The sequence below is a fragment of the Nonomuraea longicatena genome, from assembly GCF_039525605.1.
Taxonomy (GTDB): Bacteria; Actinomycetota; Actinomycetes; order Streptosporangiales; family Streptosporangiaceae; genus Nonomuraea; species Nonomuraea longicatena.
The window spans coordinates 1-42,039 of sequence record NZ_BAAAHQ010000060.1 but is presented as its reverse complement, the minus strand read 5'-3'; the positions used below and the strand labels follow the sequence as shown (position 1 = coordinate 42,039).

Annotated in this window: 38 protein-coding genes; 25 read left to right on the top strand and 13 right to left on the bottom strand. The window is 71.7% G+C overall.

Translation table 11 applies throughout. The features are described 5' to 3' along the window. The 9 genes from ABD120_RS38250 to ABD120_RS38210 all read left to right on the top strand — a co-directional run. On the top strand, window positions 1-898 hold an 898-nt coding region (locus ABD120_RS38250), incomplete at its 5' end, for a 2-oxo acid dehydrogenase subunit E2 (protein WP_343955271.1). Window positions 899-1,379: 481 nt separating this feature from the next. Continuing rightward, entirely contained in the window at window positions 1,380-1,556 is a 177-nt protein-coding gene (locus ABD120_RS38245; RefSeq protein ID WP_343955270.1) for a hypothetical protein, read from the top strand. A gap of 101 nt (window positions 1,557-1,657) precedes the next feature. Then, a complete protein-coding gene (locus ABD120_RS38240; RefSeq protein ID WP_343955269.1) occupies window positions 1,658-2,566 on the top strand; it encodes a TIGR01777 family oxidoreductase in 909 nt (302 codons plus the stop codon). A 33-nt stretch (window positions 2,567-2,599) separates the two neighbouring features. Beyond that, window positions 2,600-3,337: a Type 1 glutamine amidotransferase-like domain-containing protein gene (locus tag ABD120_RS38235; protein WP_343955268.1), complete on the top strand. Its 738-nt coding sequence runs from the start codon at window positions 2,600-2,602 to the stop codon at window positions 3,335-3,337. Window positions 3,338-3,375: 38 nt separating this feature from the next. Beyond that, window positions 3,376-4,062, top strand: a complete 687-nt coding sequence (lipB, locus tag ABD120_RS38230) for a lipoyl(octanoyl) transferase LipB (RefSeq protein ID WP_343955267.1) — start codon at window positions 3,376-3,378, stop codon at window positions 4,060-4,062. A gap of 54 nt (window positions 4,063-4,116) precedes the next feature. After that, window positions 4,117-5,046 (top strand): lipoyl synthase, encoded by a 930-nt coding sequence (gene lipA / locus ABD120_RS38225; RefSeq protein ID WP_343955266.1) that lies wholly within the window; start codon window positions 4,117-4,119, stop codon window positions 5,044-5,046. Between the two features lie 175 nt (window positions 5,047-5,221). Further along, a complete protein-coding gene (locus ABD120_RS38220; RefSeq protein ID WP_343955265.1) occupies window positions 5,222-7,573 on the top strand; it encodes a beta-glucosidase H in 2,352 nt (783 codons plus the stop codon). Window positions 7,574-7,642: 69 nt separating this feature from the next. Beyond that, window positions 7,643-8,317, top strand: coding sequence for a DUF4191 domain-containing protein (locus ABD120_RS38215; RefSeq protein WP_343955264.1), 675 nt, complete (start codon window positions 7,643-7,645; stop codon window positions 8,315-8,317). Continuing rightward, the gene (locus ABD120_RS38210) at window positions 8,317-9,078 is read left to right on the top strand and encodes a class I SAM-dependent methyltransferase (protein WP_343955263.1); all 762 of its coding nucleotides are present in this window, start codon (window positions 8,317-8,319) and stop codon (window positions 9,076-9,078) included. Before ABD120_RS38215 ends, ABD120_RS38210 begins: the two co-directional genes overlap by 1 nt. On the opposite strand, the gene ABD120_RS38205 is transcribed toward ABD120_RS38210, so the two are convergent. Continuing rightward, the gene (locus ABD120_RS38205) at window positions 9,039-13,397 is read right to left on the bottom strand and encodes a GH92 family glycosyl hydrolase (protein ID WP_343955262.1); all 4,359 of its coding nucleotides are present in this window, start codon (window positions 13,395-13,397) and stop codon (window positions 9,039-9,041) included. The two genes, ABD120_RS38210 and ABD120_RS38205, sit on opposite strands and share 40 nt — an antisense overlap. 196 nt (window positions 13,398-13,593) lie before the next feature. Then, window positions 13,594-14,052, bottom strand: a complete 459-nt coding sequence (locus ABD120_RS38200) for an RDD family protein (protein WP_343955261.1) — start codon at window positions 14,050-14,052, stop codon at window positions 13,594-13,596. 142 nt (window positions 14,053-14,194) lie between these two features. On the opposite strand from ABD120_RS38200, the gene glnA (ABD120_RS38195) reads away from it, so the two are divergent. The 3 genes from glnA (ABD120_RS38195) to ABD120_RS38185 all read left to right on the top strand — a co-directional run bounded on the left by glnA (ABD120_RS38195) (window position 14,195) and on the right by ABD120_RS38185 (window position 17,417). Beyond that, window positions 14,195-15,619 (top strand): type I glutamate--ammonia ligase, encoded by a 1,425-nt coding sequence (gene glnA / locus ABD120_RS38195; RefSeq protein WP_343955260.1) that lies wholly within the window; start codon window positions 14,195-14,197, stop codon window positions 15,617-15,619. A 270-nt stretch (window positions 15,620-15,889) separates the two neighbouring features. Beyond that, window positions 15,890-16,204 (top strand): hypothetical protein, encoded by a 315-nt coding sequence (locus tag ABD120_RS38190; protein WP_343955259.1) that lies wholly within the window; start codon window positions 15,890-15,892, stop codon window positions 16,202-16,204. A 256-nt stretch (window positions 16,205-16,460) separates the two neighbouring features. After that, on the top strand, window positions 16,461-17,417 hold the full coding sequence (locus ABD120_RS38185) for a hypothetical protein (protein ID WP_343955258.1): 957 nt from the start codon (window positions 16,461-16,463) through the stop codon (window positions 17,415-17,417). Between the two features lie 46 nt (window positions 17,418-17,463). Here ABD120_RS38185 and ABD120_RS38180 read toward each other — a convergent pair whose 3' ends face one another. Both ABD120_RS38180 and ABD120_RS38175 read right to left on the bottom strand, forming a co-directional pair. After that, window positions 17,464-17,751: a winged helix-turn-helix domain-containing protein gene (locus ABD120_RS38180; protein WP_343955257.1), complete on the bottom strand. Its 288-nt coding sequence runs from the start codon at window positions 17,749-17,751 to the stop codon at window positions 17,464-17,466. Window positions 17,752-17,766: 15 nt separating this feature from the next. Continuing rightward, on the bottom strand, window positions 17,767-18,018 hold the full coding sequence (locus tag ABD120_RS38175) for a GntR family transcriptional regulator (RefSeq protein ID WP_343955256.1): 252 nt from the start codon (window positions 18,016-18,018) through the stop codon (window positions 17,767-17,769). Window positions 18,019-18,248: 230 nt separating this feature from the next. Here ABD120_RS38175 and ABD120_RS38170 point away from each other — a divergent pair, with 230 nt between their 5' ends. The 4 genes from ABD120_RS38170 to ABD120_RS38155 all read left to right on the top strand — a co-directional run bounded on the left by ABD120_RS38170 (window position 18,249) and on the right by ABD120_RS38155 (window position 21,052). Next, entirely contained in the window at window positions 18,249-18,503 is a 255-nt protein-coding gene (locus tag ABD120_RS38170; RefSeq protein ID WP_343955255.1) for a hypothetical protein, read from the top strand. Between the two features lie 132 nt (window positions 18,504-18,635). After that, window positions 18,636-18,941: a hypothetical protein gene (locus tag ABD120_RS38165; protein ID WP_343955254.1), complete on the top strand. Its 306-nt coding sequence runs from the start codon at window positions 18,636-18,638 to the stop codon at window positions 18,939-18,941. 120 nt (window positions 18,942-19,061) lie between these two features. Beyond that, window positions 19,062-20,105, top strand: coding sequence for a hypothetical protein (locus tag ABD120_RS38160; RefSeq protein ID WP_343955253.1), 1,044 nt, complete (start codon window positions 19,062-19,064; stop codon window positions 20,103-20,105). Window positions 20,106-20,281: 176 nt separating this feature from the next. After that, entirely contained in the window at window positions 20,282-21,052 is a 771-nt protein-coding gene (locus ABD120_RS38155; protein WP_343955252.1) for an aminoglycoside phosphotransferase family protein, read from the top strand. Between the two features lie 90 nt (window positions 21,053-21,142). Here the strand turns inward: ABD120_RS38155 and ABD120_RS38150 are convergent, their stop codons facing one another. Continuing rightward, window positions 21,143-24,082, bottom strand: coding sequence for a bifunctional [glutamine synthetase] adenylyltransferase/[glutamine synthetase]-adenylyl-L-tyrosine phosphorylase (locus tag ABD120_RS38150; RefSeq protein ID WP_343955251.1), 2,940 nt, complete (start codon window positions 24,080-24,082; stop codon window positions 21,143-21,145). Between the two features lie 68 nt (window positions 24,083-24,150). On the opposite strand from ABD120_RS38150, the gene ABD120_RS38145 reads away from it, so the two are divergent. After that, on the top strand, window positions 24,151-24,693 hold the full coding sequence (locus ABD120_RS38145; protein ID WP_343955250.1) for an HXXEE domain-containing protein: 543 nt from the start codon (window positions 24,151-24,153) through the stop codon (window positions 24,691-24,693). Between the two features lie 60 nt (window positions 24,694-24,753). Here the strand turns inward: ABD120_RS38145 and ABD120_RS38140 are convergent, their stop codons facing one another. Beyond that, entirely contained in the window at window positions 24,754-25,434 is a 681-nt protein-coding gene (locus tag ABD120_RS38140) for a type 1 glutamine amidotransferase (RefSeq protein ID WP_343955249.1), read from the bottom strand. Between the two features lie 52 nt (window positions 25,435-25,486). Between ABD120_RS38140 and ABD120_RS38135 the strand changes: the two genes are divergently transcribed. Beyond that, a complete protein-coding gene (locus tag ABD120_RS38135) occupies window positions 25,487-28,825 on the top strand; it encodes a protein kinase domain-containing protein (protein ID WP_343955248.1) in 3,339 nt (1,112 codons plus the stop codon). Window positions 28,826-28,828: 3 nt separating this feature from the next. On the opposite strand, the gene ABD120_RS38130 is transcribed toward ABD120_RS38135, so the two are convergent. Then, a complete protein-coding gene (locus ABD120_RS38130) occupies window positions 28,829-29,545 on the bottom strand; it encodes a PaaI family thioesterase (RefSeq protein ID WP_343955247.1) in 717 nt (238 codons plus the stop codon). Window positions 29,546-29,732: 187 nt separating this feature from the next. Here ABD120_RS38130 and ABD120_RS38125 point away from each other — a divergent pair, with 187 nt between their 5' ends. Continuing rightward, entirely contained in the window at window positions 29,733-30,953 is a 1,221-nt protein-coding gene (locus ABD120_RS38125; RefSeq protein ID WP_343955272.1) for a serine hydrolase domain-containing protein, read from the top strand. Window positions 30,954-30,956: 3 nt separating this feature from the next. Here ABD120_RS38125 and glnA (ABD120_RS38120) read toward each other — a convergent pair whose 3' ends face one another. Next, window positions 30,957-32,318, bottom strand: coding sequence for a type I glutamate--ammonia ligase (glnA, locus tag ABD120_RS38120; protein WP_343955246.1), 1,362 nt, complete (start codon window positions 32,316-32,318; stop codon window positions 30,957-30,959). A 152-nt stretch (window positions 32,319-32,470) separates the two neighbouring features. On the opposite strand from glnA (ABD120_RS38120), the gene ABD120_RS38115 reads away from it, so the two are divergent. From ABD120_RS38115 to ABD120_RS38105, 3 genes are all read left to right on the top strand, one after another. Next, a complete protein-coding gene (locus tag ABD120_RS38115) occupies window positions 32,471-33,016 on the top strand; it encodes an EF-hand domain-containing protein (RefSeq protein ID WP_343955245.1) in 546 nt (181 codons plus the stop codon). Window positions 33,017-33,041: 25 nt separating this feature from the next. Continuing rightward, the gene (locus ABD120_RS38110) at window positions 33,042-33,998 is read left to right on the top strand and encodes a terpene synthase family protein (RefSeq protein ID WP_343955244.1); all 957 of its coding nucleotides are present in this window, start codon (window positions 33,042-33,044) and stop codon (window positions 33,996-33,998) included. Between the two features lie 234 nt (window positions 33,999-34,232). Then, window positions 34,233-35,429: an MFS transporter gene (locus ABD120_RS38105; protein WP_343955243.1), complete on the top strand. Its 1,197-nt coding sequence runs from the start codon at window positions 34,233-34,235 to the stop codon at window positions 35,427-35,429. A gap of 200 nt (window positions 35,430-35,629) precedes the next feature. Here ABD120_RS38105 and ABD120_RS38100 read toward each other — a convergent pair whose 3' ends face one another. Together ABD120_RS38100 and ABD120_RS38095 are read right to left on the bottom strand one after the other, a co-directional pair. Next, a complete protein-coding gene (locus tag ABD120_RS38100; RefSeq protein WP_343955242.1) occupies window positions 35,630-36,043 on the bottom strand; it encodes a nuclear transport factor 2 family protein in 414 nt (137 codons plus the stop codon). Continuing rightward, complete coding sequence (locus tag ABD120_RS38095; protein WP_343955241.1) at window positions 36,033-36,614, bottom strand: TetR/AcrR family transcriptional regulator; 582 nt, start codon at window positions 36,612-36,614, stop codon at window positions 36,033-36,035. Before ABD120_RS38095 ends, ABD120_RS38100 begins: the two co-directional genes overlap by 11 nt. 157 nt (window positions 36,615-36,771) lie before the next feature. Between ABD120_RS38095 and ABD120_RS38090 the strand changes: the two genes are divergently transcribed. The 3 genes from ABD120_RS38090 (at window position 36,772) to ABD120_RS38080 (ending at window position 39,900) form a co-directional block, all read left to right on the top strand. Continuing rightward, window positions 36,772-38,310 (top strand): MFS transporter, encoded by a 1,539-nt coding sequence (locus ABD120_RS38090; protein ID WP_343955240.1) that lies wholly within the window; start codon window positions 36,772-36,774, stop codon window positions 38,308-38,310. A gap of 7 nt (window positions 38,311-38,317) precedes the next feature. Continuing rightward, window positions 38,318-38,917 carry a TetR/AcrR family transcriptional regulator gene (locus tag ABD120_RS38085; RefSeq protein WP_343955239.1) on the top strand — a complete coding sequence of 200 codons (600 nt, stop codon included), beginning with the start codon at window positions 38,318-38,320 and terminating at the stop codon, window positions 38,915-38,917. Window positions 38,918-39,525: 608 nt separating this feature from the next. After that, window positions 39,526-39,900, top strand: a complete 375-nt coding sequence (locus tag ABD120_RS38080; RefSeq protein ID WP_343955238.1) for a hypothetical protein — start codon at window positions 39,526-39,528, stop codon at window positions 39,898-39,900. On the opposite strand, the gene ABD120_RS38075 is transcribed toward ABD120_RS38080, so the two are convergent. The 3 genes from ABD120_RS38075 to ABD120_RS38065 all read right to left on the bottom strand — a co-directional run. After that, window positions 39,897-40,454, bottom strand: a complete 558-nt coding sequence (locus ABD120_RS38075; protein ID WP_343955237.1) for a vitamin K epoxide reductase family protein — start codon at window positions 40,452-40,454, stop codon at window positions 39,897-39,899. The genes ABD120_RS38080 and ABD120_RS38075 overlap by 4 nt on opposite strands. Further along, on the bottom strand, window positions 40,435-41,163 hold the full coding sequence (locus ABD120_RS38070; RefSeq protein WP_343955236.1) for a DsbA family protein: 729 nt from the start codon (window positions 41,161-41,163) through the stop codon (window positions 40,435-40,437). Before ABD120_RS38070 ends, ABD120_RS38075 begins: the two co-directional genes overlap by 20 nt. A gap of 76 nt (window positions 41,164-41,239) precedes the next feature. Beyond that, window positions 41,240-42,039 (bottom strand): M56 family metallopeptidase (locus ABD120_RS38065; RefSeq protein ID WP_343955235.1); only part of this gene is annotated, 800 nt, incomplete at its 5' end.

Here is a 42,039-nt window from a genome sequence, read left to right as displayed (position 1 = left end):
TGAGGCCGCGAAGGCGCAGCGCGAGCAGGCCGCCGCGCCCGCCCCCGCTCCGGCTCCGGCCGCTCCCGCCGCACCCGCCAGTGCGCCCGCCGCGTCCCCGGCCGCCGCCGCAGCCCCGGCGGCCGCTCAGACGCCGGTCACGGCCGCACCCGAGGCGGTCGAGGTCGACACCACCCTGCGTGGCCGTACGGAGAAGATGACGCGCCTGCGCCAGACGATCTCCAAGCGCATGGTGGAGTCGCTGCAGACCGCCGCCCAGCTCACCTCCGTGGTCGAGGTGGACGTCACGAAGATCGCCCGCCTGCGGGCCAAGGCCAAGGACGACTTCCTGCGCCGCGAGGGCGTGAAGCTCACCTTCACGCCGTTCTTCGCGATGGCCACGGTCGAGGCGCTCAAGCAGCACCCCAAGCTCAACGCCACGATCAACAACGAGACCAACGAGGTGACGTACTTCGACGTCGAGAACCTCGGCCTCGCGGTCGACACCGAGCGCGGCCTGCTGGCGGCGGTCGTCAAGAACGCCGGCGACCTCAACCTCGCCGGTATCGCCCGCAAGATCACCGACCTCGCCGAGCGCACCCGCAACAACCAGGTGACGCCCGACGAGATCACCGGCGGCACGTTCACGCTCACCAACACCGGTAGCCGGGGCGCGCTGTTCGACACGCCGATCCTCAACCAGCCGCAGGTCGGCATGCTCGGGACCGGCGCGGTCGTCAAGCGTCCGGTCGTGGTCGACACGGCCGAGGGCGAGGTCATCGCGGTCCGCTCGATGGTGTACCTGGCGCTGACGTACGACCACAGGCTGGTCGACGGTGCGGACGCGGCGCGCTTCCTCACCACGATCAAGCGCCGCCTGGAGGAGGGCCGCTTCGAGGCGCAGCTGGGCCTCGCGTAAGGATCTCTCCTCTGTGGTGCTCGGGGGCCGGTGTTCCGACACCGGCCCCTTTGCCATGGAAATCCACGCTCCCGGCCCAGTTCCTCACTTCGCCTGACTCAAAAGCCCTCCCCTTCACGGCCCAGCCCCCCTCACCCCGCCCGCCGCACCCTCTTGACGGCCTCCAGGGTCACGCTCCTCCCCGCAGCCGCCTCCCGCCGTCACGCCGTCCGGTCACCCCCGGCCCGGCCCGCGTCGGCCGCCGTGAGAGGCGCCGACATTCACCGCACCCCACCCCACCGTCGCGGCGCCGGAAACCCCTCAGGGCCGAACACAACTCAGGGCCGGACACAACGTGCCCCCGGCCGGCCCCAGCCACTCATGGATCCCTCAGCCCTACGAGGCGCCACGTTCACCGCACCCTGCCATCGCGAACCCCTCAGGCGCGGACACACCGCGCCCACGACTCCCTCCGGAACCCACGCGCCCACGACTCCCCCGGATGGACACGGCGTGCCACGGCTCCGGCGGACGGGGGATGGCGGCGAAGGCGTGGGTGGTGGAGGGGCTGGAGAGCTACGGCAACGCGCCGGTGCTGCGCGATCATCCGCTGTTCGCGCGCACGGCCGTGTGGACGTTCCCCACGCGGCGACTCTCACTGTACGAGCGTGCGAGATGACAGTGGGTAACAGTGGTTTGCCGCAATACTGGGGCTGAGCTGACACCGGGCAGAACACAATCCTTGGTGCAGGCAGGCGGCACCCCAGGGAGGGTACGGGCGTGGACATCGTGGTGAGCGGGGCATCGGGGATGCTCGGGTCGGCGCTCGTATGGAGGCTGCGGGAGCGCGGCGACCGGGTGCTGACCCTGGTACGGCGCAGCGCCAGAGGCGGCGACGAGTCCCGGTGGGATCCGGACAGGGGCACGATCGACGCCGCCGCGATCGAGGGCGCCGACGCCGTCGTCCACCTGTCCGGGGCCGGGATCGCCGCGCGGCGCTGGAACGACGCCTACAAACGGCTGCTCGTGAGCAGCCGCCTGTCCAGCACCCGGACGCTGGTCACCGCCCTCGGCGGCCTGACGAGCCGGCCGAAGGTACTGGTGTCGGCCTCCGGCATCGACTTCTACGGCGACACCGGCGACCGTCTGGTGGACGAGAGCGCGGGCAGGGGTCCCGGGTTCATGCCCGACCTGTGCAAGCGGTGGGAGGGGGAGGCCCGGGAGGCCGAGTCCGCCGGGATCAGGACGGCGCAGTTGCGCACCGGAATGGTGCTCGGCCCGGACGGCGGCGCGCTGGCCCGGATGCTGCCGATCTTCCGGCTCGGGCTGGGGGCGCCGCTGGGCGACCCCCAGGGCTACTGGTCGTGGATCGCGCAGGACGACTGGGTCGGCGCCGTCCTCCACATCCTCGACGGCCACGCGGGCGGGGCACCGGGTCTCACGGGGCCGGTGAACCTGGTCAGCCCTGGTCCGGTGACCAAGGCCGAGTTCACCCGCGCGCTGGGCCGGGCGCTGGGCCGGCCGACGCTGCCGGTCTCGGTGCCGGGGTTCGCGCTCGGGGTGGGGCTGGGTGAGATGGCGGGGGCGGTGCTGTTGCCGAGCCATCGGGCGGTGCCGAAGAAGCTGGCGGACAACGGGTACAGGTTCGCCCATACGGGTCTCGATCAAGCTTTGGCCACCGTACTCTAGGCTGTTCCGACTCGACGTGGGGGGACCACCAACATGACCATGTCAGGCCAGTCTCACATCCTCGCCATCGGCGGCGGCTCGTTCCGCATGACCGAGCGCCACGGCTTCCTGGAGGCCAGCCCGCTGCTGCGCTACGGCCTCGACCTGACCGGCCAGGACCGCCCCAAGCTCGGACTGCTCGCGACGGCGATGGGCGACGACGCCGACTGGCTGCTGAAGATGTACGGCGCGTTCGCCGGGTGGGACGTCGAGGTGAGCCATCTGACGGTCTTCCCGATGCCGAACGTCGAAGACCCCCGGGCGTGGCTGCTCGAACAGGACATGGTCTACGTCTGCGGCGGCAGCGTGGCCAACCTGGCGGCGCTGTGGCGGCTGCACGGCCTGGACGAGGCGTTCGAGGAGGCGTGGCGGGCCGGGGTGGTGCTGTCGGGCCAGAGCGCGGGCGCGCTGTGCTGGCACGTGGGCGGCAACACCGACTCCTTCGGCCCCAAGTTGCGGGTCTGGGCCGACGGGCTGGCGCTGCTGCCGTACTCCTGCGGGGTGCACTACAACTCCGACCCGCAGCGGCGGCGGCTGCTGCACGCCTCGGTCGCCAGCGGCGAGCTGCCGGACGGGTACGCTGCCGACGAGGGTGTGGCGCTGCACTACGTGGGCACCGAGTTCATCCAGGCCGTCACGGTCGATCCGGCTGGTTACGCCTACCGGGTGGAGCACGACGGCGCGGACGGGGCGAAGGAGTTCCGGATCGAGCCTCGGCTGCTGACGTCCTGAATTACCCTTGATGGGTGAGGGAACGACACAATGCACATATGCGCCACTCCTTGGCCATTGTGCGGCTCGGGGTAGACGTCCCCTACGAACAGGCCTGGACCCTCCAACGATGGTTGCACGGCAGACGTCTGGCCGGAGAGGCCGATGACACGTTCCTGATCCTGGAGCACGCCCCCGTCTACACGGCGGGGCGGCGGACGGCCCAGCAGGAACGTCCCTCCGACGGCACTCCGGTGGTCGACGTCGACCGAGGCGGCCGGATCACCTGGCACGGACCGGGGCAGCTCGTCGGCTACCCGATCGTGGCGGTGTCCGACACCGTCGAGTACGTGCGGCGCCTGGAGGACGCGATGATCCAGGTCTGCGCGGACTTCGGGGTGAGCGCCCGGCGGATCCCCGAACTGGGCGGGGTGTGGGCGGTCGGCGACCGGGTGCTCGGCCTGCCGGACCGCATGCTCGGCGCGGTCGGCATCCGGGTCTCGCGCGGGGTGGCCATGCACGGGTTCGCGCTCAACTGCGCCAACGACCCGCGCTGGTTCGAGCGCATCGTGCCGTGCGGCATCCCCGGGGTGGGTGTCTCGTCGCTGTCGGCGGAGACCGGGCGCCGGATCGTGGTCGAGGACGTCATGCCGGTCATGGAGAAGCGGCTGGCCGAGGCGCTGGGGCTGGAGTCGTACGAGCTGCACGAGGAAGATCTGATGCGGCGCCGACCGGGTTCTTCCTAGCCGAATACGACAGGTCCGGTCATGGGATGTATCCAGGGGACGTAAGCTGGGGCGGTGACCGTTGCTCCTGATGGCCGGAAGCTCCTCCGCTTGGAGGTGCGAAACGCCGAAACCCCGATCGAGCGCAAGCCCCCGTGGATCAAGACCAAGCTGAAGACGGGCCCTGAGTACACCGAGCTGAAGTCGCTGGTGCGCCGGGAGGGTCTGCACACGGTCTGCGAAGAGGCGGGCTGTCCCAATATCTACGAGTGCTGGGAGGATCGCGAGGCGACCTTCCTCATCGGCGGCGACCAGTGCACCCGCCGCTGCGACTTCTGCCTGATCGACACCGGCAAGCCCCAGGAGTACGACAGGGACGAGCCGCGCCGGGTGGCCGAGTCCGTGCAGCAGATGGGCCTGCGCTACGCCACCGTGACCGGCGTGGCGCGCGACGACCTGCCCGACGGCGGCGCCTGGCTCTACGCCGAGACCGCGCGCCAGATCCACGCGCTGCTGCCCGGCTGCGGCGTCGAGTTGCTGGTGCCCGACTTCAACGCCGAACGCGCGGCCGTGGACGAGGTCATCTCCAGCCGGCCCGAGGTGTTCGCGCACAACATCGAGACCGTGCCGCGCATCTTCAAGCGCATCCGGCCGGGCTTCCGCTATGAGCGGTCGCTGTCGGTGATCACGATGGCCCGCGAGGCGGGGCTGGTGACCAAGTCCAACCTGATCCTCGGCATGGGCGAGGAGCGCCACGAGATCATCGAGGCGATGCGCGACCTCCACTCGGCGGGCACCGACCTGCTGACCATCACCCAGTACCTCCGCCCGACGCCGCGCCACCACCCGGTCGACCGGTGGGTCAAGCCGCAGGAGTTCGTGGAGTTGCAGGCCGAGGCCGAGGCGATCGGCTTCGCCGGGGTCATGTCCGGCCCGCTGGTCCGCTCGTCCTACCGGGCGGGCAAGCTCTACAAGCAGGCCGTCGAGGCCCGTCAGACCACCTGATCCGGCTGCTCGCCCAGGGCCGCTTCCCGTCACGGCGGGTTCACGCGGGCGCCGCGACACCTCGATCCGAGGAGTTGCGACGACCCCCTTGGAACCGCCCGCCGGGGGCGGCCCTTTGCCGTACGCGTGGGCCACGGGCCTGTCGATCGCCCGGTTTTCTGGTCAGACTGGGCGGGTGGACTTCGACGACCTGCTCGCCAGGCTCGACCTAGGCACCAAGATCCGCCTCCTGACCGGCGCCGACCTGTGGTCGCTGCCCGCCCTGCCGGAGATCGGCCTCGCCAGGCTCGTGATGAGCGACGGGCCGATCGGGGTGCGCGGCGAGCAGTGGAATCCGCAGGACCCGTCCGTCGCGCTGCCGAGCCCCACCGCGCTGGCCGCCACCTGGGACCTCGACCTGGTACGGCGGGCCGGGCGGCTGCTGGCCCAGGAGGCGCGGCGCAAGGGAGTGCACGTGCTGCTCGCCCCGACGCTCAACCTGCACAGGACTCCGCTCGGCGGGCGGCACTTCGAGTGCTTCTCCGAGGACCCGCTGCTGACCGGCGAGGTGGCGGCGGCCTACGTCGAGGGCGTGCAGGCGGGCGGGGTGGCGGCCACGCCCAAGCACTTCGTCGCGAACGACTCGGAGACCGACCGGTTCACCGTGGACGTCCGGGTGGCCGAGCGGGTGCTGCGGGAGATGTACCTGGCGCCGTTCGAGCGGGTCGTGCGGGCGGGGGCGTGGGGGGTGATGAGCGCCTACAACTCCGTCAACGGGACGACCATGACCGAGCACGCGGAGCTGGTCGGCGGGGTGCTGAAGCGGGAGTGGGGGTTCGACGGGTTCGTGGTGTCCGACTGGACGGCCGTGCGCTCGACCGAGGCGGCGGCGCTGGGCGGCACCGACGTGGCCATGCCGGGTCCCGGCGGGCCGTGGGGCGCGAAACTGGAGGCGGCGGTGCGGGAGGGGCGGGTGCCGGAGGCGGTCGTGGACGACCGGGTCCGGCGTGTCCTCCGCCTCGCCCACCGGACCGGCGCCCTCACCACCGCCCGAGGGGACGCCGGGTTCGGCGGTGGGCACCGTACGGATGAGGATGTGGACGGGGTGGCGCTGGCGCGGGAGCTGGCCGCGCGGTCGTTCACGCTGCTGGAGAACGACGGCGTGCTGCCGCTCACGGGCGTGCGGACGGTGGCCCTCATCGGGGCCGCCGCCGCGCAGGCGCGCGTCATGGGCGGCGGCAGCGCCCAGGTCTTCCCCGAGCGCGTCGTATCCCCGCTGGACGGACTGCGCGCACGTGACGGCGTCGAGGTCCGGTACGCCCTGGGCGCCGACCCGCGCGTCCGCCTGGACCCGCTGACCGGGCCCGCCACGCTCGTGTTCCTGGACGCCGACGACCGCCCTCTGAAGCGGGAGACGCTGCCCGGCACGCAGGCCCGATGGCTCGGCGGCCTGCCTGAGCGCCTGGCTGCGGCGGAACTCCGCACCGTGTACACACCGGACGTCTCGGGCGAGCACGTCTTCTCCGTGGCGGGCGCGGGCGCCTACACGATGACGGTCGCGGGCCGGGTCGTCCTCGACGAGGTCATCACCGTCGCGGACCCGGCCATCGCCTTCCTGTCGCCGCCGGAGCGGCGGGTGAGCGTACCGCTTGAGGCGGGGGTGCCGGTGGAGGTCGCGGTGCGGCACCCGGCGGCGTCCGGCATGGTGTCGTTCACGCTCGGGCACACCGCTCCGAGCCTCCCGGCGGAGGAGCTGATCGCCGAGGCCGCCCGTACGGCGGCGGCCTGCGACGTGGCCGTGGTGGTCGTGGCCACCACGCCCGAGGTGGAGTGCGAGGGCTTCGACCGCGACTCGCTCAGACTGCCGGGCCGCCAGGACGACCTCGTCGAGGCCGTGGCGGCGGCCAACCCGCGCACGGTCGTCGTCGTCAACACCGGCTCCCCTGTGGAGATGCCGTGGGCGGAGCGGGTGGCGGCGGTGCTGCTCACCTGGTTCCCCGGGCAGGAGGCGGGCGACGCGCTGGCCGATGTGCTGTTCGGCGCCGCCGAACCGGGCGGGCGGCTGCCCACGACCTGGCCGGTACGGCTGGCGGACTGCCCGGTCGTGGACACCGCGCCGGTGGAGGGGGCGCTGCCGTACGAGGAGGGGGTGTTCATCGGGTACCGGGGCTGGGAGCGGTCGGCGCTCGCGCCCGCGTACTGGTTCGGGCACGGTCTCGGCTACACCTCGTGGCGCTACGACGCGATCGAGGCGGGCCCGTCCGCTGTGACGGTGATGGTGACGAACACCGGCACGCGGCACGGCCGGGAGGTCGTGCAGGTCTATCTGGCGCCGCAGGTGCCGGACGGGCGTCCGGCGCGGTGGCTGGCGGGTTTCGACGTGGTCGAGGCGGGGCCCGGCGAGAGCGCGGTGACCACGGTGTTCCTGCCCGAGCGGGCCTTCCAGACGTGGACGGAGGCCGGCTGGCGGACCGTCACGGGCACGTACGCCGTCGAGGTCGGCCGCAGTTGCGCCGACCGGCGACTGTCGGCCTCCGTGGTCCGCTGAGCCTCATCCGTCACAGAACGGATGGTCACGTTTTCCTTTCGGACCCCAGAGGTTTGTATCCTTCAGAACATGGCAACCGCAGAAGAGAAGCCGGGGCGTCTGAAGCAGCTCCGCATGATCGCGCAGATCATCAAGCAGGTCAATCCCAAGGGCCTGCCGATCGTGTTCCTCTCGGCGGTCGCCACGCTGGTCGTTGCCGTCGTCATCGGCCTGGTGATCGACCAGCTGATCTACTCGATCATCCTGGGCATCATGCTGGCGCTGACGGTCGGCCTGGTCGTGTTCGGCCAGCTCGCGCAGCGCGCCCAGTACTCCATCCTGCACGGCCAGACCGGCGCCGCCGCCGCCGTCCTGCAGGGCATGCGGGGCAACTGGCAGGTCACCCCGGCCATCGCGGTCAACCGCGACCAGGACCTGATCCACATGGTGGTCGGCTTCCCCGGCGTGGTGCTGGTCTCCGAGGGGCCGGGCAACCGGGTGGCCAAGATGCTGGCCGCCGAGAAGAAGCGCGTCTCCCGCGTGGCGCTGGGCGTGGAGATCTACGACATCCAGTGCGGCGACGGCGAGGGCCAGGTGCCGCTCGGCAAGCTGCAGCGGCACATCATGAAGCTGCCGCGCAACCTGAAGAAGCCGTCCGTCAACGAGATCAAGGACCGCGTGCGCTCGCTGCCCAAGAACATGCCGCTGCCCAAGGGCCCGATGCCCAAGGGTGCCCGCATGCCGCGCGGCCCCAAGATGCGCTAGTGCCGTCCGACTCCTCCCGGGCCAACCGGTACTGGTGGGACGGCAACGCGGACGAGTACCAAAGTGAGCACGGCGGCCATCTGGGCGACGTGCGGTTCGTCTGGTGCCCGGAGGGTCTCGACGAGGCCGACGCGCGCCTGCTCGGCGAGGTGCGCGGGCGTGCGGTGCTGGAGGTCGGCTGCGGTGCCGCCCAGTGCGGGCGCTGGCTGGTCGCGCAGGGGGCGCGGGTGGCGGCCTTCGACATCTCCCATCGCCAGTTGCGCCACGCCCGGCGCATCGACCTCGACACGGGCCTGACGGTGCCGGTGGCGCAGGCGGACGCCGAGGCGCTGCCGTACCGCGACGACGTCTTCGACCTGGCCTGCTCGGCGTTCGGCGCGCTGCCGTTCGTGGCCGATCCGCTCGCGGTCCTGCGGGAGGTGCGCCGGGTGGTGCGGCCGGGCGGGCGGTTCGTCTTCTCGGTGAGCCATCCGATCCGGTGGGCCTTTCCCGACGATCCCGGGCCTCGCGGGCTCACCGCCGACCGGTCGTACTTCGACCGCACGCCGTACACGGAGGAGGGTCCGGACGGCACGCTCGCCTACGTCGAGCACCACCGCACGCTGGGTGACTGGGTGGGGCTCGTGAGCGGGGCCGGTCTCCGGCTCCAGACGCTGCTGGAGCCGGAGTGGCCTGCGGGCCACGACCGCGTGTGGGGCGGGTGGAGTCCGCTGCGCGGCCGTCACCTGCCGGGGACGGCGATCTTCTCCTGCCTCGTCTGACACTGGCCGGTCGAGGGCCCCTCGACCGTGTTGGGCAGACCGTTGGTGGTGGGCGGCGGGGTGTTGGACGTGCACGTGAGCGGCCCCTTCACCGCCGAGGCGGCGATGAGCGGGCCGTCGTTGCGGGTGAGCGCGACCGGGCCGCCGACCTCGATGTCCTCCAGGGTCAGCTCGCCGACCTCCGTGGCGGTCAGCGGGCCTCGTACCTCCGCGCCGAGGAGGGCGACCGTACGGGCGCCGGTGGCGGTGAGCGGGCCGCCGAGGCGTGCGCCGCCGAGCGCCACCAGCGACGCCCCGGCTCGGACGGTGACCGGGCCGCTCACCTCGGCGCCCGGGGCCAGGCAGGTGACGCCGTCCGCGACGGTGAGCGGGCCCCGGTGCGTTCCGGTGATCGTGCGGGCGCAGGCGGGGTCGGGTGCGGCGAGGAGTTCGAGTTCGGCGAGCGTGCCGGGGGCGGTGAGCCGGTAGTGGGCGTACCTGCCCGGCTGGGCGATCTTGAAGGGGCGCGTCTGCCGCGCCCAGGCGAACCGCTCGCCTCGGCGTTCGTCGACGACGGTCCAGGTGGTGCCGTCGAGTGAGCCCTCCAGTTTCCACGCGGCCGGCGCGCCGGAGGCGGCCGAGGTGAGCGTGTAGTAGGCGGCCCGCTCCGGGGCCGCCGCCCGCAGGGTGACGGGGGCGGTGAGGGTGTGCTGGGTGGCCGAGGTGTCGTCGGACAACGCGGCCGGGCCGCCGCCGACGGCGAGGTCGCGCATCGGGCGCGGCTGCTCGCCGTCGGGGGTGATCGAGGTGAGCGGCTCGCCCCACGCCGACGGCTCGGGCCCCATCTCGAAGTCCAGTACGGCGCCGCCCGCGATCACCTCGTGCGGCAGCGAGGTGGCCGCCCACGGCCGGCCGTTCACCTTCAGCCCCTGGACGTAGACGTTGTCCGCGCTGTTGCGCGGGGCGTTGACGACCAGGTCGCGTCCGGACGGCAGGTGCACGACGGCCTTGGTGAACAGCGGCGAGCCGACCGTGTAGTGGGGGCTGCCGACCTGGAGGGGGTAGAGGCCGAGGGCGCTGAACAGGTACCAGGCCGACATCTCGCCGTTGTCCTCGTCGCCCGGGTAGCCCTGGCCGAGTTCGCTGCCGAGGTAGAGGCGGGAGAGGATCTCGCGCACCTTGGCCTGGGTCTTCCACGGTTGTCCCGCGTAGTTGTACATGTACGGGATGTGGTGGGAGGGCTGGTTGCTGTGGCCGTACTGGCCCATGCGCACGTCCCTGGCCTCGCGCATCTCGTGGATGACGCCGCCGTACGAGCCGGTGCGCGTGGCGGTCTCCGGGGTGGCGAAGAAGGCGTCGAGCTTGGCGGCCAGGGCCGCGCGGCCGCCGTGGAGGGCGGCGAGGCCGACGCCGTCCTGAGGGGCGTGGAAGGCCATGTTCCAGCCGTTGGTCTCGGTGTAGTCGTGGCCCCACACGGCCGGGTCGTAGGCGGCCGGGCCGTGGCGGAAGGTCCCGGTGGAGGTACGCCCCTGGAAGAAGCCGACGGCGGGGTCGAACATGGTGACGTAGTTGAGGGCGCGACTCCTGAAATATTCGGCCTCTTCCAGATATTTCGTCTTTTCGGGGCCGGTGGTGGTCTCGGCCAGCGCCTTGGCCATCTCGGCGATGCCGAAGTCGTTGATATAGCCGTCCACCGCCCAGGACATGCCCTCGCCGACCTCGTTCAGCGCCGTGTACCCCCGGAAGACCGAGGTGGCCATGCCCTTGCGGCCGACGGAGGCGTTCGGCGGCACCGTGGTCGCGTTGCGCAGCGCCGCCTCGTAGGCGGCCTTGGCGTCGAAGCCGCGCACGCCCTTGGTGTAGGCGTCGGCGAAGGCCACGTCCGAACTGGTGCCCACCATCAGGTCGGCGTACCCGGGCGAGGACCAGCGAGCGATCCAGCCGCCGTCGCGGTACTGCTGCACGAACCCGTCCACCAACTCCCCCGCCTGCGGCGACAGCAGCGCGTAGGCGGGCCAGGTGGTGCGGTAGGTGTCCCAGAAGCCGTTGTTGACGTAGATCTTGCCGTCCACGACCTTCGCCCCGGTCCGGGTGGGTGTGTTCGGCCCGGCCGGCGGCGAGACCGGGCTCGCGTACCTGGGCCCCGACGGGGTGTTCTCGAAGCCCGAGTTCGGATACAGGAACAGCCGGTAGAGGTTGGAGTACAGCGTGACCAGCCGGTCCTCTGAGGCGCCCTCGACCTCGATCACGCCCAGCCGCTGCTCCCAGGCCCGCTTGGCGCGCGCCCTGACCTGCTCGAAGCCGTCGGCCTCCGTCAGCAGGTTGAGCCGGGCCTGCTCGACACCGATGAGAGAGGTCGCGATGCGCATCTCCACCCGTTTGGCGGCGAAGGCCGCGTAGCCGGTGACGTTGTCGCGCCCGGCCCCGGTCAGCTTGCCGCCCGCCGTGACCGGCTGGTCGAACACCGCGTACACGAACATGCGGGTCGAGCCCGCCGACAGGCCGCTGCGGGCGTCGGTGTAGCCGGTGACGACGCCGTCCGGCGAGATCGTCAGGCCGCCCTCGTTCGACTGATTGTCGAAGATCAGGCTGCCCCCGTCGCCGGGGAAGGTGAAGCGGAAGACCGCCGCATGGTCGGCGGGGGCGATCTCGGTGCGGATGCCGTTGCGCAGGTCCACGCCGTAGTAGTAGGGCCTGGCGGTCTCCGCGTCATGACTGAATCCCGTGGCCCGCGCCACCCGGTCGGGGTCGGGCCTGGCCAGCAGAGACGGCATGACCTGGAAGGACTGCCGGTCGCCCATCCACGGGCTGGGCTGGTGCGAGGCGGCGAACGCCTGGATCGTGGGCACGTTGTCGGCGTTGCCGTTGCGGTGGTACTCATACAGCCACGAGTTCGAGCCAGAGCCGGTCACCGGCGTCCAGAAGTTGAACCCGTGCGGCACCGCCGTGGCGGGGAAGGTGTTGCCGCGCGAGAAGCCGCCGCTCGAATGGGTGCCCCGGGTGGTGACGGCGTAGTCGGCGAGGCTGTCCCTGCGGCCGTCCGGCGCGGGCGCGAGCGTGATGTCGTCCACCCAGCCCTTGAACGGCAGCGGCCCGGCCGGGCCGTCGTAGGCGAGCAGGACGCGCCGGACCCGCTTGCCCGCCGCCACGGCGCCGAGCGGGATCCGCTTCAGGTTCCACTGGTCGGCGTACAGGGTCTTGGAGGCGCCCTGCTCGCGAGCGCGCGCGGCGATCCCGTGATGGTCGCGCGCCGTCAGCTCGCTGAGGCGGGTGCCGTCGTCGAAGGTCAGGTCGAGGGCGGCGTACGTGCTCGGGTAGCTCATCGAGGCGCCCGTGAACTCGGGGAAGACCTTGTAGACGAGTTCGGTGTCGGAGGCGACGGGGACGTCGGTCTCGAACACCTTGTTGGTCGCGTGGCCGCCCTGCTCGCGGGTGGTGCCGCCGGAGTAGCGCAGCGCGTGCAGGCCCGTGTATCCGGCGCGCGGCTTGGCCGTGAACCCGGCGCTGGGCCCCGGGCCGGTCAGCGTGCGCATCGGGGCGGGCGGGCGCGGCGCGGTGTCGCCGTCCGACAACTGCAGTTCGGCCAGTTGCAGGATGTTCCCGGCGTGGTTGCGGGTGATGTTCAGGCGGTAGTGGAGGTACGGCGCGGGCGCGGTGACCTGGAACTCACGCTGCCGCAGGCGGCCCGGGAAGCTCTCGCCCGACCGGGTGTCGACGGCGGTCCAGGTGCGGCCGTCGGCCGAGCCTTCGAGCGCCCAGTCGGCAGGATCCCGTTCGGGGGCGTCGTTGGCGCTGGCCAGGGCGTATCTGACGACCTTGACGGGCTGCGCCAGCCGGACCGTCACCCAGCCGGTGGAGGTGAAGACGAGCCACTTGGTGTTGACGTCGCCGTCGAGGAGGTTCTCCTTGATCTCTCCGGCCGAGGCGTACTCGCCGCTGGCGCCGACCTCGACGATCTCGTCGGTGATGTTTCCCGGGATGCCGCCGGTGGCGTTGCCGGTGATCCCCTCGGGGGTGAGGCCGTCCTCGCCGGTGTTGGCCCAGGTGGGCTGGGGGTCTCCGGGTTCCAGCGAGGAGAAGAACAGGGCTCCGGGAGGGGCGGTGGCGCCGCGGGCCGGTGCGGGGCTTCCGGCGCGTCCGGGGTGTTCTGTGCGTCCAGGCTCTTCGGGACTTCCGGGGTCTTCCGGACGTCCCTGGTCGAGGGGGGCGGGGTGCGTGGGGGCCGAGGACGGGGCGTCCGACGGCAGTGGTGACGGCGGTGGGTCGGCCGCCGCCACCCCGGGTAAGGCCATGACCGCGAGTACGGCGGTCGTCACGACCACGAGTCGTGTGCGTCGCATGCGAGCCTCCTGACAACGTTGTCACCAGGAGAATCCGCCCCGACAACGTTGTCAACGCACATCTTTGTGTCGTCACGGCGAGAACGCCGTGAGCCCGAGGAGCGGCGCTCGACGGGCGGGCATCGAGGACGGCGGGGCGCGGTGGATGGGCTTCGCCGTGAAAGGGGGAGATTGTCCGCCTGCGTGAGCAGGCGGGTCACACGCGGACGACCACCGTGTTCGACGTGCGGTCGTGGATACCGCGCTGGTCGCGGTCGAAGACCAGCGCCGGGACGACCAGGAGCAGCAGGATCGTCCGCACGGCCACCGGCAGCAGGCGCGGGTTGCCGCCGTCCATCGCCGCCACCCTGATGTTCATCAGGCGGTGGCCGAACGTCTGCCCCAGGAAGCCGACCAGCACGAGGTACTGCGCCGCGAACACCAGCGCGGGCACCCACGGCGACTGGGCCGGTGCGATCCCCAGGATCGCCTGGGTGATGCCCCACGTGCAGATGAGCCAGTCGATGACCAGCGCGCCGATGCGGCGGCCCCAGCCCGCAGTCGACCCGCTGCCCTCCTCCGGCAGGCCCAGGCGCTCACCCGGGTGGCCGAGGTCGATCCCGGCGGAGCGCACGCCGCCGAGCCAGGTCTGGGTCCAACGGGGCTCCTTGCTCATGGACACCACGGTATCCGGCGCACCGACCGGTCGCGCTCACGGCCCGCGCCCGTGCTTAACACCGGTGAAACAAGCGAGACACGGTGTGGAAATCGCCTGCTCCTACGGTCGGGCTGATACCCGTCCCCAGGGAGGTTCGAGAGTGTTCAGCTCCGCCGACGACGTCCTGAAGTTCATCAGCGACGAAGGGGTGCAGTTCGTCGATGTCAGGTTCACCGACCTGCCGGGGACGACGCACCATTTCACCTTCCCGGTCGAGAACTTCGGCGCGAACGTCTTCACCGACGGCCTGATGTTCGACGGTTCGTCCATCCGAGGGTTCCAGGCCATCCACGAGTCGGACATGCTGCTGCTGCCCGACCCGACGAGCGCGGTCCTCGACCCGTTCCGCCAGCACAAGACGCTCAACATCAACTTCTTCGTGCACGACCCGCTCACCGGCGAGGCCTACAGCCGCGACCCGCGCAACGTGGCCCGCAAGGCGGAGGAATACCTCAAGGGCACCGGCATCGCCGACACGGTCTTCTTCGGCCCCGAGGCGGAGTTCTACATCTTCGACGACGTCCGCTTCGAGACCAGGGAGAACGCGGGCTACTACTACATCGACTCGATCGAGGGCGCCTGGAACACCGGCAAGGCCACCGAGGGCGGCAACCTGGGTTACAAGCCGCGCTACAAGGGCGGCTACTTCCCGGTCCCGCCGATGGACCACTTCACCGACCTGCGCTCGGAGATGGTCCGCAACCTCATCGAGTGCGGCATCGACGTCGAGATGCAGCACCACGAGGTGGGCACCGCCGGCCAGGCCGAGATCGACTTCAAGTTCGGCACGCTGCTGAAGACCGCCGACAACCTGATGCTCTACAAGTACATCATCAAGAGCACGGCACTGGAGTACGGCCACACCGTCACGTTCATGCCCAAGCCGATCTTCGGTGACAACGGCTCCGGCATGCACTGCCACCAGTCGCTGTGGAAGGACGGCGCGCCGCTGTTCTACGACGAGGTCGGCTACGCGGGGCTGTCCGACACCGCCCGCCACTACATCGGCGGCCTGCTCAAGCACGCGCCGTCGCTGCTGGCCTTCACCAACCCGACGGTCAACTCCTACCACCGGCTGGTGCCCGGCTACGAGGCACCGGTCAACCTGGTCTACTCGCAGCGCAACCGCTCGGCCTGCGTGCGCATCCCGATCACCGGGTCCAACCCGAAGGCCAAGCGCATCGAGTTCCGGGTGCCCGACCCGTCGTGCAACCCGTACTTCGCCTTCGCGGCGATGCTGATGGCGGGCATCGACGGCATCCGCAACAAGATCGAGCCGCCGGAGCCGGTCGACAAGGACCTGTACGAGCTGCCTCCGGAGGAGGCCCGCAACATCCCGCAGGTGCCCGGCTCGCTCACCGACGTCCTCGCCGCCCTTGAGGCCGACCACGACTACCTGCTCGAAGGCGGCGTCTTCACGCCCGACCTGATCGAGACGTGGATCTCCTACAAGCGCGAGTTCGAGGTCGACCCGATCCGGCTGCGCCCGCACCCGCACGAGTTCGAGTTGTACTACGACGTGTGACGGCAAGGTTTTCCGTCCTCGGCGACCTTCCCGGGCATGGGCGTTGAGCTGGGAAACCCATCTCTTCTCGTCCTCTGACCGAGCGAAACGGCCCGGCATCGAATATCGATGCCGGGCCGTTTCCGCACTTTTGAGAGGACTCAGTCGGACCCCTCGTGCACGTACCGCGTGTCCTCCCACGCAGACCTGAGCCGCCCCAATAATGACTACGCTTCGCAGTCATTCCATGGCAGCATGTAGCCAAGCGATTCACGGGCACAGGGAGGCAACGTGCGAACGCTCAGGCATCGGCTGCAGGCTACGGCAGCCGTCATCGGCACGGTGGCGACCATCACGTTCGGCACGCCTGTCCAAGCGCAGGCTGCCACAGGATGGCTTCACATCAGTCGCCACGATTCCATACTCAATCCACCGAAAGGCTGCCACCGATATTGGGTAGATGATGTGACCGTGGTCAACAACACCAACGCCACCATTAGCTTCTATGGGGACGTCGAGTGTTTCACCAACGCGATCAAGATAATTCATGCAGGACAACAGGGCCCTATTAGAGGAGTAAGTCAGTCATACCTCGTCTGGGGTTAGCCGCACCCGTCTGGCGCCATCACCCTGCGACGAGTTCCGAGCAGATCCCCGCCTCCGACGATCCGGATGACCGAACGGAGCCCCCCCAAGGATCAAGGAACCGTCTCCTCCATATCTCAGTTCCACGACGTGTGACAGTGCCGCTCTGGGGGTGCTGCCGATCATCTCGGTGGCGCCCCCAGCATGCCGGTGCCGCCCGGACGAGAGCGGCCTCGCCCGGCTTGAACCGATCACCGCCCGCGATCATCGAACAGTCATGGTCAAGCTCACCTGGTTCCCCCTGCCGTTCGGGCTCGCCGTGGTCGCGGTCAACTTCTTCGCCGTGCGTGATGTGAACGGACGGCTGCCCGGCGCCCCGGTCGAGGCGAACGAGCACGTGGTGCCCCAGGCGATCGAGGCGTACATCCCCTTCGCCCAGGGGCGCATCGCCTGGCTCGGGGCCGTCTTCGTCGCCGCCAGTCTGCTGTTCGGCCTCGTCGAGCTCGGATTACGCCAAAGGCCCGCGGCCCGCGTGCTCGGAACGGGCCTGCTGAGCGCCGCGTACGTGGCCGCGATGCCCGCCGTCTACATCCTGAACCCGGTCACCGGCTACGACCGGGACTTCCCCGACCCGCCGGGATACGCCACGATGCCCTTCGACATGAGCTCGATGTCACCGCCGTGGTATCTCCCACTGCTCGGCCTGATCCTCGCCACCGCCGCGACCGCCCAGCTCTTCGCGATGCGCGGCATCGTGCGCCGGGCCACCGCCCTGCCACCCTCTCCCCGGAGCGCGTGGCTCCTCCTGCTCCCGGCGGCGTCCCTCGCGGCCTTCGCCTCGGCCAACCTCGTGTCCGACCGGATCGCCCGCGCCACCGCCCATCCGGCGTCCTTCTGGGAGGCCGACCTCGCGCTGAAGACCATGGTGTGGGTGTGCATGTTCGCCGCCGTGCCCGCCGCCGCGCTGGCCCTGTACGGGATCCTCCAGCTCAGGCACGGCCTCGGGCCGCACTTCCTGTTGTTCGTCGGCGGCTTCACGATCGTCTACGTGCTGACGCTGCCGCTCGTGGCCATGGGCAGCCTGGCGATGTACTCGAACGAGCAGCACGGCTTCACCGAACAACTCCCCGACTGGCGGGAACCGGTGACCATGGGCATCCTCGGCCTCTCCGGCCTCGTGCAGCTGGCCACCCTCCCCCTGCTGGTCCGGCGCGGGAGAACCCAGCAGCCCTGAGGCTATGGCCGGACGGAACCGATCACGGTTCCGGGCCCTTCCGCGTTCACGCCTTCTCGGCGGGGCGATCCTCCGGGCGCGTGATGTAGGTGCCCTTCGCTGGGAGGGTGACCACAAGACCACGGTCACGAAGTTCTTTGACGGCACGCCTGATGGTGCCGATCGCCACGCCGTACTCTTCGGCGAGGTCACGCTCTCCGAGCAGTCGGGCATCGGGCGACAACTCGCCCGCGTCGATGCGTGCGGCGACGTGATCCGCGACCTGAACGTAGACGTAGCCGGGCCCCGCCGCGTCCGGGTCGAAGGCGGGCACCGCGCCCCTCCGCTTGAGCATGTTCCTTCGCCCCCGCTACTCGGTCACGTCCGTTGCGATGCGCGCCTTCACATACACGCCCATGCCCTGGACGGTCTCCACGAGCCCTTCGTCCTTGAGGACTTGCACGGCCTTACGGAGGGTGTCGCGTGCGACGCCGAACTCGGCCTCCATCTCGACCAGACTCGGGATGCGCCGCCCCGGCGGAATCTCTCCTGCGGCGATCCGGTCGCGAATCACCGTGGCGATCTGCTGGTAGGGCGGGATCGGGCCTTCTCTGTCGATCACGACATCAGGCTATGCGGCCAGCACAAACGAGCCATAGCTACCCACGAGGCTAGACGGGGGTAGTACACCTCTCGTATCCTGGGCGCGGACAAGGCGAGCCCGTCCGGTGCGGGAACACCGGACGGGCTCTCGGCACCCGACCCAGCAGGAGGCCCGGCACCATGACGCTCAAGCTACAGCCACCCACGCCCCCGCCGGTGACGGTCTCCAACGAGTTCCATGGGCTTCACGTGAGCGCTCGGCGAGCCGACGCGGTGCGGCTCGATTGGAGCACGCCGGTGCCACGGTTCGGCCGCGTCCGGGTCGTGGGGCACACGTGCGAGTGCAAGGCACGCGTCTACGAGCTGTGCACCTCGGGGGGCCTCGCGTGGGTTCGGCGGATCGACCGGCACTCACCCGGCGAGACCGTGCGCGTGACGCACCCGTGTCGCGTCGGCGAGGCCGGAGAGCTGTGGGCCCTGATTCTGGCGGGCGAGGCCCGATAGACCTGCCCTGCCACCCTTCGGCGCCGGTCCTTTCGCGTGCGGTATCGACTGATGAGATCGCTCTTGACGGCGCCCCACCGGCGGTTATCTTTCGCTTAGGAAAGCTTCCTAAAAGAAAGAGAGGATCCACTGGTGCGTTCCAGGAAGAGGGCGCTCGCCCTGGCGAGCTCCGCGTTGATCGCCACCGCCGCGTTCGTGGCCACGTCCCCGGCCGCGCACGCCGTGCCGACCGAGTGCTACGCCACCCAGAACGGCAACATCGCCGAGAGCTACTGCGCGAACGGCACCGGCGAGCACCAGGTCGCCGTGACCGTCCTGCACGTCAACCCGATGGTCGGCTACGTCGCGAACTGGGGGCCGTGGGTGCCCGCGGGCTCCGTCTCGCGCGCCACCATCCCGCCCGGCACCGTCGTCTCCCTGCGCTTCCACGTCCGCTGATGTACTAGCGCACCCGACCGCGACACCACGGCCCGAGAAGACCGGCTCGGTCCGTGTGGGATGCCGGATCACGCATCTGACGTTGCAGGCTCGGCCGGACGGGTGTATCAAGGCGCCGGGGTGATCGATTTGCTGTCCGTTTACGTGGACCTGGCGCTGGGTCTGATCCTGTCGTTCCTGCTGCTGTCGCTGCTGGTCAGCGGCATCAACGAAGGCGTCGTACGGCTCCTGGCGATCAGGAGCAAGTTCCTGTGGGCCTACCTGCGCGACACCATGGACGGCACCGGCGGCGAGAGGGCGTGGCTGCCCGCCAAGGTGCGCGACGTGTTCGCCACGCTGCCCTTCGCCCGCGACCCGCGCCCCGCCCACAGCGACCAGCCCGCGCCCGTCGAGTCGGCCCCTCCCCCGCAGGAGGCGGTGAGCGGCGGCGACGCCATGACGACGCTGCTGTACGAGCGGGTGCGCGAGATCGACCATCCGAGGACCGGCCGCACGAGCATCTCCAACATCCCGCCCGGCAGGTTCGCGGTGGCCGTCATGGAACTGGCCTCCTCCGGCGAGGGCGGCGTCGAGACCTGGCTGGCCCGGCTCAAGGAGATGCGCAGCCCCCTCTACGGCCACCTGAACGCCATCTGGGAGACCGCTCAGCGCGACACCGAGCGCTTCCGCCACGGCGTAGAGACGTGGTTCGACAGCGAGATGCAGCGGCTTTCGCTGCTGTACAGGCGCTACGTCAAGTGGGTGGTGGCGGCGCTGGGCCTGGCGGTGACGCTGCTGTTCAGCATGGACGGGCTGGAGTACGCCAAGTCGCTGCTGCGCGACAACGCACTGCGCACCGGCGTCGCGGCGGCTGCGGCGGGCGACGCCGCGACGGTGGGCGAACTGAAGGCCAAGTGCACGCAGGACGTCAAGCTGGCCGACTGCCTGACCGAGACACTGAGCTCGCCTGCGCTGGTGCGGGTGTTCGACCATGCGATCGTGGGCGTGAGCATCCCTGCCGAGGGCGACCCGAGTGTCGAGTGGAACGGCGGCGTGTGGTGGGACCGGATCACCACGCTCAGCCACTGGCCGGGTTTCCTGCTGACGTACGTCGCCCTACTGTTCGGGGCGCCGTTCTGGTGGGATCTGTTCCGCCGCCTCACCGGGCTCAGATCGCGCCACTGAGGCGCCGTCCCGGTCGGCCGTGTCACCGACAGTCCCGCCGACAGCTTCCTCGTGATCGTTTTCTTCATCCGGGCAGAGTACCCCCATTTCGGTCCTCACCGAAACCTCGGAGCGGTGCGGGTGGATCGCCGGAAATCGGGATGACAGCGCGAGCCGCCGTCGTCGAGCATGGGGGCGTGAAGCTCAATGACTACGCCCGGGTGATGGGCCGCGAGGCGACGGGGCTGCGGCTGGTGCGCGGTGAGGGCGCCGACGTGGTGCTCGACGCGACCGACGGGCTGGCATGGCGGTTCTCCCGGCACGGCGAGGAGGTCTCCGGGCTGGCCGCGCTCACCCGGCTGGCCCGCGCGCACGGCCTGCCCGCGCCCGAGGTCGTCGAGGAGCGTGCCGGATGCCTGGTCACCCGGCTGGTCGAAGGCGCGCCGTTGGAGCCCGGTGTCGAGGTGACTGCCGACGCGCTGGCCGGGCTGCTCGACCGGCTGGCCACCGTACCCGTCGATCGCGACGACGACGCGTGGCGGTCGGAGTGGGCGGCACTCGCCGTCGACGTCGAGGAGAAGGTCGCCCCGCTGCTCGCGCCCGCGCAGCGGGAGCGGGCGATGCTGGAGGTCCGCCGGGCCGCCGAGGCCGCGAGCAAGCCGCCCACCGGGTTCACGCACGGCGATCTCGGCGGCGCCAACGTGCTGGTCGCGGACGGCGCCGTCAGCGGGGTGCTCGACTGGGGCACGGCGGGCCCCGGCGACCCGGCCGTGGACTTCGCCGCGCTCTCGGTGTCGGTGAGCGCACCGGTCCGAGCGGAGCTGTCCGCGCGTTTCCCGCACCTGGCCGCCAGAGCCGACGCGTACGCGGCCACGTTCGCCCTCCAAGAGGCCCTGTACGGCCTGCGGCACGACGACCGCGACGCCGTCGAGGCGGGCCTGGCCCCCTACCGCCAGAACGCCGGGTAGCCCGAACCCGCCTCCCAACCCGGCCCGAGCCCTGCCCCACCCCGGAGGCACGGCACGGGAGGTGTGCCCGGCCCACCGCAGCCCGGACTCTCAGGACTCGTAGAAGACGCGCTCCACGACCTGCCTGGCACGCCGGGTCACCCGCCGGTAGTCGTCCAGGAAGTCCTCTGAGCCGTCGGGCGCGTACCCGAGCGTCTGCGCGATCAGGCGCCGTTCCCGCGCGTCCGACGGCACGCTGTCGCCGGGCCGCCCCTTGACGAGCATGATCGCGTCACGGATCCGCGAGGCGCACCGCCACGCCTCGGCCAGCACCTCGGCGTCGCCCGCGTCGAGCAGCCCGGCCTCCACGGCGGCGCGCAGCGTGCGCAGCGTCTGGGTGGTGCGCAGCGCGGGCACCGCGTACGCGTGGCGCAGTTGCAGCAACTGGGCCACCCACTCGACGTCGGACAACCCGCCGGGCCCGAGCTTGGTGTGCAGGCCGGGGTCGGCGCCGCGCGGCAGCCGCTCGGCCTCCATGCGCGCCTTGAGCCTGCGGATCTCGCGGACGGCGGACTCGTCGAGCCCGCCGTCCGGGTAGCGGATCTCGTCGGCGATCGCGGTGAAGGCCGCGCCCAGTTCCGCGTCGCCGGCGGAGAAGCGGGCGCGCAGCAGTGCCTGCGACTCCCACGGCGAGGACCAGCGCGCGTAGTAGGCGGCGTAGGAGGCGAGGGTGCGCACCAGCGGTCCCTGCCTGCCCTCGGGCCGCAGGTCGGGGTCGATGAGCAGCGGCGGGTCCGGTGCGGGCAGCGACAGCAGGCGGCGGAGCTGGCCCGCGACCGCGAAGGCGGCGTCGGCGGCCTGGCGCTCGGTCGCGGCCTCCAGCGGGGCGTGCACGAACATCACGTCGGCGTCGCTGGCGTAGGAGCACTCCATGCCGCCGAGCCGTCCCATGGCGATGACCGCGAACCGGGTCGGCAGCGGCGCGCGCCGTTCGAGCTCGACGCGGGAGACGGCGGCGTCCAGGGCGGCGCGCAGGGTGACGTCGTTGAGGTCGGACAGCGCCTCGCCGACGCGCTCGATGTCGGCCAGGCCGACGAGGTCGGCGACGGCGGTGCGGAACAGTTCGCGGCGCCGCAGCGCGCGGACGGCGGCGACGGCGTTCTCGGCCTCGTCGCCATGGCGGGAGACGGCGGCGACGGCCTCGCCGAGCAGCGTGTCGGCCCGGCGCGGCACGAGGTCCGCGTCGGAGCCGAGCAGCGCCACGGCGTCGGGGGCGTGGGTGAGCAGCCCGGTGGCGTACCTGCTGGTGCCGAGCACGCGGGCCATCCGCGAGGCGACGGCGGTCTCGTCGCGCAGCAGCCGGAGGTACCAGGGGGTGGCACCGAGCTTGTCGCTGACCTGGCGGAAGCCGAGCAGCCCGGCGTCGGGGTCGGGGGCGTCGGCGAACCAGCCGAGCATGACCGGCAGCAGCGTGCGCTGGATGGCGGCCCGGCGGGTGACCCCGGTGCTGAGCGCGGCGATGTGGCGCAGCGCCCCGGCCGGATCGACGTACCCGAGCGCCTCCAGGCGGGCCAGCGCCGCCGCCGTGGACAGCCGCGACTCGGACTCGGGCAGCCGGGCGACCGCCTGCAGCAGCGGCCGGTAGAACAGCTTCTCGTGCAGGCGCCTGGCCTCGCGCGCGTGGCCGCGCCAGCGGGCGGTGAACTCGCCGACGGGGTCGGCGGTGGCGCCGAGCGCCCTGCCGAGCCTGCGCAGGTCGTCCGCCCCGGTGGGCAGCAGGTGGGTACGGCGCAGCCTGTGCAGCTGCAGCAGGTGCTCGACCCGGCGCAGGAACGTGTACGCCTCCGCGAGCCCTTTGGCGTCCTCGCGCCCCACGTAACCGCCCCGCGACAGGGCGGCGAGGGCGGGCAGCGTGGCGCGGCGGCGCAGCAATGGGTCGAGGCGGCCGTGGACGAGCTGCAGCAGCTGGACGGCGAACTCGATGTCGCGCAGCCCGCCGGGGCCCAGTTTGAGCTCCCGTTCGCCCTCGGCGAGGACGTGCCGTTCGACGCGGCGGCGCATCGCCTGGACGTCCTCGACGAAGCCGGGCCGGGTGGCGGCCGACCACACCAGCTCCGAGACCGCCGCGACGTAGGCGGCGCCGAGTTCGGCGTCTCCGGCGACGGGCCTGGCCTTGAGCAGGGCCTGGAACTCCCACGTCTTGGCCCAGCGGCGGTAGTAGGCCAGGTGGCTGGCCAGCGTACGCACCAGCGGCCCGGCCCGGCCCTCCGGGCGCAGGCCCGCGTCCACCTCCCAGAGCGCGCCTTCGGGGGTGGCGGCGGAGCAGGCCCGCATGGTGGCCTGGGCGAGGCGGGTGGCGAGCGCCAGGGCCTCGGTCTCGTCGGCTCCGTCGCGGGGTTCGGCGACGAAGATCACGTCCACGTCGCTGATGTAGTTGAGTTCGCGGGCGCCGCACTTGCCCATGCCGATGACGGCCAGCCGAACGGTGTCGCCGGGGGTCTCGTCGCGCGCGACGGCGAGAGCCGCCTCCAGCGCCGCGCCCGCGAGGTCGGACAGTTCGGTCATCACCTCGGCCGGGGCGCTCTCGCCGGTGAGGTCGCGGGCGGCGATGTGCAGCAGCCTGCCCCGGTAGGCCACGCGCAGCGCGACGAGCGGGTCCTTCGCGGCGGCTCGCGGTTCGGGCGCGTCCGGGTCGGCGCCGACCGAGGCGAGCAGGGCCGCGCGAGCCTCCCCCAGGTCGGCTGCGGCCAGCCAGGCGAGCTGGCCGGGATGGCGGACCAGGTGCTCGCCGAGGGCGGCGCTGACGCCGAGGACCGCATACAGCCGTTCGCGGACGACGGGGTCGGCACGCAGGGTGGCGGCGAGGCCGGGCAGGCGTTCGGCGAGGCGGGTGAGCGAGGTGAGTGCCAGGTCGGGATCGGCCACGCCGACCAGCGCCTCCACGAGGTCGTCCGGGAGGTTCTCGGACAGGCGGGCGGCGCGGGCGCCGTCGGCGAAGCCGAGCTTGGCCAGGCGGGCGGCGGTGGACTCGATCCTGGGCACGTACCCCATCTTGACAGGTGTCCTCCGAGCGCCCCTAAGGTGCAACGCACTGCACAGTGAACACGGGGGGCGGAGATATGGGCGCGGAGACGGGCGGGGTTCCGGCGACGGTGACGTGGGGCTTGCTGGCGGCGTGGATGGTGCACGACGCCGAGGAGGTGGCCACCATGGCGCCGTGGCTGCGCAAGGCCAGACAAGAACGGTTCCCCTGGCTGCCGGAGGTGTCGCAGAAGCAGGTGAACGTGGCGATCGGGCTGATGGGCGGGCTGATCGCGGCAGCCTGCGCGGACGGCGCACGCACCGGCGGGCGCAGCCCGCTCTTCCAGTCGGTGCTGGCCGGGTTCGGGGTCCACGGGCTGGTGCACCTGGGGCAGGCGGCGGCGGTGCGCGGTTACACGCCGGGGGCGGTCACCGCGCCGCTCGTGGTGCTGCCCTTCTCGGTGTGGGCCTGGCGGCGGCTCAAGGCCGAGGGCGTGCCGGTGCGCGGCGGGTCCGCGTCGTGGTGGGGACTGGCGGCCTTCCCGCTGGCGGCGGCCGGCGTCCACGCCGCCGCCCACGTCCTCACCCGAGGCCCCCGGCGTGCCACCGGCTCCGGAACGCCAGGACGGAACCGGGCTTAGGCGGAACCGGGCTCAGGCGTAGGCGGGCTCAGCGCATCACGGGCCTTGGCGGAGGCGGGCTCAGTGCGGCGCGGCCGAGGCCCGGACCACTGCGGCGAACGCCCGCGCCACCGGGCGCCAGGTGGCGACCAGGTCGGCTTCGGCGCCGGTGACCTCGGCGGCGATCTCGGGGGCGAGGTCGGTCATGGCGGCCCACCGGCCGAAGATCTCCGGGGTGGCCTCCGGGTGGAACTGCACGCCCCAGGCCCGCTCCCCCAGCCGATACGCCTGGTTCGGGTACCGCTCTCCGGTCAGCAGCGGGACGGCGCCCTCGGGCAGGGCGGTCATCGCGTCGCGGTGGTACTGCACGGCCGTCGCCGTACCCACCGTGGCGAACAGGCGGTCCTCGGCGGCGGCGGGCAGGGCCATGACGGCGCAGGCGCCGACTTCGAGCCCGCGCCCGCCCCGCTCCACGCGCCCGCCGCAGGCGAGCGTCATGAGCTGGGCGCCGAGGCAGATGCCGAGCGTGGGCACGCCGGCCGCGACCGAGCGGGCGATGAGCGCCCGCGTGGGCGGCAGCCACGGATGCCGGTCGTCCTCCCAGGCCGCCATCTCGCCGCCGAGCACGATCAGGCCGTCGGCGGCGTGCTCGGGGACGGGCTCGCCAAGGTACGGCCGGACGGTCTCGCACGCCAGGCCCAGCCACTCCGCCAGGAAGCCGAGCGGCGCGTCGCCGTCGTGCTCGATGACCGTAATACGCATATCAGCAAATTTATCGACAAACTTTCCTGGCTTGGCACGCATCGAACAACCCGTGAACAGGCTGATCGACGGCGATCCCCAGCGGATCGGCCGATACTGGCTGGCCGGACGGCTCGGTTCCGGCGGGCAGGGCGTCGTCTACGAGGGTTACTCGGAGGAGGGCCGCCGCGTGGCGGTCAAGGTCCTGCACGGCGACAAGGCCGCCCAGCTCGCCCGGGAGGTGGAGGCCGCCCGCCGGGTGGCCGCGTTCTGCACCGCCGCGCTGCTGGAGGCCGACCTCGACGGCCCCCGGCCCTACCTCGTCAGTGAGTACGTCGAGGGCCCCAGCCTGCGCCAGGCCGTCGCGAGCGGGCGGCGCTTCCGCGACGGCGACCTCCACCGGCTGGCCGCCGCGATCGCCACGGCGTTGACCGCGATCCACGACGCCGGTGTGGTGCACCGCGACCTGAAGCCGGACAACGTGCTCCTCGGCCCGGACGGCCCGCGCGTGATCGACTTCGGCATCGCGCGCACCGCCGAGATGTCGCTGACCACGACCGGCCTGGTGACCGGCACACCGACGTACATGGCGCCCGAGGTGTTCACCGGGCAGCGCGCGGGCGCCCCCGCCGACGTGTTCGCGTGGGGCGGCGTGCTGCTGTACGCGGCCACCGGCGCCGACCCGTTCGAGGCCGAGAGCCTCGGCGGCGTCATGCACCGGGTGCTGTCGATGGCGCCCGACCTGGCCGTGCTGCCCGCCTCGGTGCGCCCGCTGGTCGCCGCCGCCCTCGGCAAGGAGCCCGGCGACCGGCCCACCGCGCGGGAACTGCTGATGGCCCTGGTCAGCGGCGACCGGCTGGACACCGTACGGCTGCTGGCCGAGGGGGGCAGGGAGGCGGCGGGGATCGCGGGCGATCTCGCGGACCCGGCGCTCGGCACGCTCGCCGAGGACGCCTACCGGCTGCTCGGCCCGGCCGAACGCGACCTGGTGCCCGAGGTGTTCCTGCGGCTGGTCACCACCGACGCCAGGGGCGAGCTGACCGTACGGCCCACCGCGCTGTCCGAGCTGAACGGCGACCCGCAGGCGGTGGAGCGCGTCCTGGAGGTCTTCTCCTACCTGCTGGCCCGCTCCGGGCAGACGGTCGAGCTGGCCCGGCCCGCGCTGCCGCACGCCTGGCCGAGGTACCGGCGGTGGATCGCGGCCAACCGGGAGGGCCTGGCCGTACACGGTGAGATCAGGACGGCGGCGCAGCACTGGCAGGCGGCGGGACGCAGGGACGGCGACCTGCTCCACGGCAGCAGGCTGGAGAACGCGCTGCGCTGGGCGGCGACGGCCCGGCGCGACATCACACTCTCACCCGCCGAGCGGGACTTCCTGGACGGCGGCGCCGCCCTGGCGCGTAAGCGGGCAGGACGCTCGCGGCTGGCCGCGCTCAGCCTGGGCGGGCTGCTGGTGATCGCGCTGGCGGCGGGCGGACTGGCCCTCCACCAGGGCGGGCTCGCCGACGAGCGGGCCGCGCGGATCGGGCGGCAGCTCCGGGCCGCGGAGGGCGACCGGCTGGCGAACGCGGTGGCGACGGTCCGGCGCACCGATCCGCGCCTGTCGATGCTGCTGAGCGCCGCCGCCTGGCGGCTGAGCCCGACGCCGTACTCCAGGGCGGCGCTGACGGCGTCGCTGGCCCAGCGGGAGACGAGGATGTTCCGCGACCCGGCCGAAGGGGCGGACACGCTGCGCACGATGGCCGAGAACGGCAGGACGCTGGCGAGCGTCGGCGAGGACGAGGTGCGGCTCTGGGACCTGCGCACCGAGCGGCGCTCCGGCGGCTTCCGCGGGCTCGGCCTGGGCGGCGAGCAGCCGCTGTCGATCGCGCTGTCGGCGTCCGGGCGCACGCTCGTCGCCACGACCACCACCCGGGCCGTCGCCTTCGACACCGGGTCGGGCAAGCGGCTGCGCGAGGTGCGCTTCACCAGGCCGGTCGATCCGGAGGACGAGCGGGTGGAAGGGAAGTTCGCGGGAGAGCGAACGGTCGTGTTCTCGACTCCGGCCGGCCCGACGCGCTGGAACCTGGCCACGGGCGCGTACGGGCTCGACCGGACCGCCGGCGGGGCGACGTTCAGCGCCGACGGCCGCTGGCGCGCGGTCGAGGGCAAGGGCGAGGTCCTGTGGGTGACGGACCGGCGTACCGGCGCCCGCGCGCACCTGGGGCGGCTCGACGGGGCGGGCACGCAGGGGAACTGGAGTGGCGGCAGCCCGGTCTTCGGGACGCCGGTCATGGCCACCGTCGACTACGAGGGCATCCAGCTGTGGCGGACGTCCGACTCCCAGCTGATGTCCGTCCTACCCGTCCAGGGCGATCTGGAAGGCCCTCCGGAGGGCGCCTTCGACGGCTCGGTCCTCCGCTACCGGCTGACCGACCAGGTGTTCTCAGCGGACGTCTCCGGCCTGGGCGCGCAGGCGGGACCCGACGTCAACTGGGCCGAGCTGAGCCAGGACGGCCGCAGCCTGGCCACCGACACACCGGCCGGCGGCGCCTCGGTCGGACCGGCACGCGGAGAGGGCGCGACGACGAAGGTGCCCGAGGCGCAGGGGGCGGCGTTCGGAGGCGGCGGCCTGTCCGCCTTCTTCTCCCAGGAGACGGTCACCGTCGTCGACTCGGGGACCAAGCACGTGTTCGACATCGACCGGGGTGACATCGGCGACGGCGTCTTCAGTCCGGACGGCAGCCTGCTCGCGATCACGGCGGTACGCGGTGCGACCGGTTTCGTCCAGGTGTGGGACTGGCGGGCGAAGCGGCCCCTGTGGGACGCCGACCACCAGGGCGACGACCACCGGCTGGCCTTCTCCCCCGACGGCGGACGGCTGGCCGTGGGAGCCCGCCAGGTCACGCTCGTGGACGCGCGCACCGGCAAGCCGGTGGCCGAGCCGTTCGGCGGCGGCGGGCTCGACCACCGGATCACCGGCCTGCACTTCTCGCCTTCCGGCGACACGCTGACCGTGATGGACTCCCGGCTGCGGCTGGGCCTGTGGGACACGGCCACCCTCCGCAGCAGGAGAACCGCCGTCACGGGGATCGACGAGCCCCACGCCCATTCCCCCTCGGAGAACGTGGCCGCCGGTACCACCCAGGACGGCAGGGCAGCGCTGTTCGACGTCTCGGCGGGAGTGATGCTGGGCCCGCTCCCCGACCCGCACGGCGGCGAGGACCCCTACACCCGCGCCCGGTCGATGGCCTTCACCGCCGACGGCTCCGAGGTGCTGGTCGTGAACGAGCGAGGCGTCGTGACCGCCCACCCCGTGGCGCCCGCCAAGGTGCTGGCCGCCGTGTGCGCTCGGGCCGGGCGCACACTCAGCGAGGCCGAATGGCGGGCGCACGTCTCGGCGGCGCTGCCGTACGAGAGGGTCTGCCCGTGACCGTCAGGCCCGGGGGGTGATCCAGGTGGCGCGGGCGGCGGCGACCAGGGTGCCGTCGCCGTCGTAGATCGCGCTCTCGCCGAACAGCTTGCGGCCCTCGCGGCCGGTGGCCCGGCCCACGACGGAGTAGGCGCCGCCGGGGTAGACGGAGCGGTGGATCTGCACGGTCAGGCGGCCCAGCAGCGCGGACTCGCCGGGCGCGAAGTGCGCCCAGCCGGTCACGCAGTCGAGTGCCGCCGTGACGATCGAGGCGGGCACGCCGTCCTCCTCGGCGACCGTGAACGGCACCCGCCATCCGGCGGCCACCAGGTCGGTGCCCTCGACCGGGCCGGGGAAGACGCGCAGGCCGTCGCCGGGCTCGCGCAGGCCGCAGACGAAGCAGTCGGGGAAGGCATGGCCCCGCCAGCCGGCGAAGCCGGCTTCGGCACGGGCGGCGTCCGCGAAACGAACGAACGCGGGCGCGGGCAGCTCCTCGGCGACCGGGATGGCCTCGGCGAGCAGCGTGTCGCCGTGGCGGAGCGAGGCGGTGTTGGCCACGTGCTCCAGGCACAGCTCGGTCTCGACGGGGGTCGGGGCGTGGAGGGTGACCTCGACGGCGCTGCCGTTACCGCCCAGTGTCTCGGCGACCGTACCGGCCAGCCATCCCCCGTTGGCGATCCCCTTGGGCCCCTGGAAACGCTCGGGAACGGTCAGCACAGTCTGCAGGGCAGCCGTCGTCATACGTCGGTCCTCCTTGTCCTCGTTTGAAACATCCGCACCTGAAATTTCATTTCAAACGGCCCAATTTTAGAGGACGAAGCGTTTGCCACGGCCCACGACTGGGAAACCCGGGATGCGGTCTTCCGGCGTGGTCCGTAATATACGGAACCCTGTTGAGACCGATGTGACCCGGGAGTCACCTGTGACCATGCTCACTCGCCGCGCCCTCCTCGTCGGCGGAGCGGCGACCGTACCAACGGTACTGCTGTCCCCGCGTGCTCTGGCCGCGCCGCCTGTGACCGGGCAGGTGCCCGCGCAGCTCGCCGGGCTGGACACGAGGCTGAAGAACTTCATCGCGGCGCGCAGCGTCTCCAGCGCCCAGTTCGCCGTCGGCAGGCACGGCAAGCTGCTGCTGGCCAGGGGCTACGGCACCTACAACGCCGGAGCGGCCAAGGTGCAGCCGACCACGCTGTTCCGGCTGGCGAGCCTCAGCAAGCACATCACCGGCGCCGCGATCATGCGGCTGGTGCAGGACCGCAAGCTGAGCCTGGGCGCCAAGGTCGCCCCGCTGCTGGGCCTTTCCACCTCGGCCGAGCCCCGGCTGGCCGACATCACCGTGCTGCGCCTGATGCACCAGCTCAGCGGCTGGGACAAGGCGGCCTCCGGCAAGGACTACCTGTTCTCCGACCACGCGATCTCGGCCGCGCTGGACGTGCCGCTGCCGATCACGCACGCCCACATCCTGAAGTACGCGACCTCGCGGCCCCTGGACTTCGCGCCGGGCAGCAGGATGTCCTACAACAACCTGAACTTCACGCTGCTGGGCCGGGTGATCGAGAAGGTGTCCGGGCTCCCGTACGCGACGTACGTGCAGCGCCACATCCTCGGCCCCGCCGGGGTGACGCGGCCGCGCATCAGCCCGAGCGTGCCGCCCTCGACGGGCGTGCGCTACGAGTCGAAGTTCACGACGAAGACCGTGCTCGACGACTCCGGCACGGTCGTCCCCCACCCGTACGGCGGCGCCAACTACCCCAACCTCGACTCCACGGGCGGGTGGATGGCCTCGGCCGTCGATCTGGTGCGCCTGTCCCGCGTCTTCGACGGCTCCACGAGCGTGCTGACCAAGACGACGCTCGCGCGGCTGTGGGCCGAACCGGAGATCGGCCGCAACGAGCACGGCAGCTGGTACTCCGGGGGCTGGTGGGTGCGCCGGGCGGGCAGCGGCTTCAACACCTGGCACAACGGCTCGCTGCCCGGCACGTACACGATCCTGACCCGCACGAACTTCGGCGTCTGCTTCGCCGCCACGTTCAACCGGCGTGAGGAGACCGGCTCCCCCGACTTCGACGCTCTCCAGGATGAGCTGTACGACGCCGTGGCGGCGATCAGGACGTGGCCGACGACCGACCTGACCTCCCGGTACTTCTGAGACTCACAGCACCGGCAGGTAGCGGCCCAGTTCGTACTCGGTGACCTGGCGGCGGTACTCCCGCCACTCGCTGCGCTTGTTGCGGAGGAAGAAGTCGAAGACGTGCTCGCCCAGCGTCTCGGCGACCAGTTCGCTCTGCTCCATGACCCCGATGGCCTCGTCGAGGGACTGGGGCAGCGGGCGGATGCCGAGCGCGCGGCGTTCGGCGCTGGTGAGGGTCCAGACGTTGTCCTCGGCGGCCGGGGGCAACTCGTACGAGTGCTCGATGCCCTTCAGCCCGGCGGCCAGGATGAGCGCGAAGGCCAGGTAGGGGTTGCAGGCCGAGTCGAGTGAGCGGAACTCGATGCGCGACGAGCCGCCCTTGTGCGGCTTGTACATCGGCACCCGTACCAGCGCCGAGCGGTTGTTGTGCCCCCAGCACACGTAGGAGGGGGCCTCGCCGCCCTGGCCCGCGATGGCCTCGGCGCCGCCCCACAGCCGCTTGTAGGAGTTGACCCACTGGTTGGTGATGGCGGTGATCTCGGCGGCGTGCCGCAGCAGGCCCGCGATGAACGAGCGGCCCATCTTCGAGAGCTGGTACTCCGAGCCCGCCTCGTAGAAGGCGTTGCGGTCGCCCTCGAACAGCGACATGTGGGTGTGCATGCCGGAGCCGGGGTGCTCGGTGAACGGCTTGGGCATGAAGGAGGCCCAGATGCCCTGCTCCAGCGCGACCTCCTTCATGACCAGCCGGAAGGTCATGATGTTGTCGGCGGTGGTGAGCGCGTCGGCGTAGCGCAGGTCGATCTCCTGCTGGCCGGGCGCGCCCTCGTGGTGGCTGAACTCGACCGAGATGCCCATCGACTCCAGCATCATGATCGCCTGGCGGCGGAAGTCGTGGCCGGAGGAGTGGGGCGTGTGGTCGAAGTAGCCGCCCGCGTCGATGGGCTCGGGCCGCTCGCCCGTGGCGGGCCGGTTCTTCAGCAGGAAGAACTCGATCTCGGGGTGGGTGTAGAAGGTGAAGCCCATGTCGGCGCACTTGGCGAGGGTGCGCTTGAGCACCCAGCGGGGGTCTGCGTGCGAGGGTGAGCCGTCGGGCATGAGGATGTCGCAGAAGATGCGGGCCGCACCCGGGTTCTCGCTGCGCCACGGCAGGATCTGGAACGTCGAGGGATCGGGCTTGGCCAGCATGTCGGACTCGTAGACGCGCGCGAACCCCTCGATCGCCGAGCCGTCGAACCCGATGCCCTCGGCGAAGGCGCCTTCGAGCTCGGCCGGTGCGATGGCGACCGACTTCAGGAAACCGAGGACGTCGGTGAACCAGAGCCGGATGAACCGGATGTCGCGTTCCTCGAGAGTACGGAGCACGAACTCCTGCTGGCGGTCCAAGGCGGCCCCTCGATGAGACAGTACTGTGCGCTTACAGGATGCCGTGTCCGTGTTTCGCACACGTTACGGGGGCCCGCCGGTGCGTGGCTCACTGACAAACCACGCGCGCCCACCTAATGTGATCACGCAGATCAGTCTCGGGGGAGGCATTCGTGGCTATCGACCTGCGCAATCACAAGCTCGACCGCGCTTTCGACCACATCGATGTGGGGGGCAGGGGCGAGATCGAGCGGGGGGACCTGCTGGGCCTGGGGGCCCGCATCCTGGTGGGGTTCGGGGAGTCGCCGACCTCGATGACGGGCACCAGGCTCGTCGACGGTTTCGACGGGATCTGGGCGGCGCTGGTCGGCGAACTGGACCGCGACGCGGACACGCGGATCTCCCGTGAGGAGTTCCGCCGGGGCATGACCTCGGCCTTCGTCGAAGGCGGGCAGTTCGAGCCGGTCTTCTTCCCCGCCACGCGGGCCGTCGCGGAACTGTGCGACGCCGACGGCGACGGGCGGATCGGGCCGAGCGAGTTCCGGACCATGCTGAGCGCGTTCGGCACCGCCTACGACGACGTGGACGAGGCCTTCGACCGGCTCGACCGCGAGGGCTGCGGCTCGCTGTCGGTGAGCGACCTGGTCGACGCCGCCCGGCAGTACTACACGGGCGACGACCCGCACAGCGCGGGCAACTGGCTGTTCGGCCCGCTGTGAGGCGCTCCCGATGATGATCGCTTCTGTGAGGGACGCCCTGCGTTCCGTGCTCACGAGGAAGCCGATGCTGCCCGCGCCCCGGCGCGGCGGCTCACCGGCCGAGGCGCTGCTGCCGCTGACCGCGCGGGTGCCCGCGATGGCCAGGCCCGCCCGTATGCACCCGTCGGTGTTCGCGATCGAGGCGGCGGTGATCGACTGGGCGCGGCGCACGGGCCTGCGCGCCGACCCGGCGGTGGGCTTCCACCGGATGGCGGGGCGGGCGTTCGCGGAGTTCGACGCGGCCGCCGCTGCGCTGTTCGCGCAGTGGCTGACCTGGCTGTTCCACTTCGACGACGAACTCGACGAGGGACCGTGCCCGCTGGAGGTCTTCCAGGGACTGCTCACCGGGGCCGCCCACCATCCGCTGGAGGCGGCCTTCGCCGACCTGTGGCGGGTGACGAGCGTCCGGATGAGCGACCGGTGGCGGGCCAGGTTCGCGATGGGGCTGCAGCGGCAGCACGACGCGTGCCGTACCGAGGCGAGGAACCGGGCGACGGGCCGGGTGCCCACCATCGAGGAGTACCCGGCGCTGCGGCGCGGCACGGTCGGCCCCTACCTGTACGACCTCGTGGAGCCGTGCCTGCGGGTGGAGGTGCCGGGCTGGCTGCAGGCGTGCGACCCGTGGCGCGATCTGGTCGAGGCGTGCAGTGACACGATCGCCTGGTGCAACGACGTCGCGTCGCTGGGCAAGGAGCGCGGCGACGCGCACAACCTGGTGGTGATCGCCATGCACGAGCTGGACCTGGACGAGCGGGGCGCGGTCGCGTGGGTGCTCGACCGGGTGGAGGAGCGCTGTCACGACATGCGCGGGGCGGCGCGGCTGCTGCCGCTGGACGAGCTGGAGCCCAAGGAGGCGCGCGACGCCAGCAAGGTGGCCTGCGCCTACCTGGCGGCGCCGCGCGCGCACCTGGACTGGCTGCTGGAGTCGGCGAGATACACGTAACGTGACACGGTCGTCGCAGTATGTATCTTGCGTGGGGCGGCACAGGAAGACGAGCCCGGCGCGGACGGTCTGGGCGTTGTGTACGGCGGGGGCCGTGTTGTGGGCGGCGCTGCTGGTGGAGGGGGCGTGCTCGCCCCCTCCGCCGGCGGCGGGAACCCGGCCGGCGACGGGCCCGGTGTCTCACTGACCGAAACCCGCTGGCGACCCCGTGGGGGCGGGCCTCAGACTCTGACGATGGCCTCCCCTCAGACGTCCTTCGTCCGCGCGCGGGTCGGCGGGCTGCCCCGGCCGTTCTGGGCGCTGTGGAGCGGCACACTGGTCAACCGGATCGGCACGATGGTGATCCCGTTCACCGGCGTGTACCTGACGCAGGCGCGCGGGCTGTCGGTGGCGGCCGCCGGTGTGGTGATGGCGGTGTACGGCGCCGGGTCGCTGTTCTCGCAGCCGCTGGCGGGGATGCTGGCCGACCGCGTCGGGCGCCGGATCACGCTCACCGGGGGGATGGCGGCCACGTCGGCCGCGATGATCTGGCTCGGCCACAGCACCAGCCTGCCGATGATCATGACGGCGATGTTCGCGCTCGGGCTGGTGATCGACGCCTACCGGCCCGCCTCCAGCGCGCTGGTGGCCGACCTGGTCTCGCCGGCCGAGCGGCCGCGCGCGTTCGCGCTGCTGTTCTGGGCGGTCAACCTGGGGTTCTCCGTGGCCGTCACGGCCGGGGGCCGGTTGGCCGAACTGGGGTTCCACTGGCTGTTCTGGATCAACGCGGCCACCAGCCTGGGGTTCGCCGTCCTGGTGTGGCGGGCGGTGCCCGAGACCCGTCCGGAGCGCGGCGAGAGCGCGGGCGGCGGGTTCGGCGCGGTGTTCCGCGACCGGGTGATGGTGGCCTTCACGCTCGTGGTGCTCGGCAACGCGATCATGTACTCGCAGACCGTGACCATGCTGCCCGTGGCCATGACGCGGATCGTGGGGGTCGGAGACTTCGGGCTGGCGATGGCGGTCAACGGGGTGCTCATCGTGGTGATGCAGCCGCTGGTGGCCGGATGGCTGGGGCGGCTCGACGGGCCGGTGACGATGGCGGCGGGGCTGGCGGTCATGGCGGTCGGCTTCGCCATGACGGCGTTCGTCACCGACCTGGGCTCGCTGATGGCGAGCGTCGCCGTGTGGACGCTCGGGGAGATCGCGACGGCGGGGACGGCAGCGGCCATTGTGGCCGCGCTCGCGCCGCCGGCACTCCGGGGACGGTACTCGGGGGTGTTCGGGCTGGCGTGGTCGGCCTCGACGGTGCTGGCGCCGCTGCTCGGCGGCGCCCTGGGGGTGACGGGGGGCGCGCTGTGGTTCGTGCTGGGGGCCGTCGGCCTGGCCTCCGCCGCGGCGCTCCTCGTGCTCGGCCCGTCCATCCGCCGCCGCTCGCGCGCCGCCCTCACCTGACCCACTTCGCGGCGCTCAGATGAGTCATCACGGCTGAAGCCCCCCTCACGCCACCCGCCGCCCCCTGCCGGCGGCCTCCAGGGTGACGCTCCTCTTTCGAGACACCTCCCGCCGCTACGCCGCCCTGTTGGCCCGCCCTGTTCACCGCCTGCCCGGCGCACGACGGCACCCCGATCGCCCGCTCTGGCTCCCTACCCCGCTCAGGCGGCGGCTGCGGTGGGAGGGGCGCCGAGGGATTCGTGCCAGCGGGCCGTGTCGGTGATCTGGACGAAGTTCGTGATCAGACCGTCCTTGAGGGTGAGGTCGTGGGCGAAGACGGCGTCGAGCGGGCGGCCGGTGGCGCGGGCGGTGCCCAGGTAGTGGCCGAGGACGACGCATCGGTCCGGCGCCGCCCAGATGTACTGGTCGGGGACGGGTGCGGTCTCGTACGCGCCGAAGATCACGGCCCAGCACTCCATCAGGGCGTTCTCGCGGCCATGGTGCCGCTTGCCGACGCCCAGGGGCATGCCGGGGCTGACGTCGAGGACGAAGTCCGGGTGCAGGGTGGCGAGCAGGGCGGCGGGATCGGCGGCGGCGAAGGCGGCGTAGAGATCTTCAACAGTTTTAGAGGTCACTCTCCAAAACTACCGCAAGGGCCGCCGTCTCCACCATGCGGGTCACCTCCCCGGGACTCCCCTCACCCGCCCGGAGGTGACGCCGCACCGCCGCGAGCGGGACGTCCACCAGCGCGAACACCACCCGCCGCAGGTCGCCGTGCCCGCAACCGGCGGCGATGCGACCCATCGCCGCCATCGAGGCGGCGTTCAACCGCGACAGTTCCTCGCCGAGTTCCGTCGGCCAGGCCAGGCGCAGTTCGTCGACGTGGTGCCTGAGCAGCAGTCTGGCCTCGTCGGGGTGCTCGGCCGACCATCGCACGGTGTGCGCCGCCGTCCGGCGTACCGCCTCGACCGGGTCAGGGGTGCGGGCCGCCTCCAGGAAGCCCTCCTGGAACCGGCGGACCGTCCGGATCCACAGATGGGCCAGCAGCAGGTCGCGCGAGCCGTACCGGTGGTAGATGGAGCCGCTGGGCGCGCCGAGGCGGGCGGCCACGGCGGTGACGGTCACCGCGCCCTGCCCGCCCTCCGCCGCCACGGCCGCGGCGGCGTCGAGGATCCGGTCGGCGTCGAACTTCGCTGGTCTGCCCACGCTCATACGGTAACGACCCAGCCCCCGAAGAGAGCACGGAGACAGGAGCGCGGGCGGCAGACTTGCGAAACGATTCCGTTGCGTATCGGATTGTGTCACGATACGCTCCCGTTGCGAAACATGATCGTATCGGAATTCCGCCTAAGGAAGCCTGCGCATGGAACAGACCACCGGACACCCCCGTAGATGGGCGATCCTCGGCGTGCTGGTCTTCAGCCTGCTCGCCGTCGTCCTCGACAACACGATCCTGAACGTGGCGATGAAGACCATCGCCGACCCCGTCGAAGGACTCGGCGCCACCCAGGGCGAACTGGAGTGGGCCATCAACTCCTACACGCTGGTCTTCGCCGGGCTGCTGTTCACGTTCGGCATCCTCGGCGACCGCAACGGCCGTAAGCGCATGCTCATGATCGGCATGGTGATGTTCGGCCTGTCCTCCCTGGCCAGCGCGTACGCCCAGGATCCCACGCAGCTGATCCTCGCCCGCGCCGCGATGGGCATCGGCGGCGCCGCCATCATGCCCGCCACCCTCGCGATCATCTCCAACGTCTTCCCGCCCCGCGAGCGCGGCCGGGCCATCGCCCTGTGGACCAGCGGCGTCGGCCTCGCCGTCGCGATCGGGCCGGTCACCGGCGGCCTGCTCATCGAGCACTTCTGGTGGGGCTCGGTCTTCCTCGTGAACGTGCCCATCGTGATCGTCAGCGTGATCCTCATCGCCTCGGTCGTCCCCGAGTCGCGCGACCCCAGGCCGACCAGGCTCGACCCGGTCGGCGTGATCCTGTCCATCATCGGGCTGGTCGCCCTGACGTACGGGATCGTGCGCGGCGGCGAACTCGCCACCCTCGCCCACCCCGAGGTGATCTTCCCCGGCGTCCTCGGGCTGCTCGTCCTGGGCGCGTTCGTCTGGTGGGAGCGGCGGATCGAGCACCCCGCCTTCGACGTGCGCAACTTCAAGAACGCCCGCTTCAGCTCCGCCGTCGGCATGATCGGGATCGTCTTCTTCTCGATGATGGGCGGGATGTTCTTCCTCACGTTCTACCTGCAGATCGTGAGGGGGTACACGCCGCTGCAGGCCGGAGCGCTGATGATCCCGTTCGCGGCGGCGCAGGTGATCTTCTCCACGCTCAGCCAGAAGGTGAACGACAGGTTCGGCGCCAAACTGTCCGCCACCGTCGCCATGGTGGTGATCACCCTGTCCCTGGCCGCGTACGCGCTGTTCGACCAGAACACCCCGATCGTGATCGTGGAGATCGTCTTCTTCGTCCAGGGTGCCGCGATGGCCAACCTCATGCCGCCCGCCACCACCGCCATCATGGAGTCGCTGCCGCCGCAGAAGGCGGGCGTCGGATCGGCGATGAGCAACACGGTCCGGCAGCTCTCGGGGGCGCTCGGCGTCGCCGTACTCGGCTCGGTGCTGTCGGCCGTGTACCGCAGCGAGGTCGCGCCCGCGCTGGCCGCGCTGCCGGAGGAGGCCCGGCACGGGGCCGGCGAGTCCATCATGGGGACCGTCGCCGCCGCCCAGGGCGACCCGGCGGTGCTCGGCCCGGCCTTCCGCGCCTTCATCGACGGCATGCACACGACGACGCTCGTCGCGGCCGCCATCGCGCTCGCGGGGGTGTTCGTGGTGGCGAAGTGGATGCCGGGCAGGACGCCCGCCGTCCCCGACACCAGGGGCAAGGAAGCAGCGGTAGTGTGAGGTTGCGATGAGTACGCGGGAATCGGCGACGGCCCGGCAGGCGGGCCGTCCGCGCAGCGAACGGGCCGAGCGGGCGATCCTTGAGGCCACCCTCGATCTCATCGGCGAGGGCATGGGCATCGCCGAGTTGTCGATCGAGGCGATCGCCTCCCGTGCGGGCGTCGGCAAGACCACCATCTACCGGCGGTGGTCCAACAAGGAGGACCTCGTCGTCGACGCCCTGGCCGTCCTGCGCACCCCGATGCCGCCGATCAAGGGCGAGTCGGTGCGCGACGACCTCATCGTGATGCTCACCGCGATGCACGCGGACGCCGTCGACGGCCGCAACCGCAGCGTGATGCACATGGCGATGGGCGAGTCCGACCGGTATCCCGCGTTGCTGGCGAAGTTCCGGTGCCTCGTGCTCGAACCCCGGCGAGAGGCACTGCGCGCCATTCTGGAACGCGGCATGGCCACCGGCGAACTACGCGCCGACCTGGACACGGAGATCGCGCTGGCGACGCTGAACGGGGCCGTGATCTGGCACTGCAAGTGGGGCGGCGGCGAGTCCGGCACGGTGCTGGCACCCCGCATCGTCGACCAGCTCATGTCGGGCCTCACCGGGTAGATCTCCCTCTCCGTCGTAGAAGATCTCTTCTCTCCGTTACGGCGCACAAGGACCTTTCTCTCTGTTACGGCGCCGCCCGGTTACGCCAACCCGCCGCCCCGCGCCGGCGGCCTCCAGAAAACGCTCCTCCTGTCCGGGGTTCCCGCCATGACGCCGCCCTCCTGACCGCCTGCCCACCCCACGCCGATCGCCGTACCGGGGCGCCGGTCTCCACCTCACACCGACCCGCCGTCGCGGCGCCAGGGGAGCCGAGCGTGCGGACACGTACGCGGCGCCAGAAGACCCTGGCGGGCACAAAACGTACGCAGCACGGCGCGGCCGTGGTCAGGTCCCTGCACCGCTACCCGGGGTTTTCCGGGCGCCGCGACGGCGGGACGGGGTGCGGTGAACGGCGGCGCCTCTTACGGCGAAGTACCTGTGCCGGGTGGGCGCGCGACAAGGCGGCGTTACGGCGGGGAGACGCGGAAGGGAGGAGCGTCTTCTGGAGGCCGCCGGCGCGGGGCGGCGGGTTGCCGTGACCGGGCTGCGCCGTAACAAGGAGACGGGTTCTGACCGACGACGGGGAAAAGCCTTTGTCCCCGGCACAGAGCGGAAGTAGCGTGAGGAGCTTGGAGATGCAAGTGAGGACGCTGGCCGCCCTGGCGGCAGGGGTGCTGCTGGCCGGCTGCGGGAACGCCGTGACCGCCGCGCCCATGCCCCCCGCGAGCCGCGCGGTCCCCGGCGAGGTCGAGGTGCGCATCACGATCGCCCGTGGCCACGTCACCCCGCCGCCCGGCCGGGTGCGCGTCGGCCGGGGCCGTCCCGTCGCCATCACCGTCACCAGCGACGTCTCCGACGAGTTGCGCGTCCACGGCCACGATCTCAACGCCCCGCTCCCGGCGGGCAGGCCGGTCACGGTGCGGTTCACGCCCGTGCTGTCCGGCCTGCTCCCGGTGGAGACCCGCGAGCACAGGCTGACCCTCACCCGGCTCGCGGTCGGTTAGACGAGAGTGCTCCAGTACGACCAGAACCGCACGAGCACCAGCGCCAGGATCGCGAGGAACCACACCGTGAGGATGATCCCGTGATACGGCGCGAGCCTGCGCCCCCGCAGCGTGACGTACGTGAACAGAGGGATGGTCACCGCCCACACCACCATGCAGTAGGGGCACAGCGCGCCGATCACGTACAGGCTCTGGTAGATCAGCCAGTGCACGAACACGACCCCGGCCGTGACCCCGGCCTGCAGCCCGATCCAGAACCACCGGGGCAACGGGATACCGGCCACCGCCACCACGCCCACTGTCGTCACGACGGCGAACCCGGCGATGCCGATCAGCGGGTTGGGGAAGCCGAACAGCTCGGCCTGCGGCGTCGACATGATCGAGCCGCACGACAGCACCGGGTTGATGCTGCAGCTGGGCACGTACTCGGGGTTCTTCAGCAGCGCGATCTTCTCGACCGCGAGCACGAAGGCCGCGACGAGCCCGACGAGTCCGCCGCCCAGCAGCAGCCCCGGCAGCAGCCGGGGGAAGGTCTCAGCCTGCGAGGGCCGCATCGATCGCCGCCTTGATGTCGTCGGTGGACTTCGGTTCGAGCTTCTTGCCGTTCAGGAAGAACGTCGGGGTGCCCTGGACGCCGAGGGCCTGCCCGTCGGCGACGTCCTTGTTGATGCGCTCAAGAGTCTCCGGAGCGTCGTAGGCGGCGTCCCACTTGGCCATGTCGAGGCCCAGGTCCTGGGCGAAGGACCGGAACAGCTTGTCCGCGGGGGTGCGCTGCTCGCCCCACTGGCGCTGGGTCTGGTACATCCGCTGGTACATCTGGTCGAAGCGCCCCTGCTGGGCGGCCGCCTCGACGGCGCGGGCGGAGCGCTCGGCGTTGAAGTGGCTCTGGATGGGGAAGTAGCGGGCCACGAACGTCACCCGTCCGGTGTACTCCTTGCGCAGTTCCTCGACGACGGGGAAGGCGGCGGCGCACGCCTCGCACTCGAAGTCGAGGAACTCGACCAGTGTCACCTTGCCGTCCGCCGCGGTCTGCAGCCGGTGGCTGTCCGGCCTGAGGACCTGCGCGGCGGCGGCGCCCGCCCCGGCGGCGGGTTCGCGGGCGTTCCCCGTCAGCAGTACGGCCGCGACGACGACGGCGAAGACGGCGACGGCCGACAGCGCGACGGCGAGGTTGCGCTTGCGGGCGCGCCCTCTGGCGTCCTCCTCCTGCATGGCCTCGACCTTGGCGCGCCGGGCGCTGGCCCGATCCTGCTGGTCCGACACGTGCACTCCCTTGGTTCTACGTTTGGTAGAAGATGAGTTCTCCCAAGAGTAGAAGACCGTGGCGGTGCTCAGGACCCTAACCCGGCCAGAGCAGCCCGCAGAAGACCGGCGCGGACAGCAGCGACAGCGCGCAGCCGCCCAGCACCGCCGCCGCGCCGTACGCGGCCGTCGGCGCCCAAGGGTGCCCCGGCGTGTGCTCCAGCAGCCGCCGCACCCGCCAGGCCACCCCCGTGTCGGCCAGCCCCGGCGTCGCCGGGCCCGAAGACGGCCCCGGGGACGGCGCGACCATCTCGACGATCGCCCGCGCCAGCACCCGGTCACCGTGCACCCGCCGGGCGCGGTCGTCGGCGAGCATCTCCAGCAGCACGGGTACGGCCTCGCGCGCCGCCCGCGCCGCGGGCAGCCACGGGAAGGCGTGCGCCAGCGCGACGAACGGCAGCAGCACCAGGTCGTGGCGGCCCCGCGCGTGCGCCCGCTCATGGGCGAGCACGGCGTCCAGTTCCGCAGCGCCGAGCCGGGCCCGCGCGCCCCTGCTCAGCACGATCCGCGCCCGCAACCCGGGGACGCAGTAGGCGACCGGCTCCTCACCCGGCAGCAGATAGGCGTCGTGCTCGGGGTCGCGTTCGGCCAGCACGTCCACCAGCAGCCGGTGGCGGCGCTGCTCGGCCAGCGTCCGCGCCAGCGCCCGCGCCGCGTGCCAGGCCAGCCACGCCAGCAGCCCCGCCGACCACGCCAGCGCCGCCCGGTGCGCCGGGCCGAGACCGCGCAGCCACAACCCGTCGCCGACCTGGTGCCAGAACAGGTGCAGCCCATGTGGGAAGGCCGCCGCGAGCGGCGCGACGGCCGCCGCCAGCCCGGCCGTGACCGCGCCGAGCG

What these genes read in the sequence shown, in the direction of transcription:
- ABD120_RS38245 (WP_343955270.1), top strand. Translation starts at nt 1,380, where the DNA reads ATGGACACGGCGTGCCACGGCTCCGGCGGACGGGGGATGGCGGCGAAG.
- ABD120_RS38235 (WP_343955268.1), top strand. Translation starts at nt 2,600, where the DNA reads ATGACCATGTCAGGCCAGTCTCACATCCTCGCCATCGGCGGCGGCTCG.
- lipB (WP_343955267.1), top strand. Translation starts at nt 3,376, where the DNA reads ATGCGCCACTCCTTGGCCATTGTGCGGCTCGGGGTAGACGTCCCCTAC.
- ABD120_RS38215 (WP_343955264.1), top strand. Translation starts at nt 7,643, where the DNA reads ATGGCAACCGCAGAAGAGAAGCCGGGGCGTCTGAAGCAGCTCCGCATG.
- ABD120_RS38205 (WP_343955262.1), bottom strand. Translation starts at nt 13,397, where the DNA reads ATGCGACGCACACGACTCGTGGTCGTGACGACCGCCGTACTCGCGGTC.
- ABD120_RS38200 (WP_343955261.1), bottom strand. Translation starts at nt 14,052, where the DNA reads ATGAGCAAGGAGCCCCGTTGGACCCAGACCTGGCTCGGCGGCGTGCGC.
- ABD120_RS38185 (WP_343955258.1), top strand. Translation starts at nt 16,461, where the DNA reads ATGGTCAAGCTCACCTGGTTCCCCCTGCCGTTCGGGCTCGCCGTGGTC.
- ABD120_RS38180 (WP_343955257.1), bottom strand. Translation starts at nt 17,751, where the DNA reads ATGCTCAAGCGGAGGGGCGCGGTGCCCGCCTTCGACCCGGACGCGGCG.
- ABD120_RS38150 (WP_343955251.1), bottom strand. Translation starts at nt 24,082, where the DNA reads ATGGGGTACGTGCCCAGGATCGAGTCCACCGCCGCCCGCCTGGCCAAG.
- ABD120_RS38145 (WP_343955250.1), top strand. Translation starts at nt 24,151, where the DNA reads ATGGGCGCGGAGACGGGCGGGGTTCCGGCGACGGTGACGTGGGGCTTG.
- ABD120_RS38140 (WP_343955249.1), bottom strand. Translation starts at nt 25,434, where the DNA reads ATGCGTATTACGGTCATCGAGCACGACGGCGACGCGCCGCTCGGCTTC.
- ABD120_RS38130 (WP_343955247.1), bottom strand. Translation starts at nt 29,545, where the DNA reads ATGACGACGGCTGCCCTGCAGACTGTGCTGACCGTTCCCGAGCGTTTC.
- ABD120_RS38125 (WP_343955272.1), top strand. Translation starts at nt 29,733, where the DNA reads ATGCTCACTCGCCGCGCCCTCCTCGTCGGCGGAGCGGCGACCGTACCA.
- ABD120_RS38105 (WP_343955243.1), top strand. Translation starts at nt 34,233, where the DNA reads ATGGCCTCCCCTCAGACGTCCTTCGTCCGCGCGCGGGTCGGCGGGCTG.
- ABD120_RS38090 (WP_343955240.1), top strand. Translation starts at nt 36,772, where the DNA reads ATGGAACAGACCACCGGACACCCCCGTAGATGGGCGATCCTCGGCGTG.
- ABD120_RS38085 (WP_343955239.1), top strand. Translation starts at nt 38,318, where the DNA reads ATGAGTACGCGGGAATCGGCGACGGCCCGGCAGGCGGGCCGTCCGCGC.
- ABD120_RS38075 (WP_343955237.1), bottom strand. Translation starts at nt 40,454, where the DNA reads ATGCGGCCCTCGCAGGCTGAGACCTTCCCCCGGCTGCTGCCGGGGCTG.